Annotated in this window: 46 protein-coding genes and 1 tRNA gene (1 of these 47 only partly in view); 28 read left to right on the forward strand and 19 right to left on the reverse strand. The window is 69.4% G+C overall.

The genetic code is table 11. The features are described 5' to 3' along the window. The first annotated feature begins 204 nt into the window (after positions 1-204). The 4 genes from FHS87_RS07705 (at position 205) to FHS87_RS07720 (ending at position 3,886) form a co-directional block, all read left to right on the forward strand. Entirely contained in the window at positions 205-1,218 is a 1,014-nt protein-coding gene (locus FHS87_RS07705) for a DNA-primase RepB domain-containing protein (RefSeq protein WP_184515875.1), read from the forward strand. Further along, positions 1,215-2,726, forward strand: a complete 1,512-nt coding sequence (locus FHS87_RS07710) for a DUF3631 domain-containing protein (RefSeq protein WP_184515878.1) — start codon at positions 1,215-1,217, stop codon at positions 2,724-2,726. Before FHS87_RS07705 ends, FHS87_RS07710 begins: the two co-directional genes overlap by 4 nt. Before the next feature lie 267 nt (positions 2,727-2,993). Continuing rightward, entirely contained in the window at positions 2,994-3,449 is a 456-nt protein-coding gene (locus FHS87_RS07715) for a hypothetical protein (protein ID WP_184515881.1), read from the forward strand. Then, positions 3,446-3,886, forward strand: coding sequence for a hypothetical protein (locus tag FHS87_RS07720; protein ID WP_184515884.1), 441 nt, complete (start codon positions 3,446-3,448; stop codon positions 3,884-3,886). The genes FHS87_RS07715 and FHS87_RS07720 overlap by 4 nt, the downstream gene beginning before the upstream one ends. A 43-nt stretch (positions 3,887-3,929) precedes the next feature. Here the strand turns inward: FHS87_RS07720 and FHS87_RS07725 are convergent, their stop codons facing one another. Continuing rightward, positions 3,930-4,253 carry a hypothetical protein gene (locus tag FHS87_RS07725; RefSeq protein WP_184515887.1) on the reverse strand — a complete coding sequence of 108 codons (324 nt, stop codon included), beginning with the start codon at positions 4,251-4,253 and terminating at the stop codon, positions 3,930-3,932. A gap of 1,077 nt (positions 4,254-5,330) precedes the next feature. Here FHS87_RS07725 and FHS87_RS07730 point away from each other — a divergent pair. The 3 genes from FHS87_RS07730 to FHS87_RS07740 are packed head-to-tail and all read left to right on the forward strand — an operon-like array spanning position 5,331 to position 15,004. After that, a complete protein-coding gene (locus tag FHS87_RS07730; RefSeq protein WP_184515890.1) occupies positions 5,331-8,819 on the forward strand; it encodes a Druantia anti-phage system protein DruA in 3,489 nt (1,162 codons plus the stop codon). Positions 8,820-8,829: 10 nt separating this feature from the next. Then, a complete protein-coding gene (locus FHS87_RS07735; RefSeq protein ID WP_184515893.1) occupies positions 8,830-10,320 on the forward strand; it encodes a hypothetical protein in 1,491 nt (496 codons plus the stop codon). Then, positions 10,313-15,004 (forward strand): ATP-binding protein, encoded by a 4,692-nt coding sequence (locus FHS87_RS07740; RefSeq protein WP_184515896.1) that lies wholly within the window; start codon positions 10,313-10,315, stop codon positions 15,002-15,004. The genes FHS87_RS07735 and FHS87_RS07740 overlap by 8 nt, the downstream gene beginning before the upstream one ends. Before the next feature lie 403 nt (positions 15,005-15,407). On the opposite strand, the gene FHS87_RS07745 is transcribed toward FHS87_RS07740, so the two are convergent. From FHS87_RS07745 to ssb, 7 genes are all read right to left on the reverse strand, one after another. Beyond that, positions 15,408-16,142 carry a hypothetical protein gene (locus tag FHS87_RS07745; RefSeq protein ID WP_184515899.1) on the reverse strand — a complete coding sequence of 245 codons (735 nt, stop codon included), beginning with the start codon at positions 16,140-16,142 and terminating at the stop codon, positions 15,408-15,410. Further along, on the reverse strand, positions 16,142-17,512 hold the full coding sequence (locus FHS87_RS07750; protein ID WP_184515901.1) for a hypothetical protein: 1,371 nt from the start codon (positions 17,510-17,512) through the stop codon (positions 16,142-16,144). The genes FHS87_RS07745 and FHS87_RS07750 overlap by 1 nt, the downstream gene beginning before the upstream one ends. Positions 17,513-18,760: 1,248 nt before the next feature. After that, a tRNA-Lys gene (locus FHS87_RS07755) sits at positions 18,761-18,836 on the reverse strand. A gap of 66 nt (positions 18,837-18,902) precedes the next feature. Further along, positions 18,903-19,421, reverse strand: a complete 519-nt coding sequence (locus tag FHS87_RS07760; protein WP_456306608.1) for a peptidylprolyl isomerase — start codon at positions 19,419-19,421, stop codon at positions 18,903-18,905. 90 nt (positions 19,422-19,511) lie between these two features. Continuing rightward, entirely contained in the window at positions 19,512-20,018 is a 507-nt protein-coding gene (gene coaD / locus FHS87_RS07765) for a pantetheine-phosphate adenylyltransferase (protein WP_184515907.1), read from the reverse strand. Continuing rightward, complete coding sequence (gene gyrA, locus FHS87_RS07770) at positions 20,011-22,707, reverse strand: DNA gyrase subunit A (protein ID WP_184516451.1); 2,697 nt, start codon at positions 22,705-22,707, stop codon at positions 20,011-20,013. Before gyrA ends, coaD begins: the two co-directional genes overlap by 8 nt. Positions 22,708-22,822: 115 nt before the next feature. Continuing rightward, positions 22,823-23,383: a single-stranded DNA-binding protein gene (gene ssb / locus FHS87_RS07775; protein WP_184515909.1), complete on the reverse strand. Its 561-nt coding sequence runs from the start codon at positions 23,381-23,383 to the stop codon at positions 22,823-22,825. 336 nt (positions 23,384-23,719) lie between these two features. Here ssb and uvrA point away from each other — a divergent pair, with 336 nt between their 5' ends. Beyond that, positions 23,720-26,599, forward strand: coding sequence for an excinuclease ABC subunit UvrA (gene uvrA / locus FHS87_RS07780; RefSeq protein WP_184516452.1), 2,880 nt, complete (start codon positions 23,720-23,722; stop codon positions 26,597-26,599). Between the two features lie 10 nt (positions 26,600-26,609). Here the strand turns inward: uvrA and FHS87_RS07785 are convergent, their stop codons facing one another. After that, on the reverse strand, positions 26,610-27,392 hold the full coding sequence (locus FHS87_RS07785; protein ID WP_184515910.1) for a squalene/phytoene synthase family protein: 783 nt from the start codon (positions 27,390-27,392) through the stop codon (positions 26,610-26,612). A gap of 131 nt (positions 27,393-27,523) precedes the next feature. Here FHS87_RS07785 and FHS87_RS07790 point away from each other — a divergent pair, with 131 nt between their 5' ends. Continuing rightward, entirely contained in the window at positions 27,524-28,159 is a 636-nt protein-coding gene (locus FHS87_RS07790; protein WP_184515912.1) for a superoxide dismutase, read from the forward strand. Between the two features lie 107 nt (positions 28,160-28,266). On the opposite strand, the gene yajC is transcribed toward FHS87_RS07790, so the two are convergent. After that, positions 28,267-28,614 carry a preprotein translocase subunit YajC gene (yajC, locus tag FHS87_RS07795; RefSeq protein WP_184515914.1) on the reverse strand — a complete coding sequence of 116 codons (348 nt, stop codon included), beginning with the start codon at positions 28,612-28,614 and terminating at the stop codon, positions 28,267-28,269. A gap of 170 nt (positions 28,615-28,784) precedes the next feature. On the opposite strand from yajC, the gene FHS87_RS07800 reads away from it, so the two are divergent. Beyond that, a complete protein-coding gene (locus tag FHS87_RS07800) occupies positions 28,785-29,636 on the forward strand; it encodes an ATP-binding protein (protein ID WP_376766427.1) in 852 nt (283 codons plus the stop codon). Next, positions 29,633-30,583: an MBL fold metallo-hydrolase gene (locus FHS87_RS07805; protein ID WP_246418218.1), complete on the forward strand. Its 951-nt coding sequence runs from the start codon at positions 29,633-29,635 to the stop codon at positions 30,581-30,583. Before FHS87_RS07800 ends, FHS87_RS07805 begins: the two co-directional genes overlap by 4 nt. Before the next feature lie 105 nt (positions 30,584-30,688). On the opposite strand, the gene FHS87_RS07810 is transcribed toward FHS87_RS07805, so the two are convergent. From FHS87_RS07810 to prpB, 3 genes are all read right to left on the reverse strand, one after another. After that, the gene (locus tag FHS87_RS07810; RefSeq protein ID WP_184515918.1) at positions 30,689-32,158 is read right to left on the reverse strand and encodes a glycosyltransferase family 39 protein; all 1,470 of its coding nucleotides are present in this window, start codon (positions 32,156-32,158) and stop codon (positions 30,689-30,691) included. A gap of 593 nt (positions 32,159-32,751) precedes the next feature. Continuing rightward, positions 32,752-33,219: a DUF192 domain-containing protein gene (locus FHS87_RS07815; RefSeq protein WP_184515920.1), complete on the reverse strand. Its 468-nt coding sequence runs from the start codon at positions 33,217-33,219 to the stop codon at positions 32,752-32,754. Continuing rightward, the gene (gene prpB / locus FHS87_RS07820; protein WP_184515923.1) at positions 33,216-34,136 is read right to left on the reverse strand and encodes a methylisocitrate lyase; all 921 of its coding nucleotides are present in this window, start codon (positions 34,134-34,136) and stop codon (positions 33,216-33,218) included. Before prpB ends, FHS87_RS07815 begins: the two co-directional genes overlap by 4 nt. A 210-nt stretch (positions 34,137-34,346) precedes the next feature. Here prpB and FHS87_RS07825 point away from each other — a divergent pair, with 210 nt between their 5' ends. The 11 genes from FHS87_RS07825 to FHS87_RS07875 all read left to right on the forward strand — a co-directional run bounded on the left by FHS87_RS07825 (position 34,347) and on the right by FHS87_RS07875 (position 43,406). After that, positions 34,347-35,078 (forward strand): CoxG family protein, encoded by a 732-nt coding sequence (locus FHS87_RS07825; RefSeq protein ID WP_184515926.1) that lies wholly within the window; start codon positions 34,347-34,349, stop codon positions 35,076-35,078. Continuing rightward, entirely contained in the window at positions 35,071-35,973 is a 903-nt protein-coding gene (locus tag FHS87_RS07830; RefSeq protein WP_246418220.1) for an AAA family ATPase, read from the forward strand. The genes FHS87_RS07825 and FHS87_RS07830 overlap by 8 nt, the downstream gene beginning before the upstream one ends. Then, positions 35,970-37,136, forward strand: a complete 1,167-nt coding sequence (locus FHS87_RS07835; protein ID WP_184515932.1) for a vWA domain-containing protein — start codon at positions 35,970-35,972, stop codon at positions 37,134-37,136. Before FHS87_RS07830 ends, FHS87_RS07835 begins: the two co-directional genes overlap by 4 nt. Further along, positions 37,133-37,453 (forward strand): XdhC family protein, encoded by a 321-nt coding sequence (locus tag FHS87_RS07840; protein WP_184515935.1) that lies wholly within the window; start codon positions 37,133-37,135, stop codon positions 37,451-37,453. The genes FHS87_RS07835 and FHS87_RS07840 overlap by 4 nt, the downstream gene beginning before the upstream one ends. Further along, positions 37,450-38,133: an XdhC family protein gene (locus FHS87_RS07845; RefSeq protein ID WP_184515938.1), complete on the forward strand. Its 684-nt coding sequence runs from the start codon at positions 37,450-37,452 to the stop codon at positions 38,131-38,133. Before FHS87_RS07840 ends, FHS87_RS07845 begins: the two co-directional genes overlap by 4 nt. Further along, positions 38,130-39,767, forward strand: a complete 1,638-nt coding sequence (locus tag FHS87_RS07850) for an NTP transferase domain-containing protein (RefSeq protein WP_184515941.1) — start codon at positions 38,130-38,132, stop codon at positions 39,765-39,767. Before FHS87_RS07845 ends, FHS87_RS07850 begins: the two co-directional genes overlap by 4 nt. Positions 39,768-39,799: 32 nt before the next feature. Next, on the forward strand, positions 39,800-40,285 hold the full coding sequence (locus FHS87_RS07855; protein ID WP_184515944.1) for a hypothetical protein: 486 nt from the start codon (positions 39,800-39,802) through the stop codon (positions 40,283-40,285). Continuing rightward, positions 40,282-40,638, forward strand: coding sequence for a hypothetical protein (locus FHS87_RS07860; RefSeq protein ID WP_184515947.1), 357 nt, complete (start codon positions 40,282-40,284; stop codon positions 40,636-40,638). Before FHS87_RS07855 ends, FHS87_RS07860 begins: the two co-directional genes overlap by 4 nt. A 7-nt stretch (positions 40,639-40,645) precedes the next feature. Then, entirely contained in the window at positions 40,646-41,920 is a 1,275-nt protein-coding gene (locus tag FHS87_RS07865) for an MFS transporter (RefSeq protein WP_246418222.1), read from the forward strand. A gap of 71 nt (positions 41,921-41,991) precedes the next feature. Continuing rightward, entirely contained in the window at positions 41,992-42,342 is a 351-nt protein-coding gene (locus FHS87_RS07870; protein ID WP_184515956.1) for a RidA family protein, read from the forward strand. A gap of 332 nt (positions 42,343-42,674) precedes the next feature. Further along, positions 42,675-43,406, forward strand: a complete 732-nt coding sequence (locus tag FHS87_RS07875) for a CHAP domain-containing protein (protein WP_184515958.1) — start codon at positions 42,675-42,677, stop codon at positions 43,404-43,406. A gap of 137 nt (positions 43,407-43,543) precedes the next feature. Here the strand turns inward: FHS87_RS07875 and FHS87_RS07880 are convergent, their stop codons facing one another. Together FHS87_RS07880 and FHS87_RS07885 are read right to left on the reverse strand one after the other, a co-directional pair. Then, the gene (locus FHS87_RS07880; RefSeq protein WP_184515961.1) at positions 43,544-44,929 is read right to left on the reverse strand and encodes a PleD family two-component system response regulator; all 1,386 of its coding nucleotides are present in this window, start codon (positions 44,927-44,929) and stop codon (positions 43,544-43,546) included. 265 nt (positions 44,930-45,194) lie between these two features. Beyond that, on the reverse strand, positions 45,195-46,379 hold the full coding sequence (locus tag FHS87_RS07885; RefSeq protein ID WP_184515964.1) for a pyridoxal-phosphate-dependent aminotransferase family protein: 1,185 nt from the start codon (positions 46,377-46,379) through the stop codon (positions 45,195-45,197). A gap of 233 nt (positions 46,380-46,612) precedes the next feature. On the opposite strand from FHS87_RS07885, the gene FHS87_RS07890 reads away from it, so the two are divergent. From FHS87_RS07890 to FHS87_RS07905, 4 genes are all read left to right on the forward strand, one after another. Beyond that, positions 46,613-49,537, forward strand: a complete 2,925-nt coding sequence (locus FHS87_RS07890) for an FAD-binding and (Fe-S)-binding domain-containing protein (RefSeq protein ID WP_184515968.1) — start codon at positions 46,613-46,615, stop codon at positions 49,535-49,537. A gap of 145 nt (positions 49,538-49,682) precedes the next feature. Further along, positions 49,683-50,816, forward strand: a complete 1,134-nt coding sequence (locus FHS87_RS07895; RefSeq protein ID WP_184515971.1) for an OmpA family protein — start codon at positions 49,683-49,685, stop codon at positions 50,814-50,816. 123 nt (positions 50,817-50,939) lie between these two features. After that, the gene (locus FHS87_RS07900) at positions 50,940-51,206 is read left to right on the forward strand and encodes a DUF3253 domain-containing protein (protein WP_184515974.1); all 267 of its coding nucleotides are present in this window, start codon (positions 50,940-50,942) and stop codon (positions 51,204-51,206) included. Positions 51,207-51,267: 61 nt separating this feature from the next. Then, on the forward strand, positions 51,268-53,004 hold the full coding sequence (locus tag FHS87_RS07905; RefSeq protein ID WP_312861920.1) for an ABC transporter ATP-binding protein/permease: 1,737 nt from the start codon (positions 51,268-51,270) through the stop codon (positions 53,002-53,004). A gap of 31 nt (positions 53,005-53,035) precedes the next feature. Here FHS87_RS07905 and bfr read toward each other — a convergent pair whose 3' ends face one another. The 3 genes from bfr to FHS87_RS07920 form a co-directional block, all read right to left on the reverse strand. Then, complete coding sequence (gene bfr, locus FHS87_RS07910; RefSeq protein ID WP_184515977.1) at positions 53,036-53,524, reverse strand: bacterioferritin; 489 nt, start codon at positions 53,522-53,524, stop codon at positions 53,036-53,038. Between the two features lie 82 nt (positions 53,525-53,606). Next, on the reverse strand, positions 53,607-53,813 hold the full coding sequence (locus FHS87_RS07915; protein WP_184515980.1) for a (2Fe-2S)-binding protein: 207 nt from the start codon (positions 53,811-53,813) through the stop codon (positions 53,607-53,609). A gap of 127 nt (positions 53,814-53,940) precedes the next feature. Continuing rightward, positions 53,941-54,354: a PaaI family thioesterase gene (locus FHS87_RS07920; protein ID WP_184515983.1), complete on the reverse strand. Its 414-nt coding sequence runs from the start codon at positions 54,352-54,354 to the stop codon at positions 53,941-53,943. Between the two features lie 97 nt (positions 54,355-54,451). Between FHS87_RS07920 and FHS87_RS07925 the strand changes: the two genes are divergently transcribed. Further along, positions 54,452-55,570 carry an S-(hydroxymethyl)glutathione dehydrogenase/class III alcohol dehydrogenase gene (locus tag FHS87_RS07925; protein ID WP_184515986.1) on the forward strand — a complete coding sequence of 373 codons (1,119 nt, stop codon included), beginning with the start codon at positions 54,452-54,454 and terminating at the stop codon, positions 55,568-55,570. Positions 55,571-55,599: 29 nt separating this feature from the next. Here FHS87_RS07925 and FHS87_RS07930 read toward each other — a convergent pair whose 3' ends face one another. Then, positions 55,600-56,508 carry a polysaccharide deacetylase family protein gene (locus FHS87_RS07930; RefSeq protein ID WP_184515989.1) on the reverse strand — a complete coding sequence of 303 codons (909 nt, stop codon included), beginning with the start codon at positions 56,506-56,508 and terminating at the stop codon, positions 55,600-55,602. 97 nt (positions 56,509-56,605) lie between these two features. Between FHS87_RS07930 and cydD the strand changes: the two genes are divergently transcribed. Beyond that, on the forward strand, positions 56,606-57,501 hold the 5' portion of the coding sequence (cydD, locus tag FHS87_RS07935) for a thiol reductant ABC exporter subunit CydD (RefSeq protein ID WP_184515992.1). It continues 787 nt past the right edge of the window; 896 of the gene's 1,683 nt are visible here — the first part of the coding sequence; it begins with the start codon at positions 56,606-56,608; its stop codon lies off the right edge, out of view.

Genomic DNA, 57,501 nt, shown 5'->3' on the forward strand with positions numbered 1-57,501 from the left:
CGCCATGCGCTACGACCGATGCGCCCACACCTTCATGTCCGCCATCTGCCTCGCCGCTACCATCCTCTTCTGGATCAATGAGTCCTGACCCTAGAGGCGTGGATGGAGGCGAACGCCGGGGGTGGCCAGCAGGCCGCCTGAGAGAAACGGCGGAGCCCCTACAGCCCCGCCGCTCTGAACAACCGCTACTGTAGTGGAGATCAGATGAGTAACACGACACAGCCCGATTTTACACGGGCTTTCCTCGCCCGCTCCGCCGCGCCTAATACATCAATCTGCGTCCAGACCTTCGATGACGGGCCGGGCAAGAACCCCCGCCTCGCCCGCACACTTCACGGTTCGTTCGAGCAACTCCTGCCTGAGCTGGAGAGGCTGAACGCGCAGGGTGCAGGCATCTTCAAGCCGCTGAACAAGGTTCGCCACAACGCCCGACGGAAGGCTGAGAACGTGGAGCGTGTGGACGCCCTGGCCGCCGACAACGACGACCCTCTCCGCTGTGGTGCTGTAGAGGCAGAGATTGACCGGCACGGCTGCGTACCTTCTACCGTTGTAGAGACCAGCCCTGGCAAGCGCCATTACTACTGGTTTGTGAACGACTTCCCGCTTGACGCCTTCACGCCCGCGCAACGCGCCATCGCGGCGGCGCTCGGCACCGACCCCGCGGTGTGTGACCTCCCACGCGTCATGCGCCTGCCCGGCTTCATCCACCGCAAGGGCGCGCCGTTCCTCGTGCGCGAGGTGGCCGCGACGGGGCACCGCTACAGCTATGCCGAACTGCGCGCCGCCTATCCGCCCGGCGCCGGCAACCCTTCATTCGGTCCTGCTGATCGCGGCGGCGGCGGCGCGGGGCGTGGCGCACAGCGGAGCGCTGAGGCGAGCCCGCAGGCGGCGGAGTTCCGCGCGGCGCTGCACCGGTGCGGCGGGCTGTTCAGCCGCGCCATTCCGGCCGCCATCGCGGCGGCGAAGCAGGGCCAGCGGTACCTCATGCTCCGCGCCATCATCGCCCGACTGGCGGCCGCTGGGTGGGGCCCGGCCGACATGCGGGCGGGGGTTCTGCCCCATGCCATCGCGGCGTGGACGGACACGACGGCCGAGGATCTGGCCCGACAGGTGGATGAGTTGGCGGCGTGGGTCTTGCAGCGCGAGGCGGAGAAGACCGCCGGCTCAGTGACGGATCACGCCACCCGCCTCGGCGCCGCATTCGGTGCCGGCCAATGAACGCCGTCGCGTCCAAGGACCAGGTCCTCACATTCGACGGGTTGGAAATCGCCTTGCAGCCGAGCGATCCGGCCGTTGCCCGCTGCGAACCGCCAGACAGTCCCGACGCCAGCTACGCAGCCTTCATGTCCCGCGCCGGGGCTCTGTCGGCGTCACCTTCGAAGATTGCCGACGCGGACGCCCTGGTGACGGAGATTGTCCACTCTGCTGCACCCCTGCCTGTCCTGAAGCCCTTGGCCGCTGCCATCGCGAAGGCTACCGGCTTCGACGCAGCAGCGTACCTCAAGCAGATGCTCCAGGCGCGCGCCGCCCTAGCGCCGGCAGGTCAGGCGGCGGCGGGTGCTCGCCCCGCAAGCGGCCTTCAGAACCCTGACCCGCGCTCCACCCCCGACGCGCTCCACAAGGTGCTCGACGGCATGGCGCGTGTCCTCATGCGCCAGGTCGTGTTCGATCAGCGCGAGGCCGACGCTGCCGCCCTCTGGTGCGCTGGCACGTTCGGGTTTGAGGATGCACCGCTGTACCCTCGCCTCGCGATCACCAGCCCGACCAAGCGGTGCGGGAAGTCTACCCTTCTGGAGACCGTCGCTGCGCTCTCGTCCGTGCCCCTCCGGGTGGATAGTGCGTCACCGTCGAGCCTCTTCCGCGTGATCGAGAGCAAGCACCCGACTCTGCTGTGCGACGAGGTAGATGCGTGGCTCAGGCAGGACGAGGCGATGCGTGGCCTGCTGAACTCGGGCTTTGCGCGGAACGGGTCTGTGATGCGATCGTCCCCCACTCCTGACGGCAGGGGTTGGGTGGAAACTGAGTTTTCTACCTTCGCGCCTATGGCGCTGGCGGGTATCGGCGGGCTGCCGGACACCGTGCTGGACCGCTCCATCATTGTGCGGTTGCAGCGTGCGCCGGGACGCGGCGCCGGCAGAAAGCCGCTGCGCTTCCGCGAACTTGCAAAGCTGCGTGGGACCGTGGTGCCGCATCTTGTCGCCCACGCTCCCACCATACAAGCAGCGCTCGAGGTCGGCACCACAGCCATCCCCGCCGGTCTCCACGACCGAGCGCAGGATTGCTGGGAACCCCTCCTGGCTCTTGCCGATGCGGCCGGGAGCGACTGGCCCGCGCGGGCCCGCGCGGCGGCGCTGTTCATGTCCGGTGGGGCCGATGCCCCTTCGCAGCGGGAAACCTTGCTGGCGGACCTGCGGGAGATCGTGGGCCAGATACGGGGACCGGAGGCGCTGGCCATTCTCAAGTGGGGGCGAGCAGGGGGAACAGGGCCGCGCCCGATGGTCTCGCGGTACATCCCGTCTGACACTCTCGTGAAGGAGTTAGTTAAGATGGAGCACCGCCCCTGGCCTGAGTACGGTAAGGATGGCCGCGGCCTCTCGGCCGCCCGGCTGGCGGGGTTGCTCAAGGGTTTCGAGGTCGCGCCAGAGACTCACCGGGTAAGCGGGGTGGGCGTGGTGCGGGCTTATTCCATCCGGCGGTTGCAGGTCGTGTTCCGGCAATATCTGTGATCGGGGCACCCTCCCCCTTTCCAGGGTGCAACACTGCAACACCGTGCAAAAACACCAGACTTTACTGGGATTTTCGATGTTGCAGCTTGATCGTCGCGCTGCAGGACCGTGGAAGTGCCTGCAACACGAAAACGCCAGCAGATGCTAGATTTTTCGGCCCTTGTTGCAGTGTTGCACCCTGGACCTCCTAGGGAGGGGCCCTCAGGCGATTTCGTCGGCTTGCAGCAACACGCACGGTCCGTCCCGCCCTGAGATTGAGAGGTGCCCATGATGCGCGACGTCAGCGCATTCCAGCGTATCCTGCGCATGCTCCGGCTTATCCAGTCGGATCTACCGGGAGCGAGCGAAGTCGGAGCCCGCGACTTCCAGGCGATGCTCCCCAAGCTTGACATAGGGGAGTTCGCGGATGTGCTTCATGGGGGTGCCGCGTGCGGTCCCCCTGCACCTAAACCGAACCTGCCCGATACTCCATGGCGAGTGATCCCGCTGCGATCCGAGCAGGTGTCCGTGTACCGGCAGGTCCGCCGCCTGAATGGGCGAATGCTGAAGATCGTGGGGTCCGAGGATGCTCCGCAGCACTACGGCACCACAATGGATGGGTATCACTTACCATCCACCTCAGAACCTTGGCTTGAGCGTGATCTATCGCGCGCGGAGGCGCTTGCCGACGCTGCGGCGCGAGAGAGCTGGCCGCATCAACACACCGAGGAGGACGAGCCATGATCGATCAGGCGGTGCGCAACACGGCAAAGGACGTGAAGGCGGCGCGGGCTATGACGCAGGACGATGAGATTGCAGCACGCCTAGCCGAATTGCTGGACGATCCGCTGCCGCCGGACTGGCGCGACCCGCGGGTCACCGCCGCACGGCAAGCTCACCTCTATGCCGTCTCCTTTCTGGCCGGGGAGGCGGCGTTGGATGCCATGGCCCGCCACTTGGAGTGGCACGTGCTGGAGCAGCCCGCCGACCTTGCTGACCCCGTCCTGGAGCGTCTCTTCGCGGAGCTGGCGGCACTCGCGCGAGCAATGGGCAAGTACACCCATGAGACGCAGCGAGACGACGCTATGGGGATCGTCCATGAGGCAATGGAGCAGTCGGCGGGTGCCACTGTGGCGGCCTTCATCATCGGCATCATAAAAAGGCTACGTGCGGCGGCCTGAGGCATTCTCCTGCCGGGCGGAGCCGCCTGTCGTCTCCCGCCCGCTAGTCCGCTGCGGTCTCCACGTGCTGACCGTCCAGCGCCGCCCGAACGCTCACGACCCGCTCACCGCCAATGTGGATATTCACCGAGAACTGCGCGCCGGGGCTGGCGCCCTCGCCCGGCCCCTTCCCCGGGGCGTAGCCGCCCGCACCTGCCAGCCGGGCCCCTACCTCCACGCCCCGGAGCTGCTGGGCTGCCAGCTGCGCCACCGCGTTGCTGGACCCGGCGGCCTCCGCGGCCACCGCCAGCCGCTCAAGCCTCTCCGCGACCGCAAGCAGTCGCTCCGCCGAGGCGCCGGCCCCGAAAAGTGCGTTCACGCGGTCCATGGCTGAGGGGGCATCCGACGCGGCCGCTGCGGCGAGCTGCTGACGTTCCCCGCGCGGCGCGGCGCCCTTCCCGAGAATTTCGAGTTGATGTTTCGTTGGAGTAAGTATGTGGTTCACGCGGTGCCGGGCTACCGCCATCCGGCCGACGCCGAGGCGCGTTGCCACCGCCTGATCTGTCGCCCCCTCGGCCAACATCGCCGCGGCGGTGCGCTGGCTGTCACTGTTCCGGCAGATTGAGCATGGGCGGGACATCCGTGCAGAATATCCGAGTGCTCGTTGCCAAGGAAGAACGCACGCTGCCTGAGTACGAAATGCGGACGCCGTATCCGCGTTGCTCGGCCACCCGCTGCCCAGAATCGTGCCAACTGAACCAACCACTGTAGTGCAGTGAGGGAGGATGGGCCGGCCTGGTACCTCTGCACAGCGGTTTCGAGCAACTGGATGGCAGCTATGGGTTCCGGCCTGCCGTCCTGGATTGAGGCTCTGCGTGGAAGAGCCGGTTCCAACCAAGGCCGTGGGATAACGCGACGGCGATCCTGGGACTGGCTGAAACTAAGCGGGGTTGACAGCAGGTCAGTGAGATGGATGAGGGTGATCAGGCCCGGATGGCCTGAACCAATGCCCCGGTGCTCAGGATCGCGATCATCCGCTTACGTTGTGGACGAAGTGGGGACTCGGCTCGGACCTCGGCTCGAGCAAGATGCGGGTTTCGCAACCATTCGGCTTGGGGCAACGGGCGTGAGGTCGAGCACGCCGCATGAAGGGCGATCGACATGCCCTCGCTCGCGCTACATGTCCGCCTTAGCAAAGCACAATCCGGCCCAAACTGAAGGAACGAATACCGTACAGCATTGGCCCCGCGCGATGTTTCGGCTACTGCCGGAGTAGGGGTACTAGCAGAATTTGTGAGGTTGCGTGCAAGCGGGGGGACAGGCCAGACAGTACGCTGAAGCTTTAGCGGAGGATATCCGAACGGGTAACTGGCGCTACTTTGCACCTGATTTGTCTCCTGACCGATACGCGGAGCTTGTTAGGGTCGGGTCCGAGAAACCGGAGGGGGCGCTCGCGAAGCTGGATGTGCTGCTTGCGGAGACGCCGGCGCATAATACGGTCAATCTGCGTCTTCGGGCCGCCGCGCTGGTCCTGCGTGACCTAATCTCCCTCGGTTGGCATACGCGAGTAGAGGCAGGATACCTGTATGTCCGCCCTGGCGCGCCCGGCGTGGTGTCCAAGGAGAGTGCCCGCCGTCAGCTCGAATTTGGCCGGGACGATCAATTGTCCGAACCGGCGACGCGGAAGTTCATCATCTCCCTGGAGCGCCCCGGTCGTACCTCCGGGGCGCGGCCGGTGACCGACCTCATCGCGGACGGCCGTCAACTGGCCGCCGATCTTCGGTCCGCCGCGCGCCTCCAGGGCGCCGCACGAGATCAGGCATTGGCCCAGGTGTGCCAGCCCTACCTTCAACTGGTGACGGCGGACGCCCGGGACGAGCATACCCGACTGCGCCTGATGGATATCTGGCGCTACTTCCGGCACACCTGGGCGAGCCGGTACCGCAGTTCTCCCGGCCGCAACCTGTTCTATCTCATCCGTGACGCCGCGCGGCCTCACCACCCCGTCATCGGCATCACCGCGCTCGGCAATGCCGTAATGCAACTCGGGCCGCGGGACGACCAACTGGGATGGACCCTCGACGGTCTGAAGAAGGCGTTGTCGCCGTCCGGCGACTCTCCTGCAGTAGACCGGATCAGCGACGAGGAAGTTCTGGACGCGCTGCGGGCACGCGTACGCGAGGATTACGGCGAGGTATTCATCGCTGACCTTCCCGTGCCGGCGGAACTGCCGGAAAGCGTGCCGGAAGCTTTGCTCGACCGTCTCGCCCGCATCGAGCAGCAGGCGGTCGGCGACCGCGCGGAACGGCTGCGCGACATCGACGAGGACGAGACCCTCACCGGCCGGGTCCATGACGTGGAGGAGGCGGATCTCGAGACGCTCGCCCGCTCGCCGCTGTTCGTCGCTAAGCGCGCCCGGCTCGTGCGCACGTTGCTGCGCATGCACGACATCCTGACGCAGGCACGCTCGACGGCCGAGCTTGCGGAGACGACGGACGGTACCTGGACGCTCAACCATGCCTTGCGCCAACTGAAAAAGCGCTTCTCCGCGACCGGCATGATGGAGATTACCGTTTGCGGGGCGGTGCCACCATACAACCATATCCTAGGCGGCAAGCTGGCCTGCCTGATGATGCTCGATCCGCAGGTGCGGCGTGACTATGAGGAGCGCTACCGCGACGCCTACAGCATCATCGCGAGCCAGATGGCAGGCCGGCCAGTCACGAAGCCACCGATGCTGGCGTTTCTCGGCACGACAAGTCTCTATCCCGGCCACTCATCACAATACAACCGGGTCAAGCTGCCGGCCGGTACCTGCGACGGCCAGTCGACGGCGGTCGGATACGAGGAACTCGGCGTCTCCGAAGGGTACGGGTCGCCGAACCTGAGCGGCGCGACAGAGGCGGCGCTGGAAGCGCTGGCTGCGGCTATCCGGGAGTACCGCAACGTCAACTTTGTCTTCGGCGAAGGGCAAAGTCCCAAACTACGGCAGTTGCGAGAAGGCTTCGCCGCGCTAGGCCTGAACCGCTCCAACATTCTCAATCACGGCACTCAGCGGATCGTCTACGGCATCCGCCTGGCTCGGAACACGACGCGCGTGCTGCTCGGCATCGATCGTGCCGCTCAGTTCCACGTCCCGGACGAACCTGCCGCGGCGGCGCGCATTGCGGACTACTGGCGTCGCCGGTGGCTTTCCAGCCGTCTCTCGCACGCGCCAGCGCTGGCGGCGGTCGGCGCGTCCTCGCCCATGAGAGAGCGGGTGTCGCGCCTTATTCCCGAACGGATCGACCCGGCGATGCCGGACCTGCTGCAACTGGTACACCAGGAGAAAGGCTCGATGACGCCCGCCGCGGAAGACGAGAAGCTTGCCTTTGTGCGACAGTTGTACCGCGACGAGAGTGCGTACAGCGATCATGTTACGATCAGGCGCCTCCGGGAACTCAATATTCGCACCAAGCTTGATGACGTGGTGCGGCGAATCATCAAGGCGGGCGGGTCCGTCGTCATCACCGGCAACGCCGGTGACGGCAAGACGCACACCATCCGCCTTCTCTATAGCGATCTTAAGGCAGCCAATGCCCACACGATCAGCGATGCCAGCGCAGTCACCTATGACGAGATCATCGCCCGATGGAGCGAGGCCCGCGAGGCGAAGGCCCCATTCTGCATTGCGATCAATGAAGGGCCGCTGATCGAACTGATCCGGCAGCACTCTGGCAACGCGCCATGGCTGGCCGACGTCCAGGAGCAGTTGCTCGGGCTGGTCACCTACGTCCCCGTCGACGAGACCACGGATGAACGCTTCACCCCTCAGCCGGGCGCGACGGTCGTCATCGACCTGAGCTTGCGGCGGACGCTAGCGCCCGACCTGGTCGGACAGATCATCGACAAGCTCACCGATGACGTCTGGTACGAGAACTGCGCCAGTTGCCCGCATGTGGCCGCCTGCCCAGTCCATGTGAACCGTACCATGCTGCGCCACGAGCGCGTGAAGGCGCGAACCGTGACGCTGCTGGAGCGGGTCGGCGAGCGCGGCTTGCGCGCCACCTTCCGCGAGGTGCTTGGCTTCGTCTCCTATATGATCTTTGGCGGTCGCAAATGCGCCGACCTGATGGCGGAGCCGCCATCCGAGGTGACCCGCTACTCCTGGCTGGCTTTCGAGGGGCAGGGCGCCATCTTCGAGCAGATCGAGGCGGGTCTCGATCCGGTGCGCCAGACCGAGCCGCGGGTAGATGAGGATCTCTGGCGCGGCAACTATGAGCCGCAAGCGTTCGCGGGACATGAATTGTCGCCTGTGCTGCAGCGCGACCTCGATTCCGTCCGGCGTGTCGATGAGGCGGAGGCGACGGATGCCTTCATTTCCCTGAAGCGACGGTGGTACTTCGAGCATCCGGTGGGACGGCTCCGGCATGCTACGCGTGCGGACCAGGCGTTCGCCGATCTGCAGAACCCTACTCTCAGCACCCAGCTACGGGCCGGCAGGCTGATCGCCCTGATCAATGGCTGGTGGAACAAGGCGGACCGGAACCAGCATGACCTCCTGCGTCTTTGGACGCGCCTGGCCTACTCGCCCCGGGCGCAGGGCCGCGCCATGGTGTCCGGACGCACGGTCTCGAACCTGCGGCTCCATTTGTTCAAGCCCCGGCTGGCGCCGGCCCTGCGGGCGGCGTTCGGCAACCAGGTGGCGGACCATCTGCTGCTGGCGCCTCCGGACCATGTGCGCTTCGCCAATCTGCGAGTGGACCGGCGGTTGCTGCTCCACCTCATGTCGGCGGAGTCCGGAGAGTCCTCGGATGATCTTGGACGCCGCCTTGGGCGCTTTAACGACGCGCTGGCCCAGCATGCCGAGGCCGGATCCTTTGTACGGACCATCGAGATGCTCGACCCGACATCCGACCTGCAGGTGCGCGTCCGGGTGGATCTGGCCCAGCGCCGCTACGACAGCGCCGAGTAGGAGCGACGCCATGGAAGCCTTTCTTCACGAGGTTATCGGCAAGGAACTTCGGCGCCGGCATGGCATCGGAATGATGGAGGGCAAGCTCCGGCCGGTTCACGTCGCCAATGCGCTGATGCGCACGGAGCACGGCACGACCGGGCGGATGTTAGACATCGAGAGGCTGATGACCGCAACGGCGTCGAGCCAGTCGTCGGAGACCCGCCTCACCGCGACGAAAGCCATGCTCGACGCCAGCCGCGACCGGTGGGGCCGCCTGGGTGAGGAGCGGGACCTCCGCTGCTCAGCCCTGGTAACGCGCGTGCTTCCGCTATTGCGCACGATCCTCGCCTCAGATGGCGCGGCCTTCGGCAAGTCCCCGGAGCATTCTTCCTTCTCGTCGCCGACGGCCCTCACGGTCACCGTCGACCCGTCGGACGACCATGCAGGGGACTTTGTGCATCGCCTCTGGTCCGGCTGGGGCGACACGGAGCGCCTCGCGCTGCTCGATCTCGTGAAGGAGGCGAGCGCCGGGGATCGCGATCTGTCTATCGTCGATGACCTGACTGCGGTGCTGGCGCCGCTCTCGGATGATCTGAAGCCCTGGCGCAAGCGTGAATGGATTTACGCGGACCTCACGCCTGGTCGTCCGTCGCCGGTCGCGGCCGGTCTTCGTGCCGCCGCCGCCGATCTGGGCACGTACGAGCGGCAGGCACGCCCGAACCCGATCGCGACGCTTCAGCGTATCGTCACGCTTGCCTCCATGAGCATCTTCTTACACGCCGCGTCCAGGGCGGCCGAGTGGACCGGCTCGCCGCGGCGGCTTCTTCTTCTCGACGCCAGCGGATCCAAGGCGCTGCCGGTCGCCGCCGCTAGCGAAACACTGGTGACGCGCCTGATGGACGACAGCCGCGCCTATATGGCGGCCGTGCTGGCCGATCTGCTGGCCGGGGTGCAGCCCGGATGGGCCGAGGATCCGGCGGCAGCCGTCGCAGAACTGGCAAATACGCATGGCGGCAAGAAGAACACTTATGATGCTAAGCTCCTTGCCGAAGTGATGGACGAGATCAAGGATGTGGGCGGCAGCATGGGCACCGACCTGCCGAAGGAACTGGTGGAACGGGTAGATGGTAGCGGAGGCCGCAGCCTCGACGGCTTCCTGCGTCTGTTCGGTGTCCGCTGCGGCCTGCTCTACCCTCAGCAGAAGAACCCGAACAAGCGACTGGTTCCGGCGGACCGGACGCTGGAGGTACTGACGGTGAGCACGTTCGATGCCACCGGGCGGCAGCTCGAGTACCGCGATTTCCTGGACGCGCTGTACGAACGGTGGGGCATCATCGCGGGCGGCCGTCCGGAGGATGGCGCGCTACTGGCGGCCGCGGGTGTGGAAGTCGATAGCGCTAGCCTCGCGCTGAACAGTGAGCGGCTCCTCTCCCGGCTGGAGTCGCTGGGCATGGCCCGTCGGCTGGCGGACAGCGTGGCGGTCGTTGGGGTGATGGAAGGTGGACAGGGGCATGGCTGAATCTGTCACAGTCGCGAGTCGTATCAGCGTACTGCTAGTCGAGGAACTGCTCGGTGCCGCTGAGCGAGGCGAGTTCGGCGTGGTCGTGCGCGACGTAAAGCCGCTTGATTATGGCGTCCTCGCCGCTGCGGCGGGGCGGGTCTCATCGCGGCGCGGCGTGGAACTGAGGCTCTCTCTCGTCAATCAAGCTGCGCCGGTGGCTGCGGCCAGGGCGGCGAACCCGAGCCTAGCGGCGTTCCTCTCGGAGCGGGAGGAAGATGCGGTGCGATGGCGGAATGACCGTTTGCGCACCATCGCCGTGATCTCAGAGCACCCGCTTTCCAAAGCCGCATCGTTGCGCGATTTCCGGACCGCCGGCGAGGCGGACCTAGTGCGGCGCCTCTGCGGCCGCGAGGCGGGTGGGGCCGAGGTGATCTGGCTTCAGACGCTGTGGAACGTGCTGGGCCGAAATCCCCGCTTGCGCATCTCGCTGAAAGACATGGTGCAGTTTGCCGACGAACTGGCCGACATTCTGCCGACAGACCGGTCGGTGATGGCGCCCGGCCGACTGCATCTGCTTGGTCTCCTTCCGGACTCCCGCCTCGCCGACGAGAAGGGAGAGAAAAGCGTTCTGCGCAAACTGCTGGTGAACCGGGAGTTCGCGGACCAGCTCCGGCGGGCGACCAACGAGGACTGGACGCGGCTGCGTGACTATATCCGCAAGTTGCAGGGACCTGAGCGCCTTTCCGCGAACCGGGTGCTTCGAGACCTGCGCCAGGCCGCCCTAACCTCGGACTTCTCAAACCTCGATCTCGAGACCGCTAGCCTGCTCTGGCGGGCCAAGATCCAGCCGGGGGTGCGCCCCGAGCCAGGCGGCCTGCCGCGTGTAGAGGTCGAGCGTGCTGTCAGCCGCCTGTTGATGGAAGGTAACGACACCGATCTGTCGGATGTCGCCGAGGAGATTTCCCAGATTGCCGCCGCGGCGCTGGAAGGCGACGTACGGGTCGCCGACCAGGATGTGAAGCGGACGGGCTCCACGGCGAGCATCAGCGTGGTGGAGACCAACCGCGACCTACTGAACCTGGTACGGTCCCGATCCACCGCGCAGGACTGGGGCGGCCTCATCGAAGTGGAAAGCGACAAGCCCGAGGCGCTGCTTGAGATCTCGGCGTTTAAGAACTGGAAGCCGTTCCAGATCGAGCCGGTGCTGGAGAGGCTCCGCGCCTTTGCCGCGGAAGAGGTAGTGCCGTCTGGGTTGGTCGGAGAGGTGGAGCGCCTGCGGGATCTACGCGCGCTGTTTTTGCCGTTTGCCGCGGAATTGGCGATCTCGCCGATTTCCTTCCTGGCCGGCAAGCCCGAGTTGCAACAGGCGCTGGAGGAGTATCTGGCCACCTATGAGGAACTGCTGCGCCTGACGTCGGCCTGCTACGCGGATATGATCGCCGCCGCCGACTACGAAGCCGAGTCCGTGCTGAGCGGCCTTCTCGCGCTCGAACTCTACGTCTACCGCCGCGGCGAAGTGGTGGAGGCGGTCATGTCCCCGCTTCACCCCCTCTACCTGTGGCGCAGCGTCACCATCGTCCGGGATATCCGGGGTCTTGCCCGCACCCTCTCCACCCGGGAGATGCAGACGGTCGAAGAGGCATGCGCCGACGAGATCCAATTGCTGCAGATCCTGGTCCTTCCGCAACAGACGACCGGGCTTGCCCAGTCGGCGATGCTGGGCCAGGCGGGCACGATCGGCCGCCTCCCTATCTTCCGGGCCACTCCCCGCGGCCTGCTCGAGACGGACGGTCTGCGCACGATCAGTGACGTGGCCAGCCGGCTCGCTCAGCTCCGGCCCTATGCCCGGTCCGGGCTGCAGGTGGTGCTGATCGATCCGCCGCGGCCGAGCAAGTGCGTGGAGGCGCTGCTTGGCGGCCTGGAATCCGAGCAGGATATTGGCGGGACCGGCTACTCGGGACTGCATATTCGGATCCGCTATACGCATGCGGACACGCGCGGCTGGGCTAACGACCTGCTCGATCTCGACGAGACGGTCCGCGAGCAACTGCGCCGGGGCGAGGAGCGCGGTCTGGTCTCGCTCAGCGTCACCCCCGAGCTTATGGCCCCGGAGGATCTCAAGCAGGAGCTTGGCCAAGAGCCCGCGCACCTGGCGGTCATCTTCGACCCCTTCGAGGTACGCAGCACGCCCGTCGCCCGCGCCGGGGTCCACGATCTCAGCCCTTGGATGCCCACCTGCGAGTACCGGTTTAACCGGATTCGCAAGGAGATCCAGATCGTCCCGGTGGCTGAGGAGCACGTCTTCGGCGGCTACCTCGCGGCGGCCGCGCTGCTACATACGGCGCTTCAGCGCAAGACGCCTGCCTATATCCCGCAGGTACGGGAGGTGAAGGAGATTCTGGACGCGATCGCATCGCAGGCGACCTGGACCGTGCTGGCCGATCCCCACCGCGTGCCGCTCCCCCGGTTGGGATCGGCGGAGGTCATCGACCGCCGCATCGACCGCGGCCGTCAGCTGACGACCTTTGCCCATGACCTTTCGCCGTTCGTCACCCGCCTCGACGAGCAACTCAGGCGCACCCATTTCCTCGCCAGCGCGGATACGCTGGAGCGGCTCGCCCGCGATCTCGTGGCGATGGAGCCGAATGGCATCCTCGGCCTGGCGAGTTCGCACCACGACAGGCAGGTGAAGGGCTCTCTGGGTAAGCTTATCGCGATGCGGTGGTACCGTCTTCAGCAGCCCAGCGGCCTCTCCGTCAGCCTCGACACGCCGACTGCCGCCCGCTGGCTAGTGGCAGGGCACCATTCGAAGGAGAAAGCCGACCTGCTCGGGTTGCGTGAGGAGGGCGGCGGCCTCGGGATCGACGTGATTGAGGTGAAGGCGCATGACGAGGCGGTCCCGTACTCGGTCGATGACGGGGTGATTGCCGGGCGCGCGGTTGGTCAGGTCCTGGCCACTCTGCAGGCGCTCGCCGAGGTCTTCAGCTCGGAAGCCTCCTCTCCACTGGCGCATCCCCGCCGAGAGGTGCTGCGCGAGCATCTGTATACGGCGCTCCTGAGGGATCAAGAATCCGGGTTCGTCGAGCGCTGGCACGCTTTGCTGGACGACGCGTTCGCCGGACGGATCCCGGTGCGCCTCGGCGGGCGGATCGTGCATGTCCAGCTTGCATCGGTAGCCGAGACGGTCAGCCGGACCTTCGTGACAGTCGCTGGCGTGCCGATCAAGGTGGAGACGCTTTCCGCCGCCGATGTCGGGTTGGTCCTACGCCCCACGCGCGAGGAGGCGCAGGACGCCGGAATTCCGCCGGCGGTCGCCAAGGCGCGCAGCGTGCTAGGCGAGCCGCTGAGCGCTCTCGACATGCTGCGGCGGGTCACGACAGCGCCGTCCGGCACCGGCGCGGACGTCCCGCCGGAGCAGAGCGGTAGCGCTGACGGAGAACGGCGTCTCGAGGAGGACCAGGGCGGTTCACCCGTGCCCGAGAAGGTTCCCTCCCCGCCGAGCCTACCAAAGGTGCCCGGCGTCATGGGTACAGCCGGCGCGGAGGCGAGCGCGGGACTGCTGACTGTGCAACTCGGCGCGGAACATGTCGGCTCACGTTCGGTTGTCTGGTCGCCGGGCCGTCAGTCGAACGGCTTTCTGCTGGTGCTGGGCGCCTCAGGCTCCGGCAAGACCGAAACGCTGAAGGTGTTGGGATCATCCATCCACCAGTTCGGCGTGCCAGTTCTGACGTTCGACTTTCATGGCGACGTGAAGTTTCCAGGGACGGAATCGATTCTGCTATCCAGTGGATCGCTTAGCACCATGGGCCTGAACCCGATGGAGATCGATGCCCAGAGCGCTGAGGAAAGCGGCCTGTACGATCAGCGGGCGTCGCTCCGCGCGCTGATACAGCGAGCGGTGCCGTCACTCGGGCATCGCCAGTCCGCCATTCTGCGGGAAGCGTTCGAGGAGGCGTATGCCCGCGCAGGCATCCTGGATAACGAAACTCAGACCTGGACGCGGCCGGTGCCCACCTTCGGCGTGGTGCAGGAGATTCTCAGGGAGTGGAGCGAGGATGACGCCCGCCGGAATCAGCGCGCATCCATCGAGGGGTGCCTGGCGGCCGTCCAGCAACTGTTCGATCATCCCATCTTTCAGCGGACCAGCCATGTATCCGTCGACGACTTCCTGTCGAAGTCTATGCGGCTGGACCTGAGCAAGCTGCCAGACGATATCCGGTTCGTTGCGACGGAGACGTTGCTGCGGAAACTCTTCCGTGTCCTACGCTTGCGGGGCCCTATTCCCGTCCAGCCGGCCGACGACCGACAGCGCTTCCGGCTGTTCGTCATCATCGACGAGGCGAAGATTCTGAGCCTTGGTGGTGGTGACCGGGACCGGTCGGACAACATCCTGAACGAACTTATCACAGAAGCCCGAAAGTTCGGCCTGGGAATGGTGCTTGCATCACAGATGAGCGACCACTTCAGTGAGGAGGTCCGTGCGAATGCGGCTACGTGGCTCGTCCTGAAACCGATGGACATGAAGGAGGCGAAGCGGAATGCGCCAAATGTGTCAGTAGACCCGCAAGATCTTTTGCAACTAGCCGGACGAGGTGACGGCTACTATCGTGACAGGCCGTCGAGCAGGGCGCGGCGGGTGCGGGTCACGTCATTGTTATCTCTTGAGCGATCTGGAGACGAGGAGCATTGTTCCAATACCTGAAAGGAAACGGGCGTGGCTGAAGTGTATAGTGAGGTTGCGGAATATATTCCCTAGCGAAGTGACTCCGTTTACACTGCATCCAACACCTGGAGGGAGACAGACATGACTTACGTCCTCGAGGCTAATTCAAGTTTTAAAAATGATACTGATCTAGAATTTACGGACATCTCGACAGAGAGGTGGCGCGAGTACAGGTTCGCGGGCGGTGACGTGATCCGCATTGAGCAGCCTCTAAAGCTGAATGTAAGCGCAAGCCACGGCCACCGCATATTCGATGCGCACGGACTTTCGCACTATATTCCGTGGGGTTGGATCCACCTAGTCTGGGAAACTAAAGAGGGTGCGCCAAACTTTGTTCGCTGACGTTCCACGACTACCAAGATAGGTAGTCGAGAAACAGCATTTACGTCGTTGGCGCGAAGTTGAATGACGTCAAAGTGTCGAACCGCGGTGGCTTTGGTTCCGATATGGCCTCCTGAAGATGCGGATACGCGGTGACGTGTCCACTGACAGGCTTGCCGGCGGGTAGGGGATAATTCCTTAGCCGCGTCAGCGGCCTCACCGCTAAATTGTCGAGTGTGCGGCAATACCCACCGCACATTCCCAGCACCGTGTCCAACGCCGTTGTCGGTCGAATCGCCGTCGTAGTTTGATCGTTAGTGGTGAATACGTTCAGCCCGCCGGCTTCCACGTACAGCACGCACACCGTGAGTTTCGCATCCGAGCTTAAAAGCGGCACGGCCAGGTAGGAGAGCACCTGATCAACCTCCCCGCTTGTATCGCTTACCGCGGCACGATCCTCTTTGTATCTAAGCCACCACTCCTTTTCATCCTTAAGGTGCCGCGTCCGGATGATGACGCGTTCCGAAAACGCCTTGCCGATGATACCCTCGGTCGAATTGAAGAGACGTCCGGCCTTGGAATGATCGAACTCGGCGCCCGCATAGCTGCAGACCTGCTGCAGATAAGCTTCGTGGTCCCTTGTCATGACGCGATGTAGGGTCACACGGGTCGCCTTTGACCCGCAGCCGACCGTATCTGTCAGATAGCCTGCAACCGCAGCCACGAACGGCAGGGCACATAGCTGTGAGACCGTAGGCACCGGCTCAGGATGCTCGTACTGCGCTGGACCAGCCATTAGGCTACCGTTGAAATGTGAGGAAAGGCGCCGAGCGGCCAGCGTCGTTCCGCAATTTGCCCCGCATTAGCTTTCATGTCGTCGAGCCTAGCTGAAACAATGTCCGGATCACTAAATAGCCTTTTAACTGCCTGGAGCGTATCGGCTCCGTACCGCTTCACCACCTTGTCGTCCCGCACTGCGTATTCCCGTACGGCGTCGTCCAGTTCACCTAGGGAAAGAACGAAACCGCCACATTGGTACAGGAGGTAGAGCAGAGTTCGGTTTAATACTGAACTATGTGGATCAAACAGATCCCTGAGCGATGTATTTGTCCCGTCCCTTCCGCTTGCGTGCAGAATGACGATCGTGTCCTTGCGTAGGCGCTGAAGCAAATTCTGACGAGCCGCGCGCATGAGTTCCTGGCTGGCGGGTGAAAGTTTGCATTGCATGATGTCGTAGACGTTTTGGGCACTACGGCCAAAATCTTCGCCAAGGTGCCCCCTCAGTTCGTCCTCGAAAATCTCCAGCTCGTGACCGAAAAGCTCGTAAAGGATGGTGTCCTGACGGAAACGTTCAACTGTCAAGCGGCAGAGATCAACGAGCGCACCGTCTCCGAAGCCGGAGACCAGATATGTCGCTCTACTACCACTGAGTTGCGGCTGGCCTAATCGGTCATTACGCCAATAAGAGTTGGATCCTTCAGCCTCCTGCGCTCCCTTTTCAAGTCCAAACCCTGTAGCAAGTATAACTACGTCGAAACCGCAACGGTCACCGTGAGGCTCACCCGATTGAATGTATGCCCCGCGCCTGCAGCCTTTGCGGCCCATCCACTCGATGGTTCGGTCGGCAGCCCCGATTCTAAGGTGGTTCATCCCCAAGTAAAGGGCGAGCCGTCCCTCGCCATACTGATGCGCGTAGTTGCCAAAGCCCTCCAAGACCTCGCGCGACACGTCGGACGCTCGTCCCTCTGTCCAATTTAGTACAGGCAGGCCTGCATCTGGTGCCCTGCTACCTTGTTTCGGCCAGCGATAGATGTGGGGATGCAACCACCTCGTATCCGATCCCTGCTGCAGAGGACAGAGGTCCCACCGCTCCTCGAATTGCGTAACCACGAACGCACTAGAGCGCGCCAAGAGGCACGCGGTGAGGGTCAAGCCAGCGATTCCACCACCGACCACCGCAATTCTAATCGGATCAGCGTCCTGCTTTTCGGCTTCTAGTACGCGCCAGAGCGCCCAAGCGAGGTTGTGCGCCCGGACCTGCTGATCGAACACGGTGAGGCCGCGAGAAAGGCTCCCAAGCAGGTATATGCCCTCAACGATACGATAGTCGCGCAAGGTGTTCTCTGCGCTAACCATTGTCGCGAGGGAATGTCGATTGATGGCCATAGAGCATCCTAAACGGTACGCATCAGCCTGACGGCACTCTGTTCATCTTCCAAGCACCGGCGGCGTTCGCGTCCTCATCTCGACGTTCTTTTCCCGTCTCGATGGTCGAGGTGACTGTGCAGGAGCGGGGCATACGTGCAGGCTATCGGAATGCTCGTTTACGGGGAAGCACGCTCGTTATCTCGGCACGGAACGTAGGCCGCGCCTCGGCGTCAACTGAGAACGTCGCCCGCCAGCCCCGTGTCATCTGAACCACCACTATAGTAGGGGGATTGAGGACGGACCGTCCGGTGAAGCCGGTACTTCGGGAAGCCGCGTGGCGCCGCAAGTTGAAGTCCTCCTTGGATGACACTGGACCGTCAACGCCGGCGGACGAGGCTGACCGGATAACCATTCTGCCCTTGGCGGCGGGCGCGCCGTCCACCCAGGCCGATCCGTCCAACCCGCCCGTCGAGGTCCATTGAACCCGCGACGGCACCACTCGTGTCATCGTGCGCTCTCCACCCGACCGAGCCTGCCCGGAGGCGCACGAAACGTCAGGACTGAGTTCCCGTCTGAGCGCCTTGCCTTCGCCGGGTGGCGGGGTGCCCCCGGGGTGTCCAGATCCTGGGGGTGGGGTGACCCTGGCCTGATCTGACCGTGACGCGATCATAGGTTGGTCCTGCTCATGGGAACTGCTATGTCGATCGTCATCCCCCTGCCCTCGCGCGTGCCGAGTCACGCCGCCGTCGCTACGCTGAACGAGCCTGGGCCCGGAGCCGCTACCCCCACGCTAGACGAAATGGTGACGCAAGGGCCCGCCCTTGCTGCCGGGGCGGTTGCAGCCTGCGCGGCGGCGCTGACCACCTTGCAGGACGCGGAGCGGGTCCGGGCCGGCGCTATGGAGTCGGACGCCATCGAGACTGTCGGGGCGGCCAGACGGGCCACCGACGCGAGGCTAGGACAAGGTGTGGGCGATGCGCAGGCCCGGCACCTCCGCGCCACGATCGTCCGGGAGTTGCGCGTAGCGGAGGCGATCAGCTGTGGCCATGTTGCGGATGAGGCTGCACCGAATCAGACGGCTGCGTCACTGAAGTGCTGGAAGCAAGGCGGCCTTCGGGTCGCCCTTCGTCGTTCCAGGGCGCCGGGCCGCCGCACGGGAAGCGGCATCCACCCGGGGCTGCTTCCGATGTGCTTCCGGAAGTCCGTACGCCGGAAGCAGCCCCGCCCGGTCTCGCGGGAAAACCTCAGCAAAATAGGGGGAAAATCTGGTGCGCCCGGTGGGGCTCGAACCCACGACCCCAAGATTAAAAGTCTCGTGCTCTACCGACTGAGCTACAGGCGCGAATGGGGGCCCGACAGATGAAAGGCCGGGCCCCGTACGTCAAGCCGGAAGATCAGGCCCCGGAAGTCAGGCCGCCGTCGCCGGGCGCATCTTCACGATGCGGTCGGGGTTCTGGACGGTGCCGGAGCCGCCGGCGCCGCGCTTGATCTTGTCCACATGCTCCATGCCGGAGGTCACGCGGCCCCAGATCGTGTACTGGCCGTCCAGGCTCGGATACGGGCCGAACATGATAAAGAACTGGCTGTTCGCGCTGTTCGGGTTCCCGGTACGTGCCATGCCGCAGACGCCGCGCAGGAAGCGGGCCTTGGCCGGCGGAGAGAACTCGGCGGCCAGGTCGGGCATCTGGCTGCCGCCCGTGCCGGTACCGGTGGGGTCGCCGCCCTGGGCCATGAAGCCCTCGATCACGCGATGGAAGGGCGTGTTGTCGTAAAAGCCCTGGGAGGAGAGCGTCTTGATCCGCTCCACATGCTTGGGCGCGAGGTCGGGGCGCAGCTCGATCGTCACCCGCCCGTCCTTCAGGTCGAGGTAGAGGGTGTTCTCGGCATTGGCCTGGGCCTCGGCCTCGTTCGTGGTGGCGTCGCTCATCATGGCTCCCGTGGCAGTCGCGATCGTGGTGGTGAGAAGGGTCCGGCGCTGCATGGCGTGTGACTCCCGGTTCCTATTGCGCGCCCGGCCTCACAGGGCCGGGCGGACGCGGGCGAGCGTGCGCTCGAGCGTCAATTGGGGCACGAAGGAGGAAATGTCTCCCCCCAGCCGCGCGATCTCCTTCACGAAGCGCGAGGAGATGAACTGGTTCGTCTCGCTCGCCATGAGGAAGACCGTCTCCACCCCCTGGTCCAGCCGCCGGTTCATCCCGGCCATCTGCACCTCGTAGTCGAAGTCGGAGACGGCGCGCAGGCCGCGGATGATCATCCCCGCCCCGTGCTCCCGCGCAAGGGTCACCAGCAGCCCCTCGAAGGGAACCACGGCGATGGTGGCCCCCGTGGAGCGCGCGATGGAGTCCGTCTCGGCGCGGACCAGCTCCACCCGCTCCTCGATCGGGAAGATCGGGCCCTTGCCGGCGTTCATCGCCACCCCGATCACCAGCCGGTCCAGCAGGCGCGCGGCGCGGGCGATGACATCCAGATGCCCGTTGGTGACGGGATCGAAGGTGCCGGGATAGACGCCGACCCGCTCAGGCATCGGTGCCGGTCCCGTCATCGACCACGGGGAAGCAGGAGGTGACCGCCTCGCCCTTGTCCAGGCGGAAGAGCGTCACGCCCGCCGCCGGCCGGCCCATGACGCGCACCTGGTCCGCCGGCATGCGGATGAGGCGCCCGCCATCCGTCACCAGCATCACGTCGTCGCCGGGGCGCACGGGGAAGGTGGCGACCACCGCATGGCCCTTGCCGCGGCCGAGCGGGATGCTGGCGATGCCCTGCCCGCCCCGGCCCGAGCGGCGGTACTCATAGGCCGAGGCGCGCTTGCCGAAGCCGGTATCGGTGACGACGAGGAGGATCTCCTCCGCATCGGCCAGCTCCTGCGTGCGCTCGGGGCTCAGCACCACCTCCTCGGTGCTCTCCTCGAGCTCCTCGGCGGCGGCGGTGGCCTCGGCGGCCTCCTCGGCCGTCACCTCCCCCTGGGCGCGGCGCCTCGCGGCGGCACCCTTCAGATAGGCCGCCCGCTCGTCCGGCGTGGCCGGGACGTTGCGGAGGACCGAGAGCGCGATCACCGCATCGCCCTTGCCGACGAGCCTGATGCCGCGCACGCCGGTGGAGTCGCGGCCGGCGAAGACGCGCAGCACGCCTTCCTCCGCCGTGAATCGGATGGCACGGCCGAGGCGCGTGGCGAGCAGGATGTCGTCGCCCTCGCGGCAGGTCTGCACCCCCACCAGGCTGTCCCCATCATCCAGCTTCATGGCGATGAGGCCGGCGGCGCGGACGTTGCGGAAGTCCGACAGCTTGTTGCGCCGGACATTGCCGCACTCCGTCGCGAAGACGAGGTGCAGGTTCTCCCACAGGCTCTCGTCCTGCGGCAGGGGCAGGACGGCCGTGACCTTCTCCCCGTCCTGCAACTGCAGCAACTGGCGGAGCGACCGGCCGCGGGCGGTCGGGCCCGCCTCCGGCAGGCGCCACACCTTCTCGCGGAAGGCGATGCCGCGGCTGGTGAAGAAGAGGACGTGCTGGTGCGTGTGCGCGTTGAAGCTGCGGATGACGACATCGTCCTCCCGCGTGCCGGCCGCGCTGCGGCCACGCCCGCCCCGGTTCTGGGCGCGGAAGGTCTCCAGCGGCGTGCGCTTGACGTAGCCGTCGCGCGTCAGCGTCACCACCATGAGGCCGGGCTCGATGAGGCTCTCGTCGTCCTGGTCGGCCAGGCCGTCCACGATCTGCGTCATGCGCGGGGAGGCGATCTGGGCGCGAACCTCGGCCAGTTCCTGCGCCATCAGCTCCAGGCGCCGCGGGCGGGAGGAGAGGATCTCCAGCAGCTCGCGGATGGAAGCGGCGATCTCGTCCAGCTCCTGCTGGATCTTCTCCCGCTCGAGGCCCGTCAGGCGGCGCAGGGTGAGTTCGAGGATTCCACGCGCCTGGGCTTCCGTCAGGCGCACCGTGTCCTCGGTCACGATGTTGCCGGCATCGTCCACGAGGGCGAGCAGCGTGCCGATGTCGCCGGCGGGCCAGTCCGTCGCCATCAGCGCCTCACGCGCCGCGGCGGCATCCGGGCTCGCGCGGATGATGCGGATCACCTCGTCGATATTCGCCACCGCGATGGCGAGGCCGATCAGGATGTGCCCGCGGTCCCGCGCCTTGTTCAGGCGGAAGCGGCTGCGGCGGGTGATCACCTCCTCGCGGAAGCGGATGAAGACGGAGAGCGCGTCGCGCAGCCCCATCTGGCGCGGCGTGCCGTCATCGAGGGCGAGGAAGTTCACGGGGAAGGAGGTCTGGAGGTTCGTGAAGCGGTAGAGCTGGTTCAGCACCACCTCCGCCGTCGCGTCCTTCTTCACCTCGATCACGATCCGCATGCCGTCGCGGTCGCTCTCGTCGCGGAGGTCGGAGATGCCCTCCACCTGCTTCGCGCGGGCGAGGTCCGCGATGCGCTCGATCAGCGTCGCCTTGTTCACCTGGTACGGCACTTCCGAGACGATGATGGCGTGGCGGCCACCACGCATCTCCTCGATCTCGCAGCGCGCGCGCACGGGGATGGAGCCGCGCCCCGTCTCGAAGGCGGCCCTGATGCCCGCGCGCCCGAGGATCAGCCCGCCCGTCGGGAAGTCCGGGCCCGGCATGATCTCCATCAGCCGTTCCAGGCTGACATCGGGATCGGCGATCATCGCCAGCGTCGCGTCGATCACCTCGCCCGGGTTGTGGGTCGGGATGTTCGTCGCCATGCCCACGGCGATGCCGTTGGAGCCGTTGACGAGAAGGTTCGGATAGGCGGCCGGGAGGACGCGCGGCTCCTCCGCGCTCTCGTCGTAGTTCGGGCTGAAATCGACGGTGTCCTCGTCGATCCCGGCCAGCAGGGCGGCGGCGGACTTGGCCAGCCGCGCCTCGGTGTAGCGCATGGCGGCCGGCGGATCGCCGTCCATGCTGCCGTAGTTGCCCTGGCCGTCGATGAGCGGCACGCGCATGGAGAAGGGCTGCGCCATGCGGACCATGGCGTCGTAGATCGCGCTGTCGCCGTGCGGGTGGTACTTACCCATCACGTCGCCGACCACGCGGGCCGACTTCTTGTAGGGCTTATCCGACGTGAAGCCGTTCTCGTTCATCGAGAAGAGGATGCGGCGGTGCACCGGCTTCAGCCCGTCCCGCGCGTCCGGAAGGGCGCGCGCCACGATCACGCTCATGGCGTAATCGAGGTAGGAGCGCCGCATCTCCTCCTCGAGGGTCACGGGCATGGTCTCGTCGAACGGCCGCTCGTCAGAGGGGCCGCCGCTCTCCGTCTCGCTCACTTAATCTCTTCCAATACGATCAGGACGGCCAACTCGGATTGGCCAGGTCAGAACGGCCAAGTCAGAACGGGATGTCGTCGTCGAGGTCGGCCTTGGGGGCGTCCCAGCCGCCGCCACCGCCGCCGCCGCTACGCGGCTTGCTCGCCCCTGCCCCGCCGCCGGAGGAACGGCCGCCATAGCCGCCGCCCGAGGAGCCGGCGCGCTCGCCCCGGTCGCCGCCGAAGCCGCCGCCGCCGGAATAGCCGCCCTCCTCGGCGCCGCCACCGCCGCCCTGGCCGCGACCGCCGATGAGGGAGATCTCACCGCGGAACTGCCGGAGGACGATCTCGGTGGTGTACTTCTCCACCCCCTGCTGGTCAGTCCACTTCCGGGTTTCGAGCTGGCCCTCCAGATAGACCTGGTTGCCCTTCTTCAGGTAGCGCTCGGCGATCTCGCCCAGCTTCTCGTTGAAGATGGCCACCGAGTGCCACTCCGTGCGCTCCTGCTGGTTGCCCTCGCGGTCCTTGTAGCGCTCGGAGGTCGCGACGCGCAGGTTCACCACCTTGCCGCCGTTCTGGAAATTCCGCACCTCCGGGTCGCGCCCCAGCGTGCCGAGGATGATCACCTTGTTGACGCCGGCCATGCCACCCACATCCCTGCCCGGCCCGGGAAACCCCTGGCCACGGCTTCTCCATACCATGAAGTGGCCCCGCGTGCCGGGGCCGCGCGAATCACCACCGCCCGCGCGGGAAACCGCCGCGGGCCACGGAAACTACCCCTCGGGGGCTGGTGAGGCCAGCCCCCGAGGGGTGAGACGGTCGGGGCGCCCCCCGGCGACCCCTTTCCGCCGCCCTTATATGGTGGCACAAGTCCGTGAACACAATGCGAACATCAACCCGTGCCAAAAAGGTCGGAACGCCCCGTGCCTGACAGCCTGCCCGACACCGCCAACCGCCTGGCCAACCGCGGCGCGCTCGAGATCGGCACCGGGGGCCATATCCGCATTCGCGGAGCCCGGCAGCACAACCTGAAGAACCTGGACCTGGACATCCCGAAGGGGACGCTCACGGTCATCACGGGGCTCTCCGGCTCGGGCAAGTCCTCGCTCGCCTTCGACACGATCTATGCCGAGGGGCAGAGGCGCTACGTGGAGAGCCTCTCCGCCTATGCCCGGCAGTTCCTGGAACTGCAGCAGAAGCCGGATGTGGACAGCATCGAGGGCCTGTCCCCGGCCATCTCGATCGAGCAGAAGACCACCTCCCACAATCCCCGCTCCACCGTCGGGACGGTGACGGAGATCGCGGACTACATGCGCCTTCTCTGGGCACGGGTGGGCGTGCCCTACTCGCCCACCACCGGCCTGCCCATCGAGGCCCAGACCGTGTCCCAGATGGTCGACCGGACCATGGCCATGCCCGAGGGCTCGCGATTCCTGATCCTGGCGCCGATCGCGAAGGGCAAGAAGGGCGAGTGGAAGAAGGAGATCGCCGAGCTCCAGCGCCGGGGCTTCGAGCGGGTGAAGGTGAACGGCACCCTCCTCCGCATCGAGGAGGTGCCCCCGCTCGACAAGAAGAAGAAGCACGACATCGACGCCGTGGTGGACCGCGTTGTGGTGCGGGAGGGCGCCCAGCAGCGGCTTGCCGACAGCTTCGAGACGGCGCTCGGCCTCTCGGACGGGGTGGTCTATCTCGAAGGGGCGGATAGCGGCGAGCGGACGGTCTTCTCCTCCCGCTTCGCCTGCCCGGAATCCGGCTTCACCATCGAGGAGATCGAGCCCCGGCTCTTCTCCTTCAACTCGCCCCAGGGCGCCTGCCCCGAATGCGACGGGCTGGGGACAGAAACCTTCTTCGACGCCGCCCTGGTCGTGCCGGACGACGCGAAGAGCATCGCCGAGGGCACCGTGGCCGCCTGGGCCGGGGGCGCCTCCTCCCCCTATTACGACCAGACGCTCGACAGTCTGGCGAAGCACTACAAGGTTTCGACCAACACGCCCTGGGCCGACCTGCCCAAGGCCGCGCGCGAGGGCATCCTGGGCGGCACGGGCGAGGTGGTGACGCTCCGCTACAAGGACGGGCTCCGCGCCTATGAGGTGAAGAAGCCTTTCGAGGGCGTGATCCCGAATCTCGAGCGGCGCCTGCGCGAGACGGACAACCCATGGGTCCGCGAGGACCTGCAGCGCTACCAGTCCAACCGCCCCTGCCATGTCTGCCACGGCGCGCGCCTCAAGCCCGAGGCGCTGGCCGTGAAGGTGGCGGGGATGGACATCGCCGGTGCCTCCGCCCTCTCCATCCGCCGCGCGATGGAGTGGTTCGCGGGCGTCTTCGACCAGCTCACCCCGCAGCGGCAGGAGATCGCGCGCCGCATCCTGCGCGAGATCAACGACCGGCTGCGCTTCCTCGTGGATGTCGGGCTCGACTACCTCTCGCTGTCCCGCGGCAGCGCCAGCCTCTCGGGCGGGGAGAGCCAGCGCATCCGGCTCGCCTCCCAGATCGGCAGCGGCCTGACCGGCGTGCTCTACGTGCTGGACGAGCCCTCGATCGGCCTGCACCAGCGGGACAACGAGCGGCTGCTCGGCACGCTCCGGCGCCTGCGGGACATCGGCAACACGGTCCTCGTCGTCGAGCACGACGAGGACGCGATCCGGGCCGCCGACTACCTCGTGGATATCGGCCCCGCGGCCGGCGCGGGCGGCGGGCGCATCATCGCCCACGGCACGCCCGAGGAGGTCGCCGCCAATCCCGACAGCATCACCGGCGCCTACATGTCCGGCCGCCGCTCCATCCCCGTGCCGGGGACGCGCCGCGCGCCGGACCCGAAGCGGATGCTCAAGGTCGTCGGCGCGGCGGGGAACAACCTGAAGTCCGTCACGGCCTCCCTGCCCCTGGGCACCTTCGCCTGCGTCACGGGCGTCTCGGGCGGCGGCAAGTCCACGCTCGTGATCGAGACGCTCTACAAGGCGGCCGCGCGCCGGCTGATGGGCGCGGGCACCGTCCCCGCGCCGCACGAGCGGATCGAGGGGCTGGAGCACCTGGACAAGATCATCGACATCGACCAGTCGCCGATCGGCCGCACGCCGCGCTCCAACCCCGCGACCTATACAGGCCTCTTCGCCCCCATCCGGGACTGGTTCTCCGAACTGCCGGACAGCCGCGCCCGCGGCTACAAGGCCGGGCGCTTCTCCTTCAACGTGAAGGGCGGCCGCTGCGAGGCCTGCCAGGGCGACGGGCTCATCAAGATCGAGATGCACTTCCTGCCCGACGTCTACGTCACCTGCGACACCTGCAAGGGCAAGCGCTACAACCGCGAGACGCTGGAGGTGAAATTCCGGGGCAAGTCGATCTCCGACGTGCTGGAGATGACAGTGGACGAGGGGCTGGAGTTCTTCTCCGCCGTCCCCGCCATCCGGGACAAGCTGAAGGTGCTCACCGAGGTCGGCCTCGGCTACATCCACCTGGGCCAGCAGGCGACGACGCTCTCGGGCGGCGAGGCGCAGCGCATCAAGCTCGCCAAGGAGCTGGCCCGCCGCGCCACGGGGCGCACCCTCTACATCCTGGACGAGCCGACCACGGGCCTGCACTTCGAGGATGTCCGCAAGCTGCTGGAGGTGCTGCACGCGCTGGTGGCCCAGGGCAACACGGTGGTGGTGATCGAGCACAACCTTGAGGTCATCAAGACCGCCGACTGGCTGCTCGACATGGGCCCGGAGGGCGGCGACGGCGGCGGGCGCATCGTGGCCGAGGGTACGCCGGAAGAGGTGGCGGCCAGCCCGGAGAGCCATACCGGGCGCTTCCTGGCCCCGCTGCTCGCCGGCCGGCCCATCGCCGAGCCCGCCCCGGCCAAGCGCCGCAAGCGGGCCTGACCTCGACGGCTCAGACCCGCCCGCGCCAGCCGGCCCAGGTGACGGCCAGCCGGTCCCCCAGCGCGCGCGGGGCGGGCGGCGCGCCGGGCTGCCAGTCCGGGCGCAGCACGCGGCGCAGGTCTCGCTGGGCGAGCACGGCCGGCAGCGCGGCGGCGACAGCCTGCCGCGGCAGGAATGAGAGCGAGCGGCGGCCCTCCTCCAGCAGCATCAGCCCCTCGCGCGCTAACTCGCGCGCGGCCTCGGCGGGTTCCCTGCCGGGCGGAAGGGGGTCACGCTCCTGCGCAGCCAGGACGGCGAGGCTGCGCAGCGTCCCCGCCAGCCCATAGGCCGTTCCGATCCGGCGCAGCCCGTCCAGGCCTTCCTCCGGCACGCCGAGAAGGCGGCCCGTCTCCGCCGCCATCGCCCCGGCGGTGCCGCGCAGGCGATCGATCAGCGGCACGGCCTCCTCACCGGTCTCCGCCTCCTCCCGCACTTCGACCATGCGGAGCAGGGCGGCGGGATCGAGCGCTCCCGCGCGGATCTCCCGCGAGAGGGGCTCGGCCACCTCGTGCCGACGCGCCGGCTTGCCCGCCACGGCTTCCTCCACCGCTTCCCGCCACCATTGCAGGCGGATCAGGGCCATCAGCGGCTCCCGCGCCGCCTCCCGCGCCCGGGCCAGCTCGTGGTTGAAGGCGATGAGGGTGAAGACGGTCTCCCGCTTCTCCGCGGGCGCGAAGAGGGCGCAGAGGAAGCGGTCGGGATCGTGCCGCCGCGCGATCTCCGCGGGGGCGGACAGGGCTGGGGCCTCGGCCATGCGCGATCCCTTGGACCCCGGCGGCCCCGCTGGCAAGCCGGAACCATCGCGCCGGATTGAGGCGCCCCGCCCTTGGCCCCGGCGCTCACAAGGACGACATTGCGGCCCGAATCACCGGAAGGAGATGCCTCATGGCCTTCAGCCTGCCCCCCCTGCCCTACGATCCCGGCGCGCTCGCAGCCCGCGGCATGCAGCAGGAGACGCTCGAGCTGCACCACGGCAAGCACCACCAGGCCTATGTCACCGCGCTCAACGGCCTGGTCGAGAGCAAGGGCCTCCAGGGCAAGACGCTGGAGCAGATCGTCGCCGAGGCCGGGAAGGCCGGGGCCGAGGGCACGCCCGTGCTGAACCAGGCCGGCCAGCACTGGAACCACCTGCTGTTCTGGCAGGTGATGTCGCCCAACGGCGGGGACGACAAGATCCCGGGCAACCTGATGTCGAAGATCGAGAGCGATCTCGGCGGGCTGCAGAAGTTCAAGGACGACTTCAAGCAGGCCGGCGTGACACAGTTCGGCTCGGGCTGGGCCTGGCTGGTCCAGGACGCCTCGGGCAAGCTGAAGATCACCAAAACCCCGAACGGCTCCAACCCGATCGCCACGGGCGAGGGCACGCCCATCCTCGGCGTCGATGTGTGGGAGCACTCCTACTACCTCGACTTCCGCAACCGCCGTCCGGACTACCTGACCAACTGGCTCGACAAGCTGGTGAACTGGGAGTTCGTGGCCTCCCTGCTCGACAAGGGCATGCAGTCCGGCCAGTCGGCCTGATCCGTCACCCGGCCGGGCAAACCGGGCCGGGAGAACGAGGAAGGGCGCCGCGGGTCCTCCCCGCGGCGCCCTTTCCGTATCCGGTGCTCCCGGATCAGTCCTTGGGATCAGCCCTTGGTGGGCGCGGCGTCGTTCGCGGCCGTCGGGCGGATCACGCTGGCGATCGTGCCGCGCACCACGGTCACGCGGACATTCGGGGCGATCTCGGCCTCGATCTCGTCCGAGCCCTCCTTCACCTTCATGATGGTCGCCACCAGCCCGCCCGCCGTCACCACGCGGTCCCCGCGCTTGAGCTGGGTCAGCATGGAGCGGTGCTCCTTCATCTTCTTCTGCTGGGGGCGGATGAGGATGAAGTAGAAGACGATGAAGATGAGGACGAGCGGGGCGAACTGCATGACCAGTCCGGTCGCGCCGCCGGCGGCCGCGTCCTGGGCAAGGGCCGGGGAGATGAACATGGGGCTGGGCTTCCGTCCGGTCGTTTGAGGAGACGCGGTGCCTGGGCACGCGCGCGGTTGACAATCCGAAGCGCGGCACGCTTCAGCTTCGGGCGGAAACTAGTCGCCCACCCCTCCGCGTCAAGCCGAGCCCGGCGGCGCCCCGGAAAGCCTCGATGAATCAAGCCATGATGAACGATGCCCTGCTCACCCGGATCGCGGAGGCGCTGGAGCGCATGGCGCCTGCCGCCCATGCCGCGCCTCGCCTGGACGGCGCCGACGCCTTCATCTGGCACCCCGCCCCCCTGCCCCGCCTGGCCCCCGTGCGCCGGGTTTCGGCCGTGGACATCGCCCTTCTCCAGGGGGTCGAGGCGCAGAAGCGGCTGCTGCTGGAGAACACGCTCCGCTTCGCGCGCGGCCTGCCGGCGAACAACGCGATGCTCTGGGGGGCGCGTGGCATGGGCAAGTCCTCCCTCGTGAAGGCGGCCCATGCCGAGGCCAACCGGGGGGGCCCGGGCAGCCTCGCGCTGATCGAGATCGCGCGGGAGGACATCGTGACGCTGCCCGAGCTGCTGGAGGTCCTGCGGGAACAGCCGCGCCGGGTGCTCGTCTTCTGCGACGACCTCTCCTTCGAGCGCGAGGACGCGGACTACAAGGCGCTGAAGTCGGTGCTGGACGGCGGCATCGCCGGGCGGCCGCCCAATGTCGTGTTCTACGCTACCTCCAACCGCCGGCACCTCATGCCGCGCGACATGATCGAGAACGAGGGGCAGCGCGCCATCCATGCGAGCGAGTCGGTAGAGGAGAAGGTCTCCCTCTCCGACCGCTTCGGCCTCTGGATCGGCTTCCACAACTGCGACCAGACCACCTACTTCGCCATGGTCGAGGGCTATGCCCGCGCGCTCGGCCTGCCCATCGAGCGGGAGGCGCTGCTGGCGCGGGCGAAGGAGTGGACGATCACCCGCGGCTCCCGCTCTGGCCGCGTCGCCTGGCAGTTCGCCCTCGACATGGCCGGGGAGCTCGGCGTGAAGGTGGGAGCTTGAGGCAGGGCGCGCGGAAGGGGCCGGACGGCCGCTTCCTGAACCCCGACGGAGGCGTGGCGGGCCAGCCCCTCGCCCAGGTCTGGCGGATGATGCGGGAGGGGGCGGGCACGCCCTGGCCCCGCCATGTGGAGGACCCCGCCGAGGTGCCGCCCGCCGAGCCGCCGCCGGGCCATGCCGCCATCACCTTCATCGGGCATGCGAGCTTCCTCATTCGCGTCGCGGGCGGCCCGACGCTGCTGACGGATCCCATCTGGTCGGAGCGGTGCAGCCCCCTGCCCTTCCTCGGCCCGCGCCGCGCCCGCCGCCCCGCGCTGGCGCTCGACGCCCTGCCGCCGCTCGACGCGGTGCTGCTCTCGCACAACCACTACGACCACCTGGACGTGCCCACCCTCCGCCGCCTCGGGGCGCCGCGCATCGTCACCGGGCTGAACAACGCCCCCATCCTCTCGCGCAACGGCATTGGCGGCGTGGAGGAGCTGGACTGGTGGGGGGAGACCGCGGTCGGCGGCGCGATGGTCACCTACCTCCCCGCCCACCACTTCTCCGCCCGTGGCATCGGGGATCGCGGGCGCTCCCTCTGGGGCGGCTTCGCCATCCGCACGGCGGCGGGCAGCATCCTCTTCGCCGGGGACACGGCCCATGGCGGGCACTTGGCGGAGATCGGGGCGGAGCTCGGGCCGTTCTCGATCGGCATGATCCCGATCGGCGCCTATGAGCCCCGCTGGTTCATGCGGGCGGTCCACATGAACCCGGAGGAGGCGGTGCGGGCGCGGGCGGAGACGCGCACGCGAACCGCCATCGCCATGCATTTCGGGACCTTCAAGCTCACCCAGGAGGGGATCGACGAGCCCGCGCGGGCGCTCGCCGAGGCGCGGTCGGGTGCCGGGCTGGCCGAGGGGGACTTCATCGTCCCACGCTTCGGCCAGACGATCACCCTGCCGCTCTAGAGGGTCCGATCCCCGGAGATTGGCGCCCTCATCCGGCACGCCGGAGGCCCACGGCCGGCTGAGCCGATACCAGCATCGGACCACCGGAAGCGGCACACGGGCCATCTACTCGCCGCTGGCAAGGCTGCCGCTCCGGTCAACCCGCCTGTAGAGCAGGCGGGCGCGGTCGCCCGCGGCAACCGACCGGACCAGCCGGTAGTCGGCGCGCAATACCTCCTCCGCCATGCGCCAGGCCGCGGGGTTGTTGCGCGGGCGCGGCATGTCGGTCGTCACGATGAAGGTCGGGCGCGCAGCGAGGATGCGGTGCAACTCCGCCAGCGGGTCGGTGCCGATACCGGCCGTCTCCCTGAGATCGTTCAGATGGGTCGGGAAGGCGAAGCGGGTCGGCAATGGACTGTCGGCCAGATGATAGAGCACCGGGTCGCCGTCGAAGACGTAGAGGGTCTCGCCGGACCCGAGGCGCATCTCCGCGGCCAGGGCCCTGATCTCCTCGCCATTGCCGCGCGAGCGGCCGTGCGCAGCCACCATTGCGCCGCCGGCAAGCACGGCGAACAGCACCAGCCCGACCGTGGCCAGCCGGCGCCGGGGATCCCCGAGCAGCGGCGCGGCAGCCGCGCAGAGCGGCACGAGCAGCGGCAGGGCGTAGTGGTTGTAGTAGGTGCCGAGGAGCAGCACGCCGGCCGCGGCGACGCCCAACCATGCAGCCAGGAAGCGGTCGGCGCGCATCGCGCCCGGTGCCGCGACGAGGAGCGCGCCGCGTGCCGCGCGCAGGCCGAGCCCGGCGCAGAGCGCGAGCGGCGAGAGCAGCGCCGCCATGACCGCCAGCCGCCCGAGCGCGGAGCCGCCCGCCGCGGTGCTGCGATGAAAGAAGGAGGTGAAGTTCGCGAAGATGAAGGCGGTCGCTTCTCCCAGCACCGCATAGGCCGCAAGTGCCGCAGCCGTCGGAAGGAGCGCCGCGCCGATCCAGATCAGGGCGTAGCCGAGGAGCCGCGGCAGGCAGAGGCCGGAGCGCCAGCCACGCCAGAGGAGGACGCAGCCGAGGAAGGCACCCTCGAAGAGCGCCGTGTACTTGATCTGCATCCCCAGGCCGGCCGCGAGCATGGCACCGGTGCCGAGGCCCAGCAGCCGGATCCCGGAGGCCGGATGCGCGGCGGCGCGCAGGGTCAGAAGCGCTGCACCGGCGATGAAGAGATTGTAGAAGACCGGCGACTGCCCTCCCCCACCGCCGAACAGGTTCAGCCAGAGCAGATACACCACGCCAGCGAGCACCGCTCCCCGGCGGGCTCCGACTTCGGCCGCGATCCGTGCGATGAGCAAGGCCGTGGCGGCGGCGAAGAGCGTTGCGACCAACTGGTACTGGAGGATCCCCTCCCCGCCGAGCAGGCGTATGCCGGCGTAGAGCAGGAACAGCCCGATGGGCTTGCGGTCCCAGAGATCGACATAGGGCAGCGCGCCCTTCAGGAACCGATCGCCGACCAGCAGGTAGAACTGCTCGTCGCCCTCGATCACCGGATTCCCGAAGAAAGCGCATCGTGCGAGGAGAGCCACGCCCAGCAGCAGCAGGCCAGGCTTCATCCGGTCCCACGCAATCCGACCGATGGTCCCGGCCGGGGCAGCCCGCGCAATGGAGGAGGCCCTTAGATGGGGCACGGTCTCCGGGGCAGCGTTGATCCATGCGTCCGGCCGCAACCAGTCTCCTGCCATCGATCTCGCCCTTGCCGCCGGAAGCTTCGCCGGATTCTAATAATGCGGATGTGAAATGGCCACCGATGGTCGCTGGTCCGGCATGGTCGCTCGGGAGAGCTTCGGGCCGGCAGGGTGCGCCCGCGCCTTCCTATTCGCCATTCTCGTCGTCAGCGCCGGCCGCGTCGCTGGAAAATCGCATTCGACGAGCCTGATGACATATTGAAAAGGCTCTGGCACCTGGAAGCGCAGTCACGGCCTGCGCCGCAACGGATGCCGAGGCTCGGCCGGTGACGCTCTCCGACTTGGCCAGGACGCCATCACGCCTGGGCCAGCACCTGCCGCTACCATCCTCGGAGATCCAACGGCGCGAGCCGACGGTGCCCGCCCTGATCGGGGCGGGACATCAGCATTCGGCACCACGGGATCGGCGCTGCGCCGGCCGCTTCCTGCTGCCGTGGATCCGATCTCGCGCACAGGCCGCTCTAGCGTGCCGTCCCGAAGATCCGCTGCTCCACCCGGTCCCCGACGCGGATGCCCAGCCGCTCCGCCGTGCCGGCCGCGAGTTCCAGCGTGGCGCGCACGGGGCCGTTGGAGCTGATGGTGGCGAGGCTGCGCGGCACGGTGCGCTCGGCGATGCGCAGCACCCTGCCCTCCTGCGTGATGAACAGCATGTCGAGAGAGGCGATGGTGTTCCGCATCCACATGCTGCTCTCGCGGGGCTGGCCCCAGTCGAAGAGCATGCCCTCGTTCGGCGCGACGGAGGGGCGGAACATCAGCCCCACCATCTGCTGCCCGGGGTCGATCGCCATCTCCACCTGGAACTCGTGCCGCTTGCCGTCGCGGGTGACGATGACCAGCGGCTCCGCCGGCAGCTTCGGCTGCGGCCCCTCCTGCGCGAGGGCGGCCGCCGGCGCGAGCGCCAGCAGCCCGAGGATCGAGCGGCGCCTCATCGGTGGGGCATGCCCTCGGGGATGACGGTCCTGACCAGGGTCTGATCCAGCGCCTCGTAGTCGTGGTAGCCGATGGCCTCGTAGAGCTCGGCGCGGGTCTGCATCCGGTCCACCATACCCTGCGTGCCGCCGTCCCGGTTGATGGCCGCGTAGAGCTCCTCCATCGCGCGGTTCGCCACGCGAAGCGCCGAGACGGGCCAGATCACCATCGCGTAGCCCATCTCCTCGAACTCCTTGTCCGTGAAGAAGGGGGTGCGGCCGAACTCGGTCATGTTCGCCAGCAGCTTCACGCCGGGCATGCGGCGCGCGAACTCGCGGAACATCTCGGCGGTGTTCAGCGCCTCGGGGAAGATCGCGTCCGCCCCGGCCTCCATGTAGAGCTTCGCCCGCGCGACCGCCCCGTCCATCCCCTCGCTCGCCGCTGCGTCCGTGCGGGCGATGATGTAGAGGTGGCGCCGCGCCTTGCGCGCCGCGGCCACCTTAGCCGCCATGTCCTGGGGATCAGCGAGCTTCTTGTCGTTGAGGTGCCCGCACTTCTTCGGGAGGAGCTGGTCCTCCAGATGCACCGCGGCGGCCCCGGCCTCCTCGAAGGAGCGGACCATGTGCATGACGTTCAGCGCCTCGCCATAGCCCGTGTCGCCATCCACCAGCACGGGCAGGGCCGAGGCGCGGGCAACTTGGCGGATGTACCAGCAGACATCGTCCACCGTGATCATGCCGAGGTCCGGCAGGCCCATATTGGCCGACATGGCCGCGCCGGACATGTAGAGGCCCTCGAAGCCCGCCCGCCTGGCCAGCAGCGCCGCCATGCCCGTATGCGCCCCGGGCAGCCGCAGGATGCCCGGCCGCTCCAGCAGGGCGCGGAAGCGCTGGCCGGCCGGGGCGTCCGGCAGGCTCTCTCCGATCACATAGGGCATTGGTCACCTCCCGGCATGGACGTCGCGGGGGCGCGGGGCCGGGCCGCGTGCCGGGCCCGGAAAGGGGGCGCCTCCGTGCTCGGGAAAGGCTAACACCCGGCCCCGCCGCGGACCAGACGGGGCGCCGCCGGGCCCCGCCTCCCCTTTCCCCCCGGCCGCCCCTCCCCTAGTTTGCCCGGCGAAGCGAGGGGCGGGGCAGGAGAGCATCGCATGGACATGACGGGGAGCCGCCGGATCGAGGCGCCGCGCGAACGGGTCTGGGAGGCGCTGAACGACCCCGCCGTGCTCCAGGCCGCCATTCCCGGCTGCGAGTCGGTCGAGCGCACGGGGCCGGACAGCTTCCAGGCGAAGGTCGCCGTCCGGATCGGGCCGATGTCCGCGAAGTTCGGGGGCAAGGTGACGCTCACCAACGTCAACCCGCCGGAGAGCTACACCATCACCGGCGAGGGCCAGGGCGGCGCCATGGGCTTTGCCCGCGGCGGGGCCGACGTGTCCCTGGTGGAGGAAGGCCCCTCGACCACCACCCTCAACTACGCCGTCAAGGCGCAGGTGGGCGGCAAGATGGCCCAGCTCGGCGCTCGGCTGGTGGACAGCACCGCGCGGCAGATGGCCGACCAGTTCTTCGACCGCTTCGCCGCGCAGCTCGCCCCTGCCGCCGAAACCGCGGCCCCCGCAACCGCTTCTCCCGCAAACACGATGGCAACCGAACCGATGGCTTCCAACGACACCGTCCCCACCATCCCGAACGCGACGGCCACGACCGGCCAGCCCGTGACCGAGCGCCGCACCGCGGTCGCGGCGCTCCGCCCGGGCCAGGCCAAGCGGAGCCTCGCCGAGACGCTCGCCGCCATCCCGCGCGAGCCCTATGGCATGCCCATCAACTTCTGGATCGGCGGCGCGCTCATGCTGGGCGTGCTGGGGCTGCTCTTCGTCATTGGCTGAGGGCATCCCGGGCGACATCGCCGCCACCCGCGCCCTGCTGGAGGCGGGCGGCTACGTCGCCGACACGGCGCTCGCCACCACGGTCCATCTCGCCCTCGTCATGGGGCGCCCCCTCCTGCTGGAGGGCGAGCCCGGCACCGGCAAGACCGAGATCGCCAAGGTCCTCGCCGCGCAGCTCCCGCGCCGGCTGGTGCGGCTGCAATGCCATGACGGCATGGACCTGGCCTCTGCCGCCTATGAGTGGAACCATGCCCGCCAGCTCATGGCGATCCGCCTGGCCGAGGCCGCGGGCGAGGGCGACCGGGCGGCGCTGGAGCGCGGCCTCTACGACCGCCGCTTCCTCGAGCCCCGCCCCCTGCTCCAGGCCATCGAGGGCAGCCCCGCCCTCCTCCTGATCGATGAGCTGGACCGTGCGGACGAGCCCTTCGAGGCCTTCCTGCTGGAGGTCCTGGCCGACTTCCAGATCACGGTGCCCGAGCTCGGCACCCTCCGGGCCGAGACGCCGCCCGTCGTCATCATCACCTCCAACCGCACGCGGGAGGTGCACGACGCCATCCGGCGCCGCTGCCTCTATCACTGGGTGGACTATCCCGACCCCGCGCGGGAGCTCGCCATCCTCGCGCGCCGGGCCCCGGAGGTGCCGGCCGCCCTCTCCGCCCAGGTGGTCGCCTTCGCCCAGGGCCTCAGGGGAGGCGACGCCTTCTTTAAGCCGCCGGGGGTGGCGGAGACGGTGGACTGGGCCCGCGCCCTCACCGCGCTGAACCGGCGCGAGCTGGAGCCCGCGGCCGCCGAGGCGACGCTCGGCGTGCTGCTGAAGTATCAGGACGACATCGCCCGCCTGCGCGGCGAGGAGCTGGCGCGGCGGGTGGAGGAAGCGCGCGCGGCCCTCCCGTGAGCGCCCTCGCCCCCAACCTCCTCGCCTTCGGGCGGGTTCTGCGCCGGGCCGGCCTGCCCGTGGGCCCGGCCGAGGCCCTCTCCGCCGCCGAGGCCCTGGGCCATGTGCCCGTCTCTGACCGCGCCGCCTTCCGGGCCGCGCTGCGCGCGACGATGGTCCACCGCCGCGACCATTTCGAAGTATTCGACGCCGCCTTCGACCTGTTCTGGCGCAACCCCGACGCCCCGGCCCGGCCGCCCGCCCCCGGGGAGGAGATCCCCGACCTCCCCGCCGCCGCCCGCCGCGCCACGGAGGCGATGCCGGGCGGTGCCGCCCCCGCACCGCCCGCGGTGGACCCGGCGCGGCGGGACGACGCGGCGCTGACGGTCAGCGAGCGGGAGCGGCTGAGCCGGATGGATTTCGAGGCCATGACCGCCGAGGAGCTGGCGGCGGCGCGGCGGGAGATCCGGCGCCTCGTCCTCCCCCTGGCCGAGCGCCCCACCCGCCGCTTCCGCCCCGACCCCTCCGGCCCGCGCGCGGATCTCCGGGCGACCATCCGCGCCTCCATGCGGCTGGGGGGCGAGATCGCCACCATTTCCCGCCGCCGCCGCGTGACCCGCCCACCGCCGCTGGTGCTGCTCTGCGACGTCTCCGGGAGCATGGCGCGCTACGCCCAGGTGCTGCTGCACTTCATGCACGCCGTGGCCAACCACCGCGCCCGCGTCCACAGCTTCGTCTTCGGCACGCGGCTGACCAACATCACCCGCGCGCTGCGCGACCGCGACCCCGAGGTGGCCTTCCAGGCCGTGGCCCATATTCTGCCGGACTGGTCCGGCGGCACCCGGATCGGGGAGGCGCTGGACCGCTTCAACCGCCTCTGGGCCCGCCGCGTGCTCGGCCAGGGGGCGGTGGTGCTTCTCATCACGGACGGGCTGGACCGCGGCGGGGCGGAGGGGCTGTCGGACGCCGCCGAGCGCCTCTCCCATTCCTGCCGGCGCCTGATCTGGCTGAACCCGCTGCTCCGCTATGCCGGGTTCCAGCCCCGCGCCGCCGGCATACGTGCGCTCCTCCCGCACGTGCACGAGCATCGCCAGGTGCATAACCTGAACAGCCTGCGAACCCTCGTCGCCACCCTTTCCGGGGCCGGCTCCAGCGGGGCAAGAAACACGGGGAGGCCCGCATGAGCGGCACCGAGGACATTCTGGAGACGGCCCGCGCCTGGCGGGCCGAGGGGGAGAGCGTGGCCCTCGCCACCGTGGTCGAGACCTGGGGCTCCTCCCCCCGCCCGGCCGGATCGCGCCTGGCCGTGACGGGGACGGGCCGCCTCGCCGGCTCCGTCTCGGGCGGCTGCATCGAGGGGGCGGTGGCCGACATCGCGCAGCAGGTGATGAAGGACGGCCGGCCCCAGCTGCTCGATTTCGGCATCTCCGACGAGCGCGCCTGGGAGGTGGGGCTGGCCTGCGGCGGCAAGCTGAAGGTCTTCGTGGAACCGCTGGCGTGACGCCGGAGACGCTGGAGGCGCTCGCCTCCGCCCGCGCCGCCCGCCGCCCCGTCGCGCTGCTCACCCGCCTGCCGGACGGCGCGCAGGTCCTCTACCCCGATCAGCCCGTGCCCCCCGCCCTGGCCGAGGCGGCGGAGGCCGCGCTGCGCGACGACCGCGCCGGCCCCGTGACGCTCGGGGAGGAGAGCTGGTTCATCCATCCCCAAGCGCCGCCGCCCCGGCTGATCGTCGTCGGCGCCGTCCATGTGGCGCAGGCGCTCGTGCCCATGGCGGTCGCGGTCGGGCTGGCGGTGACGGTGGTGGACCCCCGCCGTGCCTTCGCGACCGAGGAGCGCTTCGCCGAGGGCGCGACGCTGGTGGACGAGTGGCCGGACGACGCGCTCACCGCCCTCCGCCCGGACTCCCGCACCGCCATCGTCACCCTCACCCACGACCCGAAGCTGGACGATCCCGCGCTCGACGTCGCGCTGCGCTCGGAGGCCTTCTACATCGGCGCCCTCGGCAGCCGCCGCACCCATGCGAAGCGGGTCGAGCGGCTGACGGAGGCCGGGCACGGCGCCGAGGCCATCGCCCGCATCCGCGCGCCCGTCGGGCTCGACATCGGGGCGGTGACGGCGCCCGAGATCGCGCTCTCGGTCATCGCCCAGGTCGTCGCGGCCCGCCGGGGGAAGCCCGCATGATCTTCGGCCCGACACCGCTGGCCCAAGCGCGCGGCGCGATCCTCGCCCACACGCTGCGCCTGCCCGACCGGGTGCTGAAGAAGGGCACGGTGCTGGACGCCGAGGCGATCGAGGCGCTGCGCCAGGCCCGGCACGAGGAGGTGATCGCCGCGCGGCTGGAGCCGGGCGACGTGCCGGAGAACGAGGCGGCGGACCGCATGGGCAACGCCATGCTCCGCCCCCTGGTCGGCCGCTCCCGCGCGGCGACGGGGCGGGTGAACCTCCTGGCCGAGGCGGCGGGGGTGCTGCGCGTGGATGCCGGGCTGATCGACCGGCTGAACGCGCTGGACGAGAGCCTGACGCTCGCCACCCTGCCCGACTTCGCCGTGGTCGGGCCCGGGGACATGCTGGCGACGCTGAAGGTCATCCCCTTCGCAGTCCCCGCCGGGGCGCTGAAGGTCGCCGAGGCGATGCTGCGCGGCGCCACCGCCCTCTCCCTCCATCCCTTCCGCCCGCTCCGCGTCGGTCTCGTGGCGAGCGAGCTGCCGGGGATGAAGGAGAAGGTGATCGAGAACGGCGCCGAGGCGACCCGGGCGCGGGTGGAGGCGCTGGGCGGCACGCTGCTGCCCCCCGAGCGCTGCGCCCACGAGACCGCCCCCATCGCCGCCGCCCTCGGCCGCCTGCACGGGGCCGGGGCGGAGCTGCTGCTCGTTCTCGGCGCCTCCGCCGTGGTGGACCGGCGGGACGTGGCCCCCGCCGGCATCGTCCGCGCGGGCGGGGTGATCGAGCATTTCGGCATGCCGGTGGACCCCGGGAACCTTCTCTGCCTCGGGCGCATCGGGCCGGTGCCGGCCATGGTCCTGCCGGGCTGCGCGCGTTCCCCCAAGGTGAACGGCTTCGACTGGGTGCTGGAGCGCCTCTTCGCCGGCATTCCCGTGCCGCCCAAGGCGATCACCCGCATGGGCGTGGGCGGGCTGCTGAAGGAGATCGAGACCCGGCCCCTGCCGCGCGGCGAGGCGCCCCGCACGCCGACCGGACCCGCCCCCCGCCGCCCGCGGGAAGTGGCCGCCATCGTCCTTGCCGCCGGCCGCTCCCGCCGGATGGCGCCGCTGAACAAGCTGATGGTGATGGACCGCGCGGGGCAGGCGATGATCGCCCGTGTGGTGGACAGCGCGCTCGCCAGCCGCGCCCGCCCGGTGCTCGTCGTCACCGGCCATGAGCGCGAGCGGGTGGAGGAGGCGTTGGCGGGCCGCCCGGTGCTGATGACCCATGCCGAGGATTACGCCGAGGGGCTCTCCGCCTCGCTCAAGGCCGGCATCGCCGCCCTGCCGCCGGAGGTGGAGGGGGCCGTCGTGCTGCTGGGCGACATGCCGCTCGTCACCCCCGCCGCCATCGACCGTCTGCTGGCCGCCTTCGACCCTGAGGAGGGGCGGGCCATCGTGCAGCCGACCTTCCGGGGCAAGCAGGGCAACCCCGTCCTCTGGGGCCGCGAGTTCTTCCCCGAGATCCTGGAGATCAGCGGCGATGTCGGGGCGCGACACCTCACCGGCCGCCATGCCGACCGGCTGGTCGGGGTGGAGATGGCCGATGACGGCGTGCTCCGGGATTTCGACACGCCCGAGGCGCTGCGCGGCCTCGATCCGGTCAAGACCTGACCTTCTGGCGGGGGCACCCCACTTCCTCCGCCATGCCGACCGCCTACGCCATTCCTTTCACCCCCGACGCCACCCCCGCCGTCTCCCCGAGGGCGCTGCTCTCCGCCTGGGACACGGCGCGGGAGGCGGCGGCGGCGGCGCTGCACGGCCCGCCCCGGCATTTCCGCTTCCCCGGCCGCTTCGCGGGCGACCCTTCGCTCGACCTCCTGCTGGAGGACCGCGACGCCTGCTGCTGGGCGGAGGCGCTGGACCGGCGGTTCGGCCTCGACCACGCCGAGGGGATGGCCGTCCTGCTCCGCCTGCTCGCCCTGCTGGAGGTGATGGGGCGGGCGAGCTGGCTGCGCGGGCTGTTCGACATCGGGCGGGAAGGCACCCTGCTCCACCCCGATCTTCTGCGCGCCGCGGCGACGCAGCCCCTGGACGGCGCGGCCCGCTTCGATGAAGAGGGATTGCGGCACCGCCTCGCGCGCCCGCGCCTGACGACGCCGAACAGCACCACCGGAGCGACGCCCGCATGAAGCAAACCCTCCCCGCGCTCCTCTCCGGCCTGCTGCTCCTGGGCTGCGCCGGCCAGACGCCCGCGCGCCCGCAGGCGGGAGGGGAGAGTGGCCGCGCCGCCGTCAACGCGGCCTGCACCGCCGAGGCCGAGCGCGTGGTGCGCTACCGCGACCGCGGCCAGCTCATGAGGCAGGACGACTACAACGCGCGCGTCGGCACCACCTCCCATCTCGGGCCGCAGGTGATCACCGACCAGATCGCCCAGGTCTATGAGCGCGACCGGCTGGCGGCCGAATGCGCGCGCGGCACGGCGCGGGCCGAACAGCCGCGCGCCCCGGCCATCGGGCCCGCCGGAGCCCCGGTCGGGCGCTGAGGCGCCCTTGCCCCCGGCCCTCTCCCGAATCGTCGCCGGCCCCCTCGGCCGCGCGCTCTCCAGCCGCAACGCCCGCATCTTCTTCGGCGCCAGCCTCGGCGCATGGACCGGGCTGTGGATGCACCGCATCGGCGTCGCCTGGCTCGCCTGGGAGCTGTCGCGCAGCGCGGCCTGGGTGGGGCTGATCGCCTTCGCCGACCTCGCCCCCGCCGTGCTGGTCAGCCCCGTGGCCGGCGCGGTGGCCGACCGGGTGGACCGGGTCCGTCTGACCATGATCTCCCAGGCGATCATCGGGATCGAGGCGCTGACCGTCGCGGGCCTCACCGCCACGGGCGGGATCTCCATCGGCCTTCTCTTCGCGCTGGAGGTGGTCAGCGGCACGGCGGCCTGCTTCGCCCAGCCCGCCCGGCAGACGCTGATCCCCGCCATCGTCGCGCGGGAAGACCTGCCGGCAGCGGTCGCCGCGAACAGTCTTCTCTTCAACGTGGCCCGCTTTGTCGGGCCCGGCCTCGCCGGGGTCGTCATCGCCGCCTGGGGGGTCGCGCCCTCCATCCTGTGCAACGCGCTCGGTCAGGCTTTCGCGACCCTCTCCATGCCGCGGCTGCGGGTGGAGGCGGCCCAGCGCCGGGGCCATGCGGCAACGGCCTCGCTGCTCGCGGAGACGCTGGAGGGCTTCCGCTACGCCGCCCGGCACCCCGGGCTGGGGCCCGTCCTCGTCTTCTCCGCCCTTTCCTCCGTCCTGCTGCGCGGGGTGCAGGAGATCCTGCCGCCCTATGTCGAGCGGCTCTTCGGCCGGGGTGCCGAGTCGCTGGCGCTGCTCACGGCCTGCTTCGCGGTGGGGGCCCTCGTCTCGGGGCTCATCGTCGCCTCGCGGGGGCGACTCGGCGGAACCACGCGGATCGCCGTCCTCGCCATTCTCGCCCAGGCGGTCGCGACGGCGCTCTTCGCCGCGACGGGGCATTTCGGCTTCGCCCTTCTCTGCGCGGCGGCCATCGGGGCGAGCGCCTCCGCCCACGGCATCTCCGTCCAGCTCCTGGCCCAGACCGCCGCCACCCCGGCCATGCGCGGCCGGATCCTCTCGCTCTGGGCCCTCATCTCCCGCGCCTGCCCGGCCATGGGGGCGCTGGCCCTCGGGGCCGCCGGGGAGGCCTTCGGGCTGCGCCTCCCCACCCTCCTGGCCGCGGGGCTGACGCTCGCCGTCTTTGCCTGGGGGATGAGCCGGGCGGGCGGGATCGCGGCCTCCCTGGAAGGGCCCAGGCAGGGCGAGGCCGAGCGGCGCTAGGGCGCCTCCTTGCCGCGCCCCCTCCGCGCGCCCTAGAAGCCCCGCGCCATTCCGGCCTCGGAGTACCAGACATGAGCGCGATCCTTCGCAAGGGCGTCGGCCCCGTCCTCTCGACCTCGGTCGAGTATCACGGCTTCGTCTACCTCGCCGGCATCACGGCCGACGACCTGTCCCAGGACGTCACAGGCCAGACCCAGCAGGTCCTGGACAAGATCGACGCCGCGCTCGAGGAGCACGGCACGGACAAGACCCGCCTTCTCCAGGCCCAGGTCTGGCTGAAGGACATCCGCGACCGCGACGCCATGAACAAGCTCTGGACCGCCTGGCTGCCCCAGGGCGGCGCCCCCGTGCGCGCCTGCGTCGAGGCGAACATGGCGGACCCCCGCCATCTGGTGGAGATCATGGTTACGGCTTGCCGCTGAACCTCTTGGAATGGCATCGGAATCCGGTGCCATTCCCCCTGCCTGACTGTGGCCGCACGACCGCAACACTGTGTCCCAAGCTGTCGCGTTAACCTTCTTGCAGGAATGAAGTCCTGATAGCTTTCCCCTCAGCTACCCCGTCGCGGTAAATCACATCACCTTGCGCCTGGAAGCCCGATGCCAGGTTGCCGCGGTTTCAAAGGCTTGGATAACACCTCCGTGACGCCGCCAGGAATGGCGGGGCCGGTCGACCGGTCAGGGACAAGAGGTCTGTATTGGGGGATAGAATGCGGGCAAAGAGCGTTGCCGTTGCGGTGGTCGCGGCTTGCGGGATGGTTCTCGCGCCGGACCTGATATCCTCGGCCAGCGCTTCCTCCCCGAACCGGGGTGGTGCCAAGCATGTCTCCGCCGCCCAGGCCGCGGCCCCCACCGCCTCTCAGGCCGAGCCGGTTCGCCAGAACCGTTTCAGCGGCGCCAAGGCCGCGCGCCGCGGCACCGGGCGGGGCGAGATGCCGAGCGAGGTGAGCTCCTTCACCAGCATCTCCTGCGTTCCCTATGTGCGCATGGTCACGGGCATTCAGATCACCGGTAATGGCGGGACCTGGTGGAACAATGCCGCCGGCCTTTATCAGCGTGGCAACCGTCCGGAGCCCGGCGCGGTGCTCGTCTTCCGCGCCTCCGGCGGCATGCGCTCGGGCCATGTGGCCGTGGTGGAGCAGCAGGTGAGCGCGCGCGAGATCACCATCCACCATGCGAACTGGGAGGGCCCGGGCATCCGCAAGGGCACGGTGATGCGCAACGTCTCCGTCATGGATGTGTCGGAGGACAACGACTGGACCGCCGTACGCGTCCAGGTCGGGCACGACTCCGACGCCCACGGCCGGACCTATGCGACTTACGGCTTCATCTTCGACCGCCCGGAGGGCATGACGGCCCCGCGCGGCCCGATCATGGTCCGCGACAGCCGGCCCCTGCAGGAGGTGGCCGAGGCGCCCGCTCCCAGCTCGCACCTGCGCTTCATCAACACCTCGGTCGGAGGCCTCGGCGTCGAAGCCGCGCGCTAGAGCGCAAGCGACCGGGTTCCGGGGAGGGCGGCGGCGGATAGGGGGTCCGCCACCGCCCTCCCCGCTTCGTTTTTCAGTATCTCATTCCGAATCCGAAAATTCCTGAGCCGCCGGTGGAAGGTAGCCCTGGCCGGGGCTCAGGCCTGCCGGCTGCCCAGCTCGGCCGCCGTCCAATCCTCCGGACCAGCGATCTCCACGCGGTTCCGCCCCTTCGCCTTCGCGCGGTAGAGCGCGACATCCGCCGTGGCCGCGAGCCCGTCCACGGTGCAGTCCGGCACGGCCACCGCGACGCCGATGCTGATGCTCACCTCGAGCGAGACCTCGCCCACCACGACCGGCGTGTCGGACACCGCTGCGCGCAGCCGCTCGGCCACCATGCCGGCATCGTCGGCCGGCTGCGGCGCCATGGCGACGACGAATTCCTCCCCGCCGAAGCGCGCGACGACGTCCACGGCCCTGAGATGCACGCGCAGGCGCTCCGCCACTTCCCGCAGCACCACGTCGCCGACGGCGTGGCCATAGGTGTCGTTGACCGCCTTGAAGCGGTCCACGTCGATCAGCAGCAGGGTGGCGCCGCCGGCGCGCAGGAGCCCCTCGAGGTGGCGGGTGACGTACCGGCGGTTACGCAGCCCGGTGAGGCTGTCCGTCACCGCCATCTCCAGGCTGCGCTGCAGGTCGGCGCGCAGCCGCTCCTGGTAGCGCTTGCGCCGGATCTGGTTTCGCGCCCGGGCCCGCAGCTCGTTGGCGTCCACCGGCCGCAGCACGTGGTCGTTCGCGCCGAGGTCGAAGCCGCGCAGCACCTGGTTCCGCTGGTCCGTATCCGCGATCAGCAGCACCGGCACCTCGCGCGTCGATGACTGCGCCCGCATCCGCGAGGCCAGGCGAAGCCCCTCGCCGTCGTCCAGCCAGAGGCTGAGCACGGCGAGGTCCACATTCTCCTCCAGCAGCCGCTGCCAGGCGCCCGCCGCATCGGCCGCCCGCGTCACGGTCACACCGTCCTGGGCGAGGATGGAGGCGAGGCTGGCGGCCTCCGCATCGTCCTCGGTCGCGAGGAGGGCGTGCGCGCCGGCCACGCTGCGCGAGGGGTCCGGCATCGGCTCGAAGCCGAGGTCCCGCGCGGTCTCGGCCCGCAGGCGGAAGGCGTCCAGCACCTGCTTCGTGCGCAGCAGCGCCCGGAGGCGCGCGAAGAGCGTCGCGTGGTCCACGGGCTTGGAGAGGAAGTCGTCCGCCCCCGCCTCCAGCCCGCGCACCCGCTCGGCCTGGTCCACCAGCGCCGTGATCATGACTACCGGGATATGCGCGGTGACGGGGGAGGCCTTCAGCACGCGGCAGACCTCGTAGCCGTCCATGCCGGGCATCATCACGTCGAGCAGGATGACGTCGGGGCTCCAGAGCTGGGCGAGGCGCAGCGCCTCCGTTCCCGAACTGGCGAGCGCGACCTCGTAGTACTCGGCGTTGAGCCGCGCCTCGAGGAGCTTGAGATTGGCCGCGATGTCATCGACCACGAGAACCCGCGCGGTCATGCCCGGCCGGTCCTCCCCGTGGCGGGGAGGACGCGCATCCGTGCCAGGAGAGACCTGGAACCCATCGTCCTCTCAGCCGTGATCGGGGCGGAAGGCATTAACGCGTAGGACTCCCGCCCTGGTGGTGCAACAGCCTGTTCTCACGCCCCCGTATACGCAAGATGTGTGGCAGGAGAAATAACGCACTCGGGAACTCGGGAATTCCCGCCGCTTCCCGAGCGGCGGGGCGCCGTGGGAGGGCGGCGGGACCGCCGCCCCGCCCGGCTCAGGCGTTGCCGGAGAGGTAGTCCATCGCGGCCTTCACGCCCCCGGCCTCGTGCGGCACGCCGGCCACCCGCAGCCCCATTTCCACCCCGCCCAGCGTTCCCAGCAGGGACAGGTCGTTGAAGGCGCCGAGATGGCCGATGCGGAACACCCGGTCATTCAGCCGCCCCAGCCCGTTCCCGAGCGACATGTCGAAGCGCTCGAGGATCGCCGCGCGCAGGGCGTTCGCGGAGTGGCCCTCCGGCAGGCGTACCGCCGTGAGCGCGGAGGAGTAGTGCCGCGGCTCGGCGCACTGCACCTCCAGCCCCCAGGCGCGCACGGCGCGGCGCGTGGCCTCGGCGTGCCGGTCGTGCCGGGCGAAGACGTTGGGCAGGCCCTCGGCCATCAGCATGTCGAGCGCGGTGTCCAGCGCGTAGAGCATGTTGGTCGCGGGGGTGTAGGGGAAGTAGCCGGTGGCATTGGCGGCCAGCATCGGCTTCCAGTCCCAGAAGCTGCGCGGCAGCCGCGCCGTCTCGCTCGCGCGCACCGCCTTCTCCGACACCGCGTTGAAGGAGAGGCCCGGCGGGAGCATCAGCCCCTTCTGGCTGCCCGAGATCGTGACGTCCACGCCCCACTCGTCGTGCCGGTACTCGATCGAGCCGAGCGAGGAGATCGTGTCCACCAGCAGCAGCGCGGGGTGGCCGGCCGCGTCCATCGCGCGCCGCACCTCGTCGATGCGGGAGGTGCAGCCCGTGCTCGTCTCGTTGTGGACGACGCAGACGGCCTTGATCTCATGGCCCTTGTCGGCCCGCAGCGCGGCCTCGATCGCGGGCACGTCGGCGGCGCGGCGCCAGTCCGTCTCCAGCAGCCGGGGCTGCAGGCCGAGCCGCTCGGCCATCTCCTGCCAGAGATGGGCGAACCAGCCGGTCTCGCACATCAGCACCGTGTCGCCGGGCGAGAGAGTGTTCACCAGCGCCGCCTCCCAGGCTCCGGTGCCGGAGGCGGGATAGATGACCACGGGCCCGGTGGTGCCGAAGACCGGCTTCACCTTCTCCAGCACCCGCTTGCCCAGGATGCCGAAATCGGGGCCGCGATGGTCCATCGTGGGGTTGTCGAGGGCGCGCAGCACGCGGTCGGGCACGTTGGTCGGGCCGGGGATCTGCAGGAAATGCCGGCCATTCTCGGGCCGGGTGGTGAAATAGGCCATGGGCGTCCTCCGCTCTGGCCGCCGGTCTAGCCCTCAACCCCGCGTCGTGCCAATGAGTTCGGCGCGTTCGATTGATGAGCATCATGGATGCCTCGGAACAGCCTGGGCAGGGCGGATAATGCCGGGCGGTCATCGCGCAGCGTCAATGAATTCGCCATGTCCCATTGATGAAGATTATGGATGCGACGGGGCAGGCAGGCTCGGGTAATCTTGCCCCGCAGGAGACGCCAGGAATGAACGCCATCACCCGCTCGCGCATCGCCCCCGGCGACAGCCGCCTCGCCGCCCGCCTGAAGCGCGAGACGGAAGGGGAGGTCCTGTTCGGGGCCGGCGACCGCGGGCGCTACGCCACCGATGCCAGCATCTACCAGGTGGAGCCGATCGGCGTGCTGCTCCCCCGCACGGTGGAGGACGTGGCCGCCGCCATGGCCATCTGCCGCGAGGAGGGCGTGCCGGTGCTGCCGCGGGGCGGCGGCACGAGCCAGTGCGGGCAGACCGTGAACCGCGCCCTCGTGATCGACTGCACGAAGCACCTGCGGAATCTCGTCTCGGTGGACAGGGCGGCCATGCGGGCGGTGGTGCAGCCGGGCATCTCCCTCGGCGGGCTGAACGATGCGCTGCGGAAGGACGGGCTGTTCTTCCCCGTCGATCCCTCCACCTGGGCGCGCTGCACGATCGGCGGCATGGCGGCCAACAATTCCTGCGGCTCGAAATCCATCCGCTACGGTCTGATGGCGGACAACGTGATGGCGATCGACGCGCTGCTGCCCGGCGGGGAGCGCTTCACCTTCGGCGAACTACCCGACAATCTCGGCGAGGGCGTGCCCGGGAGCGTGGCGGAGCTGGTGAACCGCCTGCGCGCCCTCGGCGCGGCGGAGGCGGCGGAGATCGCGGCGCGCTTCCCGAAGGTGCTTCGCCGCGTCGGCGGCTACGACCTGGAGTCCCTCACCCCCGAGGCGCGGGCGAACGGCCGCGGCAATCTCGCGCGCATCCTCGTCGGCAGCGAGGGCACCCTCGCCTTCTCCGCGGGACTTGAGTTGAAGCTCTGGCCGATCAAGCCGCGCAAGGCGCTGGGCATCTGCCAGTTCCCCACCTTCCGCGCGGCGATGGAGGCCTCCCGGCACCTCGTCACCCTCGACCCCGAGGCGGTGGAGCTGGTGGACCGCACGATGATCGACCTCGGGCGCTCCATCGACATCTACCGGCCGACGATCGACCGCATGGTGACCGGCGAGCCGGACAGCCTGCTCATCGTCGAGTTCCACGGCCATGAGGACGCGGCGCTGGCGCGCGACCTCCGGCGGCTGGACGAGATGATGGCCGATCTCGGCTATCCCGGCGCGGTGGTGGAGTGCATCGACTCCGGCTTCCAGGCCGCGGTCGCCGAGGTGCGCGAGGCCGGGCTGAACATCATGATGTCCATGAAGGGCGACGGGAAGCCGGTCTCTTTTATCGAGGACACGGCCGTGCCGCTCGACGACCTGGCCGACTACACCGAGCGGCTGAACGAGGTGTTCGAGCGCCACGGCACCAAGGGCACCTGGTACGCCCATGCGAGCGTCGGCTGCCTGCATGTCCGGCCCGTGCTGAACATGAAGAGCGGCGAGGACGTGCGCCGCATGCGCCAGATCGCCGAGGAGTGCTTCGCCCTCGTACGCGAGTACAAGGGCAGCCATTCGGGCGAGCACGGCGATGGCATCGTCCGCTCCGAGTTCCACGAGGAGATGTACGGCCCCCGCATCGTCCGCGCCTTCGAGACGGTGAAGGACGCCTTCGATCCGGCGGGGCTGATGAATCCCGGCCGCGTCGTGCGCGCGCCGCGGATGGATGACCGCAGCCTCTTCCGCTACCCGCCGGACTACGCGGCCGATCCCGCCGTGACGCCGGTGCTTGACTGGTCCGCCTGGCCCGGCCCGCAGGGCGGCCTGCTCGGCGCGGTCGAGATGTGCAACAACAACGGCACCTGCCGGAAGTTCGACGCCAACGTCATGTGCCCGAGCTTTCGCGCGACCCGCATGGAGCGGGACCTGACGCGCGGCCGCGCGAACACGCTGCGCTTGGCGCTGACCGGCCAGCTCGGCCCCGACGCGCTGGCCTCGGACGAGGTGGCCGAGGCGCTCTCCCTCTGCGTCTCCTGCAAGGGCTGCAAGCGCGAGTGCCCGACGGGCGTGGACATGGCCAAGATGAAGATCGAGGCCCAGTACGCCCGCGCGAAGAAGCACGGCGTCTCCGCCAAGGACCGGCTGATCGCCACCCTTCCGCAATGGGCGCCGCTCGCCTCCCGCGCGCCCTTCCTGGCCAATGCGCGGGAATGGGTGCCGGGCGCGCGCGCGATCGGGGAGCGCGTGCTGGGCTTCACCAAGCAGCGCGCCCTGCCCCGCTTCGCCGCCCGGCCCTTCCGTGACCCGGAGGACGGGGCGCCGGCGCCCCGCGGCGACGTGCTGCTCTTCGGCGACACCTTCAACCGCTACTTCGAGCCGGAGAACCTGCATGCCGCGGTCCGCGTGCTGCGCGCCGCCGGCTATCGCGCGGTTTCGGCCAGGGCATCCGACTCGTCGCGCCCGCTCTGCTGCGGCCGCACCTACCTGGCCGCGGGCATGGTGGAGGAGGCACGCATGGAGGCGCGGCGGACGATGGAGGCGCTCTCCGGCTCCGACCTCCCGGTGCTCGGGCTGGAGCCCTCCTGCCTTCTCACCCTGCGCGACGAGTTCAAGTCGCTGCTCCCCGGCGAGGAGGCGGACCGGCTCGCCGACCGCGCGATGCTTCTCTCCGAGTTCCTGGTGCGCGAGGGCGCGGAGCTGCCGCTGCAGGAGGTGGCCCCCGCCGCGCATATCCATGGCCACTGCCACCAGAAGGCGTTCGGCGCCTTCCCGGCCGCGGTCAAGGCGCTGCGCACCGTGCCGGGGCTGGAGGTGAAGCCGATCACCTCCTCCTGCTGCGGCATGGCGGGCGCCTTCGGTTACGACGCGCGCCGGGTAGAGGTGTCGAAGGCCATGGGCGAGCTCTCCCTCGCCCCCGCCGTGCGCGCGGCGCCGGAGGGGGACGTGATCGTGGCCGACGGGACATCCTGCCGCCACCAGATCGCCGAGCTCACGGGGCGCGAGGCGCTGCACAGCGTGCGCGTGCTCGACCGTGCGCTGCGGCGGGACGCGGAGTGACCGTGACGGCACCCTGTTGCTGCGCTGCAACAGGGTGCAACCAGGTGTTGTAGGGGGGATGAAAGAGCAACCGTTTCGCGGCAGGATAGGAATCGTCCAGTCCCCGTATCGTTTCACGGGGTCTCCCAAAAGAGAGATGATCTTGATGCCTCGCCTGCGCGCAGCGCTGCTCGCCACGACCCTTCTCGCCCTGCCCCTCGCGGCCCAGGCGCAGCCCGTCACCGGGCTCTATATCAGCGGCGGCGCGGGCTATAACTATCTCCAGGGCACCGAGCGGGAGCTGACCGGCAATGCCGGTGCGGCCGCGCGCGCCGCCGGCATCCCGACGAAGGTCGAGGTGACCTGGGAGAACGGCTGGGTCGGGCTCGGCTCGATCGGCTGGGGCTTCGGCAACGGCCTGCGCGCCGAGGTCGAGGGCTTCTACCGCGAGAACGACTACCACGGCACGCTGGCCGCCGGCCTGGCGAGCCGCACCAACGGCGGCAAGCTCTGGCAGGCCGGCGCGATGGCGAACGTGCTGTTCGACCTCGACCTCCGCCGCTTCGGCTGGGCCGAGCCGATCTTCACGCCCTATATCGGTGGCGGCATCGGCTGGTCCCACGTGGCGCAGGACAACGTGCGCACCGACTTCCGCCCGGTTCGCTCGCAGCTCCTCGTCTCGGATGACGACTCGGACGTCTTCGCCTTCCAGGGCATCGCCGGCGCTTCCTTCCCCCTCGGCGTCCCCGGGCTGAGCCTGACGGCCGAGTACCGCTTCTTCGGTACGACCGACCCGAACTTCACCGTCGTCCAGCGCCAGACGATCAACAACACGGTGACCGTCACGAAGCAGGGGCTCGAGAATTTCAACCACAGCGCGCTGCTCGGCCTGCGCTACGCCTTCAACCAGCCGCGCCCGGCGCCGGTCGCCACGGTTGCTCCCGCGGCCCCGGCGGCGGCTCCGGCGCCTGCGCGCACCTACCTCGTGTTCTTCGACTTCGACCGCGCCGACCTGACGGACCGCGCCCGCCAGATCATCGGCGAGGCGGCCCAGGCCGTGAACTCGACGGGCACGACGCGCATCGAGGTGGCCGGCCATGCCGACCGCTCGGGCACGCCGCAGTACAACCAGCGCCTGTCCCAGCGCCGCGCCGAGGCGGTGGCGGCCGAGCTTGCCCGCCGCGGCATCTCGCGCAACCAGATCTCGGTCCAGGCTTTCGGCGAGAGCCGCCCGCTGGTGCCGACCGCCGACGGCGTGCGCGAGCCGCAGAACCGCCGCGTCGAGATCGTGCTGCGCTAAGCAGCACGGCCTCCCGCAAGGGCGTCCAGGGGGGCGGGACCGAAAGGTCCCGCCCTCTTTCTTTTGGAACCGGACCACGAACGGAGGTTCCAGCGGGAGGCGATCCGTCGTAGCTCCTCCCGCATGACTTCCCGCCCAGACCGCGACGCCATCCAGGCGGAAATCCTCCGGCAGGTCGCTGCGCGCGGCCCAGCGAAGAGCATCTGCCCGAGCGAGGTGGCCCGGGCCCTTCTGCCGGAATCCTGGCAGTCCCTGATGGGCCCCGTTCGCCAAGCCGCCGTCGCGCTCGGCCGCGAGGGAAGGCTCGAGGTGCTGCGCAAGGGCCGCCCCGCCGATCTCGACGAGCTCCGCGGCGTGATCCGCCTCCGCGCGCCCGCCCCGCCGGAGTGACCGCGCCGGATTGACCCGGGCCGGCCAAGGGGGACACTCACCCCTTCCCCAAGGCCGGACCATGCCCATGCGCTTCACCCTCGCCGCTCTTCGAGACGCGTGGTCGCTTTCCCGCCCCTTCTGGAACGGCGACCAGCGCTGGGCCGCGAGGGGGCTGCTCGCCGTGGTCGTGGTGCTGAACCTAGGCCTCGTCGCGATGAACGTGCTGCTCACCTACTGGCAGCGCGGCTTCTACAACGCACTGGAGACGAAGGACTGGCAGGCCTTCATCAACCTCCTCCTCATCGGCGGCCCGACGGACGACTTCGCCTTCATCCCCGGCTTCAGCCTCGTCGCGGCGCTCTACATCGTCGTCGCGGTCTACGCGCTCTATCTCAAGCAGGCGCTCCAGATCCGCTGGCGCCGCTGGCTCACGGATTCCCTCACGCGCCGCTGGCTCGGCCACCGCGCCTACTACCGGCTCGCGGTGGAGGACCGGGGCACGGACAACCCGGACCAGCGCCTCGCGGAGGACGCGCGCCTCTTCGTGGACAGCACCCTTACCCTCGGCCTCGGGCTGATGCGGGCGGTGGTCACGCTCGTCTCCTTCGTCTTCGTGCTCTGGGGCCTCTCGGGCGAGGTCACGGTCTTCGGCGTCGCCATCCCCGGCTACCTCGTCTGGGTGGCGCTCGCCTATTCGGCGCTGGGCACCTGGCTGACGCACCGGATCGGGCGAAAGCTGATCGGGCTGAACTTCCTGCAGGAGCGGGTGGAGGCGGACTTCCGCTACGCCCTCGTCCGCGTGCGCGACAATGTGGAGGGCATCGCCCTTCACCGGGGCGAGGAGGAGGAGCGCACCGGGCTGGAGGGACGCTTCGGCGCGGTGATCGGCAACTGGTGGGCGATCATGCGCGCCACCAAGCAGCTCACCTTCTTCACCGCCGGCTTCTCCCAGGTGGCGACGATCTTCCCCTTCGTCGTCGTCGCGCCGAACTATTTCGCCGGGCGCATCCCGCTGGGCGGGCTGATCCAGACCTCAACCGCCTTCGGCTCGGTGCAGGAGGCGATGTCCTGGCTGGTGAACAACTATCCCGAGGTGGCGGCCTGGAGGGCGACGGTGCAGCGCCTGACCGGCTTCGAGACCGCGATCAGCGCCGCCGAGGCGGCCGATGCCGAGGGGCCGCGCGTCGAGAGCGGGACGCAGAAGGGGCTGGAGGCGAGCGGGCTCGGCGTGTCGCTGCCGGACGGCCGGCCGTTGCTGGAAGACGTGTCCCTCACCGTCGCGCCGGGGGAGGCGGTCGTCGTCTCCGGCGCTTCGGGCAGCGGGAAGTCCACCCTCTTCCGGGCGCTGGCCGGGATCTGGCCTTTCGGCCGGGGCCGCGTCTCCGTGCCGGCGGGGGGCAGTGCGCTCTTCCTGCCCCAGCGTCCCTACCTGCCGCTCGGCACGCTGCGGCGAAGCCTGTCCTATCCCTCGCCGGAGGGCAGCTTCGACGACGCCGCGCTGCGCGCGGTGCTGGAGGATGTGGGGCTGGGGCACCTCGCGCCACGCCTCGACACGGGGGAGAGCTGGGAGCGCGTGCTCTCGGGCGGGGAGCAGCAGCGGCTGGCCTTCGCTCGCGCCCTGCTGCAGCGCCCGGCCTGGCTCTTCCTGGACGAGGCGACCGCCAGCCTCGATCCCGTAGCGGAGGAACGTCTCTACCGGCTGCTGCGGGAGAGGCTGCCGGGCACGGCGATGGTCTCCATCGCCCATCGCCCGGCCGTGGCCGCCTTCCACGACCGCGCCCTGCGGGTGGAGGGGCGCCGCCTCGTGCCGGCCTGAGGGCCGGCCCGGGGTTCCGGCGCCCCGCCGCTCAGTGCTCCTGGTCGGGCGCCGGATCGGAGTTGAGGAGGGTGTAGCGCTCCTCGCCGATCTTCTCGATCAGGGTGAACTGGGCGTGGAGGAAGTCCTGGTGCTTCTCCTCGTCCGCGAGGATCTTCAGCAGCAGGTCGCGGGAGACGTAGTCGCGCACCGCCTCGCAATGGGCGATGCCGTCACGGAGGTCCTGGATGGCCTTCTGCTCGATCCGCTCGTCGCATTCCAGGATCTCCTTCACGGACTGGCCGATCAGGATCTGGTTCAGGCGCTGGACGTTGGGCAGGCCGTCGAGGAAGAGGATGCGCTTGATGAGCCAGTCGGCGTGGCGCATCTCCTCGATCGACTCCTCGTACTCGTGCTTGCCGAGCCGGGTCACGCCCCAGTGGTTCAGGGTGCGGGAGTGGAGGAAGTACTGGTTGATCGCGGTCAGCTCGTTGGTGAGCTGGATGTTCAGGTACTCAATGACCTTCTGGTCGCCGGGCATGGCGGGCGCCTCTGCTGCTTCAGCCCTGCGGAATGGAGCGGCGCCGCGCCGTGGTCAACGCCCGTTTCGGGGCGCGCCGCACTCAGTGGGCGAGCGTTGCGCCGGTGTCCAGCGCGGGAAGGGGCTGCCCCGAGCCGTCGCGCAGCATGCCCAGGATGGTGGCGGTGCAGCAGCCGCACTGCGCCCGGCAGTTGCAGGCGGCATAGACATCGTGGGTACGGCCCGCGCCGGCCGTGATGGCCGAGCGGATCTGGGTGTCGGTCAGGCCGTTGCAGCTGCAGACATACATGCGGTGCGGTCCTCGCGCCCAGTGCGGTCTCTGTCCCGCTGCGATCCCCGCAACCGGACGCCGCCCTTCTACCAGTTGCGAAAGATGATGCAAGTCATTCTCAATCGAGGAGGCGCGATTTCCTGCCTCAGCCCGGTGCGGGGGCACGTAGCCAGCTGGAGGTGACATGGGCGCAGGGCTTCTCCGCCCCCTCGCCGCGCATCCAGACCTCGGCATAGACGCTGTTGCGGCCGTGCCGGACGATCCGGACCTCGGCCAGCACCCCCGCATTCCCGGCCGGGCGAAGGAAGGCGATGCTGAGCTGGGCGGTGCGGGTCTCGTCCCCGCCCCCGGTCGCGACGAGGAGCGGCACCCAGATCGCCACGTCGGCGAGCGCCATCAGCGCGGGGCCCGAGGCGGTGCCGCCGGGGCGGAGCGACAGTTCCGAGGGCGGCAGGCGCAGGATGGCGGTGTCGGGCCCCGCGCTCACCACCTCGATGCCGAGGGCGCCGGCCAGGGGAACCCCCTCCCGCACCCGGGCCGTCAGTTCCTCGACCGTCACGCCCCTCTCCCCTGCCCCGCCCCTCGCCCGCCCCCTGGCCGGCCCTCATGGGGGCGGATAGAAACACCGTGTCACCTCGGAGGGGAGCCGCCCAGCCATGAAGACCCGCGCCGCCGTCGCCTGGGAGGCGAACAAGCCCCTGACGATCGAGACCGTGGATCTCGAAGGCCCCAAGGCCGGGGAGGTGCTGGTGGAGATCATGGCCACCGGCGTCTGCCACACCGATGCCTACACGCTGTCGGGCCTGGATTCGGAGGGCAAGTTCCCCTGCATCCTCGGGCATGAGGGTGCGGGCGTCGTGCGGGAGGTCGGCGCGGGCGTGACGAGCGTGAGGCCGGGCGACCACGTCATCCCGCTCTACACGCCGGAATGCCGGAACTGCAAAACCTGCCTTTCCCAGCGCAGCAACCTCTGCACGGCCATCCGCTCCACTCAGGGGCAGGGCATCATGCCCGACGGGACTTCGCGCTTCTCCTGCGAGAATCCCAACAAGCCCGTCTGGCACTACATGGGCTGCAGCACCTTCTCGAACTTCACCGTGCTGCCCGAGATCGCGGTCGCCAAGGTCCGTGAGGACGCGCCCTTCGACAAGATCTGCTACATCGGCTGCGGCGTGACGACCGGGATCGGCGCGGTGATCTACACGGCCAAGGTGCGGCCGGGATCTAATGTCGTGGTCTTCGGGCTCGGCGGCATCGGGCTGAACGTCATCCAGGGCGCGCGCATGGTGGGCGCCGACAGGATCGTCGGCGTGGACCTCAACCCCGCCAAGGCCGAGATGGCCCGGAAGTTCGGCATGACCCATTTCGTCAACCCCGACGAGGTCGGGCGCGACAAGGTGGTGCAGGCGATCCAGGACATCACCGATGGCGGCGCGGACTACTCCTTCGAGTGCGTCGGCAACGTCCACACCATGCGCCAGGCGCTGGAGTGCTGCCATCGCGGCTGGGGCGAGAGCATCATCATCGGCGTCGCCCCCTCCGGCACCGAGATCTCCACCCGCCCCTTCCAGCTCGTCACCGGGCGGGTCTGGAAGGGCTCGGCCTTCGGCGGCGCGCGCGGGCGCACGGACGTGCCGAAGATCGTGGACTGGTACATGGAGGGGAAGATCGACATCGACAGCCTGATCACCCACACCATGCCGCTGGACCGCATCAACGACGCCTTCGACCTCATGCACGAGGGCAAGAGCATCCGGTCCGTCGTCACCTTCTGACGACGTCCGTCGTCACGTTCTGACGACGCCTACTCGCCGGGGATGCTCCCCGGCGGCAGGGCGGCGGCGTGGTCGAACACGCCGCCCGCGGTCGTGATCCACACCCGGTCGCGCCGCGCGGCGATATGGGCCAGGGCGCGGCGCAGCGCCCGCATCCGATAGGGCTGGCCGATGATGTAGGGGTGGAGCGCGATCCCCATCACCTGCGCCACCCCGTCCCGCGCCTGCCGCAGCCGCTCATCGAAGTCGTCCACGATCATCTCCGCGAACTGCGAGGCGCCGTCCTTGCGCGCGACGATGGAGGGGATGTCGTTCACCTCCTGCGGATAGGGGATCGCCATCAGCGGCCCGTGCCGCGTCTTGTGCCAGACGGGCTGGTCGTCGCTGCACCAGTTGAGCGTGTAGCGGTAGCCCGCCTCGGCGAGCAGGTCCGGCGTCGCGCGGCTCTCGGCGATCCAGGGCGAGAGCCAGCCCCGCGGGGCCACCCCTTCGTGCCGAGCCATGGCCGCCGTCGCCTCGGCGATGAGGGCCCGCTCCTCCGCTTCCGGCAGGACGGATTGCCGCTCGGAATTGGTGCGCCCGTGCCCGGCCATCTCGTCCCCTCGGGCGCGGTGGGCGGCGACGAGCCCGGGCGCATGGTCGTACATCGCGCTGTTCAGCAGCACGGTGCAGGGCAGCGAGAGTTCGTCCAGCGTCTCGATCAGCCGCCAGGCGCCGACGCGGTTGCCGTAGTCCCGCCAGGCGTAGTTCAGCACGTCCGGATGCGGTCCAGCCCCGCTGCTGGCACCGGGCGCCAGCTCCGCCCCCAGCCCCTCGCCGAAGGCGAAGTGCTCCAGGTTCACCCCGAGATAGACGGCCAGCCCCGCCCCGCCCGGCCAGCTCCAGCGCGGCCGCCCGCGCCAGGGGTGGTAGCCGTGTCGGCCATGGCTGGGGAGCATGCGGGACCTCGCAGGAAAGGCGTGATGGAAAGGCGCGGAGATGCAGATGCCGTGCCGCATTCCGCCCGCGCGCGCTTTGTCCTAGAACGGCCCCGCCATGCCCAGACGTGCCGGCCGAGACCACCGTCCTGACCCGGGCCGAGCCCTGCTCGCCGCCGCCGCGCGGGAGGGGCGCTCCGCCCTCATGCCCCCGATCCTGCTCGGCCTCGCCGGGACGGGCTGCGGGGTCGCGCAGGCCTGGCTGCTCTCCTCGATCCTCTGCGGCCTGCTCGGGCTGGGCGGCGGGGGCTGGCCGGCCCTGGCTGGCGCGGCCGGGCTCGCCCTGCTGCAGATCGCCCTCGGCGTCGCGCAGGAAACCGCCGCTTCCCGCGCGGGGGAGGCCGCCCGGGCCACGCTGCGCCACCGCATCCTCTCCCGCCTCCTGGCCGAGACACCTTCTTCCCGCCCCGCCGGCGAGGGGGCGGCACTCGTGGTGGACCGGGTGGAGGCGATGGACGGCTACTTCGCCCGCTGGATCCCCGCCGCCGCCCTGGCCGTGACGGCGCCCCTCGTCGTCGCGCTCTGCGCGGCGGCGGTGGACACGCTCAGCGGCATCATCCTCCTCGCCGCCGGGCTGCTCGTGCCGATCGGCATGGCGGTTTCCGGCATCGGCGCCTCCGTCGCCAGCCGGCGCCAGTTCGACGCGTTGCAGCGCCTCTCCGGCCGCTTCCTCGACCGGATGCGCGGCCTCCCGACCCTCGTCCTCTTCCGCCGCCAGGACGCGGAGGCGCGCGCGCTCGACGCGGCGGCCCAGGAACTGCGCCGGCGGACGATGCGCGTGCTCCGCCTCGCCTTCCTCTCGACCGGCGCGCTGGAGCTGGTGGCGGCGGCGGTGCTCGGCTGCCTCGCCTGGCGGCACGGCATCCTCGCCGCGGCGGGGCACCCGGTGCCGCAGGCGGCGCTGTTCTGCCTCCTCCTCGTCCCCGGCTTCTTCGCCCCCTTCCGCGCCTTCTC

The sequence above is a fragment of the Muricoccus pecuniae genome, assembly GCF_014199205.1.
In the GTDB taxonomy this organism is placed as follows: Bacteria; Pseudomonadota; Alphaproteobacteria; order Acetobacterales; family Acetobacteraceae; genus Roseomonas; species Roseomonas pecuniae.

Bases quoted from the DNA above. Each gene is read 5' to 3' on its own strand.
- FHS87_RS07840 (WP_184515935.1), top strand. From the start codon at position 37,133: ATGAGCGGCACCGAGGACATTCTGGAGACGGCCCGCGCCTGGCGGGCC.
- FHS87_RS07715 (WP_184515881.1), top strand. From the start codon at position 2,994: ATGATGCGCGACGTCAGCGCATTCCAGCGTATCCTGCGCATGCTCCGG.
- FHS87_RS07900 (WP_184515974.1), top strand. From the start codon at position 50,940: ATGACTTCCCGCCCAGACCGCGACGCCATCCAGGCGGAAATCCTCCGG.
- FHS87_RS07720 (WP_184515884.1), top strand. From the start codon at position 3,446: ATGATCGATCAGGCGGTGCGCAACACGGCAAAGGACGTGAAGGCGGCG.
- FHS87_RS07790 (WP_184515912.1), top strand. From the start codon at position 27,524: ATGGCCTTCAGCCTGCCCCCCCTGCCCTACGATCCCGGCGCGCTCGCA.
- bfr (WP_184515977.1), bottom strand. From the start codon at position 53,524: ATGCCCGGCGACCAGAAGGTCATTGAGTACCTGAACATCCAGCTCACC.
- FHS87_RS07740 (WP_184515896.1), top strand. From the start codon at position 10,313: ATGGCTGAATCTGTCACAGTCGCGAGTCGTATCAGCGTACTGCTAGTC.
- FHS87_RS07855 (WP_184515944.1), top strand. From the start codon at position 39,800: ATGCCGACCGCCTACGCCATTCCTTTCACCCCCGACGCCACCCCCGCC.
- FHS87_RS07725 (WP_184515887.1), bottom strand. From the start codon at position 4,253: ATGGACCGCGTGAACGCACTTTTCGGGGCCGGCGCCTCGGCGGAGCGA.
- FHS87_RS07860 (WP_184515947.1), top strand. From the start codon at position 40,282: ATGAAGCAAACCCTCCCCGCGCTCCTCTCCGGCCTGCTGCTCCTGGGC.
- FHS87_RS07905 (WP_312861920.1), top strand. From the start codon at position 51,268: ATGCCCATGCGCTTCACCCTCGCCGCTCTTCGAGACGCGTGGTCGCTT.
- FHS87_RS07810 (WP_184515918.1), bottom strand. From the start codon at position 32,158: ATGAAGCCTGGCCTGCTGCTGCTGGGCGTGGCTCTCCTCGCACGATGC.
- FHS87_RS07895 (WP_184515971.1), top strand. From the start codon at position 49,683: ATGCCTCGCCTGCGCGCAGCGCTGCTCGCCACGACCCTTCTCGCCCTG.
- FHS87_RS07880 (WP_184515961.1), bottom strand. From the start codon at position 44,929: ATGACCGCGCGGGTTCTCGTGGTCGATGACATCGCGGCCAATCTCAAG.
- FHS87_RS07785 (WP_184515910.1), bottom strand. From the start codon at position 27,392: ATGGCCGAGGCCCCAGCCCTGTCCGCCCCCGCGGAGATCGCGCGGCGG.
- FHS87_RS07710 (WP_184515878.1), top strand. From the start codon at position 1,215: ATGAACGCCGTCGCGTCCAAGGACCAGGTCCTCACATTCGACGGGTTG.
- gyrA (WP_184516451.1), bottom strand. From the start codon at position 22,707: ATGCCCGTGACCCTCGAGGAGGAGATGCGGCGCTCCTACCTCGATTAC.
- FHS87_RS07750 (WP_184515901.1), bottom strand. From the start codon at position 17,512: ATGGCCATCAATCGACATTCCCTCGCGACAATGGTTAGCGCAGAGAAC.
- FHS87_RS07930 (WP_184515989.1), bottom strand. From the start codon at position 56,508: ATGCTCCCCAGCCATGGCCGACACGGCTACCACCCCTGGCGCGGGCGG.
- FHS87_RS07745 (WP_184515899.1), bottom strand. From the start codon at position 16,142: ATGGCTGGTCCAGCGCAGTACGAGCATCCTGAGCCGGTGCCTACGGTC.
- FHS87_RS07760 (WP_456306608.1), bottom strand. From the start codon at position 19,421: ATGAGCGACGCCACCACGAACGAGGCCGAGGCCCAGGCCAATGCCGAG.
- FHS87_RS07875 (WP_184515958.1), top strand. From the start codon at position 42,675: ATGGTTCTCGCGCCGGACCTGATATCCTCGGCCAGCGCTTCCTCCCCG.
- FHS87_RS07870 (WP_184515956.1), top strand. From the start codon at position 41,992: ATGAGCGCGATCCTTCGCAAGGGCGTCGGCCCCGTCCTCTCGACCTCG.
- FHS87_RS07885 (WP_184515964.1), bottom strand. From the start codon at position 46,379: ATGGCCTATTTCACCACCCGGCCCGAGAATGGCCGGCATTTCCTGCAG.
- FHS87_RS07915 (WP_184515980.1), bottom strand. From the start codon at position 53,813: ATGTATGTCTGCAGCTGCAACGGCCTGACCGACACCCAGATCCGCTCG.
- FHS87_RS07825 (WP_184515926.1), top strand. From the start codon at position 34,347: ATGGACATGACGGGGAGCCGCCGGATCGAGGCGCCGCGCGAACGGGTC.
- ssb (WP_184515909.1), bottom strand. From the start codon at position 23,383: ATGGCCGGCGTCAACAAGGTGATCATCCTCGGCACGCTGGGGCGCGAC.
- FHS87_RS07925 (WP_184515986.1), top strand. From the start codon at position 54,452: ATGAAGACCCGCGCCGCCGTCGCCTGGGAGGCGAACAAGCCCCTGACG.
- prpB (WP_184515923.1), bottom strand. From the start codon at position 34,136: ATGCCCTATGTGATCGGAGAGAGCCTGCCGGACGCCCCGGCCGGCCAG.
- FHS87_RS07705 (WP_184515875.1), top strand. From the start codon at position 205: ATGAGTAACACGACACAGCCCGATTTTACACGGGCTTTCCTCGCCCGC.
- FHS87_RS07890 (WP_184515968.1), top strand. From the start codon at position 46,613: ATGAACGCCATCACCCGCTCGCGCATCGCCCCCGGCGACAGCCGCCTC.
- FHS87_RS07815 (WP_184515920.1), bottom strand. From the start codon at position 33,219: ATGAGGCGCCGCTCGATCCTCGGGCTGCTGGCGCTCGCGCCGGCGGCC.
- yajC (WP_184515914.1), bottom strand. From the start codon at position 28,614: ATGTTCATCTCCCCGGCCCTTGCCCAGGACGCGGCCGCCGGCGGCGCG.
- FHS87_RS07850 (WP_184515941.1), top strand. From the start codon at position 38,130: ATGATCTTCGGCCCGACACCGCTGGCCCAAGCGCGCGGCGCGATCCTC.
- FHS87_RS07735 (WP_184515893.1), top strand. From the start codon at position 8,830: ATGGAAGCCTTTCTTCACGAGGTTATCGGCAAGGAACTTCGGCGCCGG.
- coaD (WP_184515907.1), bottom strand. From the start codon at position 20,018: ATGCCTGAGCGGGTCGGCGTCTATCCCGGCACCTTCGATCCCGTCACC.
- FHS87_RS07800 (WP_376766427.1), top strand. From the start codon at position 28,785: ATGAACGATGCCCTGCTCACCCGGATCGCGGAGGCGCTGGAGCGCATG.